Consider the following 57,671-nt stretch of genomic DNA (forward strand, 5'->3'; position numbering starts at 1 on the left):
CTGACCGGCAGGCCGCTACTGGATGAGACGTCAAGGTCGATCGTGCCCGCATCACGGTAAAGTGTGCCCGGATCCGTAAACGTGATCGTCTGCGGGGCTTTGTTCACCGTAAGTGTGCCGCTTACATAGCTGATATCGTAGTTACCCACTTTTGGTCCCTGTGCTGCCGAAGCGGTGATCTCGTAGGTGTCAACATCGGCCGAGGCTGATGCTCCTGCTGAAGTTAATGTCACCGAGGTAACTGCATCGTTGTTCACAAGGCCGTCCGGTGTAAACTCGGTACCGCTGAAGGTAAAGGCATTGCCATAGATCTTGCTCTGGTCATTGGCCGTAATCGTCAGTGCTTTCGGGTCAACCGTCAGCGTCTGATCAACATCTGCCGCCGGTGTATAGGCCGAGCCTCCTGCCTGCGACGCCGTAATCGTCGCCGTGCCCACGCCAACGATACGGATCTTGCCGGCTACGATCGTGGCCACCGTTTCATTGCTGCTGCTGTAGGTGATCGGGATCGTACCGTTCGTGCTCGTAGCTCCCGCAGCAAAGTCCGCATCACCGTAGGTCTTCAACGGCAGCGCACCAAACGTGATCACCTGCGGTGCTTTAGGTACCGCACTGACTTCCGTACCTGCTGCACTCTCGTTGCCCGCTTGGTCTACAGCCGTGATACGGTAGTAATACGTCGTACCGTTCGTCAGACCCGTATGGGTATAGGTCGTCGCCGCCGGAGCCGTAACCGTTGCCAGCACACTGGTTGGATTGGCCGAGGTACCACCGTAAACTTTGTATGACGTCAGATCCCCCTCTGTATTGGCCGTCCAGTTCAGCACGTTCTGCTGATTACCAAAAGTTGCCGTCACTCCAGCAGGCGCTGCAGGGGCGACCCCATCGATCACGATAGCATGCTGTCCCCCGAGCGAATTCGGACCACCCACTGTCGGTAGGGTCAGTACAGCATCCAGCTCGGCAACATTCCGTATCGTCGAACCGTTGAGTGTCAGTGAGGCAGTGGATGCATAATCCAGATCGGCACTCACGTCACCTTCTTGAACCCTATATTGGAAGGTCAGCACAGTCGTCCCCGAACCGGACAGGTAAACTGCTTCCCGGTCAACCGTACCCGTCTCCACGAACAGCGTTGGTGATCCGCCCGTCTCATCTACAGCCACCGGCTGATTGAAGTTTATGGTCAAGACAATATCATCACCTATCTTATACGTTCTATCCGCACTTGTCGATCCGACCTCCAACACTTCAGGGTTGATCGGGTTGACCGTGATGTTGATGACATCCGTATCCGTCAAAGCTCCGCCCGAACCCGAATTGCCCAGGTCGCTGGTGACGATCTGTAAGCTCGCTGCACCATAAAATCCCATTGTCGGCCGGAACGTCAGTCCGCCGAGCGCCACGTTGATATCGGCGATGGTACCCGCAAAGGTCATTGTCCCGTCGTCCGTACCAATTCCCGTGGCAAATGTCAGTCCCGTAGTGCCTGAAAGGGTCAGTGACCCGTTTGTCGCAGTCAGTGTCACCTCCACCGTATTACCTCCCGCATCCACATCCGAAATCATGATGCCGTTACCGTTCGCCGCACTGAATGTCAGCCCCCCGTTCTGATCAACCTCCTGTATTCCCGGAACCGTATTCACCGGAGCATCGTTTACGGCTGTCACCGTCAGTGTGACCGTCCGCGAGTCTCCAAGAGATCCCCCCGATCCCGTATTGCCCCCATCATCGATCGTTACCGTAAGGGCTACATTGCCCGTTGCATGTAACGCGGTCTTGAAATCAACATGGCCGGCAGCGATGAATGCGTTCAGGTCCGCAATCGATCCGGTCAATGTCAATGTGGCCGTTCCCGGCCCGCTGACGGTCACGCCATTACCCGATATAGCAGACAGTGTACCGCTAAGCACCGAAAAGGTTGCCGTAACATTCCCGCTGCCCGCATCCACATCGCTGAAGCTGATCCCGGTGAGTGAGGTCTGTATGTCCTCATTGACGGCGATACCGGCAGGAGTCGTGATCACAGGAGCGTCGTTCACGGCCGCCACGTTAAAGTACACCCATGCTGTATCACACCGAGAAGACATACCGTTGTCACACACCTGGTACTCCAAACTATCCAAACCGTTATAATTGGAGTTGGGGGTATAGGTAAAGCTTCCATCGAAATTCAATACTACCGTTCCATTAACCGGTGCAGTGGTCAAAGAAGCCGTCAACGCATTTCCTTCCACATCCGAATCGTTGGTCAACACGTTGCCGGTTGCAGGTACATCTTCGGTTACCGATAGTTCGTCATCCACCGCCACCGGCGCCGTGTTTACGGCTACCACCGTCACATTCTTCGTTGCCGGACTGCTATCAGCCGTGCCATTATTTACCACAAAGCTGACCGTACGGTTTGCGGTATTTGGATCCTGTGAGCTGTTGCTATATGTCACCGCACGTAACGCCCCCTGCCATTGCGCTAATGTCGCCGTAGCCGCCGCCGAAGTCAGTGTGAGTACACCGGTGCTACTATTATAGCTCCCGCTGATATTTCCCATAGTACTGCCGTCGTTTACGAAAACCAATATATCCTGCCCACTTTGAAAATTACCCGTAATCGACACCGTGGCTGAAGCCAACGTGGCACTAGCCGGATCGGTCACCGTCAACCCCGGATCAACCGTCACCGGTACAGGATTACCATTAACCGGTTCGGTAAAGGTCGTTGTGCCGCCACTAGTCGTGACAACCGGCCCTTCCGCAAGCACCAGATTGAGCGTATTTCCGTTCTGTATGTTGTAATCGGCCAATGTTCTGCCGTCTTCCAGCTCCGTGCCGCCAAAGAAGAGCTGCTGTTGCGCCGGCGGAATACCCGCCTTATCCTGTATCTTCTGTTTGATCTGTTGAATCGAATCACTGGATTCGGCAGCAATAACAAGCGACTTACCATCTTCTTTTTTCACGAAGATGAGCATAGACGCACAAGCCGGGCTGTCACCGGTAATCGTCCAGCCATACTCATCGATCAGCTTTTGTCTAGCCTCTGCACCCGCGCAAAAAGTCAGCCCGGTGGCTTGTAGTTCCACACCACTTTGCAGACCAGTTTTCGCCGCCCATCCGATAAGTATGGCATCATAATTAGCTAGCGAAAGTCCGGAAGAACTCAACATATCTTCCATATCCGTTACATGGGTAATATCCCAATTGGCTATATTTTGGTTAAATACCTGAGCATCATTAAACATACGCGTCATATCCTTGACGTTCGACACATTCCAAATCCCTATATTTTGATTAAACGCCCAAGCACCATGAAACATTTCCATCATATTCCCGACCTGCCCCACATCCCAGCCACTGATGTTTTGGTTGAATTTTCGCGCCAGACCAAACATATGACTCATGTCTGTTACCGCAGCAACGTCCCAGCCGCTAAGATCCTGGTTGAATTCCGTCCCCCAGTAGAACATAAAACTCATATCGGCAACCCCGCTTACATTCCAGTTATCAAGGGGCCGATTAAATAACAGACAATCCCGAAACAACCCCGACATATCGGTAATAGTCGACACATCCCAATGGTTGACCGGAGCATTCATGGTCTCTGCGCCAAAGAACATGTCTTTGAGAGAGGTTACGTGGCTCAGGTCTGGTGCATCGGTTGCGTTGAGCTGCATTTGTTTTGCTTTAAAAAAGGCCCGCTCCATGGACGTCCAGGCAATAGTTCCCCACTGTTCTATGGACATTAAAGTAAGCACATCCATCCCAATCAAGATGGGATCATTCACCGGATTGAGTTGCTGCGATCGCTCCAGGCCTATCCGTGGAAACTGTCCGGCAATTTCTATACGGATGGTCGTTGGCTCAAAAGAGGGAAAATAGGGTGAAAGCACGAAATCCCCGGTGACCCCCGTGGCCGTACCGCTCATTGTTCCCAGACTGTTGGAAGTCTCCCAATACACGTCGTATAAATAGGTTTCACCCGGAATCGTCGGAATAACAATTTGATTCGGATTTTCTGCATACATGGGATCAAAAGACCACGTCGTAATAAAATTATCGGTGCTGCCGGGCGTAATGCCCACTGTACCGAGGACTGTAATCGTAAAAATTTTCTCGTATGTGCCTTGCCCATCATTGGTACGGATACGTACACTGTAAGTTCCAGGCGTAAGGGCAGCAGCATTATCAGCCCGTAGCGTCCAGGACCCGCTCGTATTCGTGATATTAAAACTTCCGTTATCCGTACTTCCTGACCCGGCCACTAAGGTATAGGTATGCGTATTGGCCGCATCAGCGTCTGTCGTGCCGAGTGTTCCCACCACGGCATTGATGCCTGCATTTTGATTTACGGAGGTATTGCTCAACGTAATGTCTGTCGGTGGATTATTTGCAGCAACAGGTGGTCCGATAACGAATTGGTCGAACGTGAAAACTACACCTGACAGGCCTGGATAAACCAGTGGTGTTTTCTGCCGAAATCGAATTTCATCAACATTACCAAAAAGTGCACCCAGCGTATACGTATTCTTGACACTGCTAATATCTAAATCCTGTGTCCCTAATAGTGTCCCATCCCGATAAGCCTCAACCGTCAAATCTACCGTTAATGGATTTGATACATAATCGTAGATATATACACTTTGAAAAGACCTATTCGTCCCATCTACCGTTTTGACTATGAAATAATAAGGATCATCAAAATTAAACTGATCACCTACATAGATTAATCCTGACCCACCAAAACCATTTGCTGCGGAAGACGATTCATAATAGATATCATATTCAGGCTCTGCCAAATTTTCGGCACGAACGCTAAACAGGAAATTCCCGATAGTAATCGATTTTCCGAGGTTTGCATTATGGACATACCCCTGATCGTCAAAAGTAATCGTAGTCGTCTGTGCGGATGTCGAAAATGCTAAAGGCAGCATAAAGACAAGCAAAAGGTAAATAAACCTCCGGTGGATAGGTTGTGCGTTATTCATAGTTTGTAGTTAGTCTTATGATTTACCAACAAAAATATAACCAATTCACAAAAATCTTCCCACCCTTTAGGGGTGGTTTTGAAAAAAAACTTAGATTTGTACATCTATGAACCACTCTACATCACTATGAAGCTTGCGTTGCAATCCGTTTATCCGTTCATTGTTGTTATCTTACTATTTTTCCTTGTATTGGAAACGGGAGGAACATTATATGCCCAATCTTCGAGCAGTCTACCCGTTGAAGTACCGCAACTGTCGTTTACGGCCATTCCCGGCAGAGGGGATTTGTCGGTTGCCGAAGATGCCCAAGGGAACAGATGGATCAAAGGCCTTATCTCACCGGCCATGCGTAACATACCACTTGTCTTCCATATTCCTTCTATGCAGGTTGCCGAGTATCAATTGTACGTCGACCGAGGCAACGGATTTGTAACAATTCCCAAAAATATTAACCACAGTCAGCAAAAGATTCAGAGTCGCTACCCGCTTTATTTTTTTAAAAGCACTGCGGCAGCATATTACCTACACATCAAGGACAAGCCGTTCAAGGCGCTGGATGCTGCTATCGACAAACCGACAGAATTTATAAAAAGCGAATCCGTTAATCTCATGCGAAACAGCCTTTATTACGGGCTGGCGATTATGTCCATGATCTTCAATTTCGTGCTTTATTATATTTTTCGGGACAAACGCTTTATCCTCTATTCCTTCCTGCAGCTAAGCCTGTTTATAAGTTTCCTCTACCAGGATGGGATGTTTTACTTTTTTTCACAGGGGACATTCATTGTTCCCTATTTTCTCTTGTGGAATATCGCGGTAGCTGCCACACTTTCCAGTGTCTTTGCGTATTATTTTCTCGACATGAGGCATAAAATGCCCCATTTCAGACGGATATTCCTGTACCTTACCGCCGTGCTGTTTACCTTCGTGCTGCTCTATACCCTGACCGACATTTTATTATTTCGTCATCTGGCCTGCGTGCTGATCTTTGGGCTACCCGGCATATGCTTCTATCATGCCATCCGGACCTGCCGGCAAGATGTCTACGCCCGCTTTTTGATTCTATCTTTTGGGTTGATTGCTTTCACGTCAGCATGTTTTCTATTAAACCGATATATCGATTCGGATTTTCTATCCTATTTTGACATCAATACAATCCGCCTAGCCAGCGCAATAGAAATGATATGCGTCAGCCTCGCCCTGGTCTTTAAAGTAAAGGCTGTGCAGGAAGAAAATGAAGCTTACAAAGAAAAGCTAAACAGACACCTCTATGAGCTGGAGAAGCTTAAAAAAGCACAACAGCAATACCTGAAAAACGAAGAGAATATAGCGGATATCCAACAAGAAGTTATTGCTGAATTAAAACAGCATTATGATCTTACCGACCGCGAGGTGGATGTGCTGCTGTGTATCTGGAACAGGATGACCAATCAGGAAATCACTGATCAGCTGTATATCAGTATCAACACGACGAAATATCACATCCGCCGATTGTACCTCAAGCTCGAAGTCAACAGCCGCGAGGAGGTGCACCGAGTGATACAGAATCTAATTATCGTATGATTTTAGCCAGGAGGAAGTTTACGCTGTTAGTCAAAATCGAAGAAATCGGAAAGAAATGATTTCTTCTTGCGGGGGTATCTATTTGGATAATTCTTCCTATCGCCCCGGTCATCGTAACGGTCGTAAGAATCGCTTGCATTCTGATCTTCACGTCTTTCATAACGTTGCGCTCCTGCACCGCTTGACTGATTCTGTGTGGCCGCAAATTCCAACAGTTTATCCAATTCGCCTTTGTCCAACCAGACGCCACGACAACCGGGACAGTAATCTATTTCTACGCTATGGCGTTCAGTCATTAACAATGTTTCATTACAATTCGGGCACCTCATTTCTATTCGTTTTAATTCGTGTTCCCAAACTACAACTCTTACCACGATTTATCAAACTTAGGGGGACTATTTTAGCTTTTTTAACATTTTTATTCCAACGACCCTTCGATCTCTTGATTGAAGGCCTTCAAATACCGCAACTTTTACATGTGAGCTGACAAAAAACTGCCGATGATGGCAAATATGCTATTTTGGCCCACTACCACACCTTTTATAAAGACCAGCCTGACGCGCTATCGATACTTGTGCAGGTTGGTATAATAAATTCGTCGTTTAGTTATAAAGCGCGATATTTGTCCAATGGATAGTGCTACTCCTCCTTTTCTTTTTCGGGCCAAACGTTGTTGGGATTTTCTCATCGGCAGTCCATCGGACTTCGCACTAGAGGCGCGAATATTTCACTCAATAACCTTCGGAATGACGTTACTGACGCTCGGTTATTCGCCATATGGTCTCTTTGCAGGCTTATATATCGCATCTGTGTCCTACGTCGTGGCGGGTACGTTGTTCTTTTATGAATACTATCGGTCCCGCTTTTTGCTACATGCGCATCGAAGCCAGCTATTTGGTATTGTCGGATTACTGTTGTTATCAATCAACTACTTCACTAACGCAGGTATTGAAGGTTCTACCGACCTCATTTGGCCGGTGTACCTGCTGCTACTGCTGACCATTTGTCCCTATAAACATATGGTAGCATGGATAACCCTATTTATCCTAGTGTTTGGACTCATACACGTGGTCGAGCTGCAATATCCTCAGCTTATTCACTATCCTTTTCGAGCTGTTGATGGACAATTTTTAGATCGTATTACAGCATTCCCAATACCGGTTATCAGCATAGCTATAATCATCGGTTTTCTCCGTAGAAGCTATGATAAGGAAAGAGCCATGGTCGCACAACGGGATGCTGAAAAGAGCCGTCTATTCTCGATTCTCTCGCATGATATACGGGCTCCATTTATTCAGATACAGCACTATTGTGCCTTACTCAATAATCCTACGGTCTCCACAATAGACCGTGCCCAAATCGAACAAGAACTGAAGCGAAGAAACGATCAGACACTGGATATGATCACCAACCTGCTATACTGGTCACGCTCACAATTGGACGGCTTCTCCGTCCATCTCGCACCATTATTTCTGGCGGAGACACTAGAAAGTACGCTATCGGCAGCGAATGAGCTGGGTCATGAAAAAGGAATAGCATTGGATACAAGTGTCCATGCAAATATCCGTGTATTGGCTGACGCCAACATGCTTCAGTTGGTCGTGCGTAACTTGTTGCAGAATGCGATCAAATTCACGGAGGCAGGAGGGCTGATTCGGGTAGAAGCTGACACGACTAAGGACAGTTGCTGTCTTATTATTCATGATAACGGTTCGGGTATTGCAGCAGAGCAGATGGAGCGTATCTTCTTTGGCGCTGTACCGACTTTTGGCACATCCAATGAAAAAGGTGTGGGTCTGGGATTGCAGCTGTGTAAAGAGTTTATGGAACGTCAAGGAGGCGATATCTATGCGGAGAGTACGCCGAAAAAAGGCTCACGGTTCACGATAGTGATTCCGTTAGTCTGATAAAATAATAATGCTAACTACCCTTAATTAAAGACTCCGTCTGCTGCAATTTCCCGCATCACTTCCTTTGCTTTTTTGTCGCTCCGCATCCCTTCGAACGACGGATGACGAAATACTCCATCGCTGGTGACCTCAGTAAAGCTCACTTCGCAGACCAGCGTAGGCTTCAGCCATGTCACCTTTGCTTTCGGTGGGTTGGGTCGAAATCTCGACGGCTTATTGATATCCGGATCCGTCGAAAAGGGATTTTTGGAAGTTATCAGCCCTGCAAATTCCTCCATCATGGCTTTCTGCACCTTATCCGTAAAACCTGTGCCCACCTTGCCCACATACTGAAGCTTCCCCTGCTCGTATACCCCCAGCAGCAAGGAGCTGAACTTTTTCGAAGTCCCTTCATTTTTGGTAAAACCGCCTATGACCACTTCCTGTCGATGGTTTACCTTGATTTTCAACCAACTCTTGGAACGATGGTCCGGTATATACTTGCTTCCTTTCTGTTTGGCCATAATACCTTCGAGGCCGATTTTTTTAGCAGCTTCAAAAAATTCCAACCCACCGACCGTAAAAACCTCGCTCAGCCGGAGCCGGTCATCGTTCGTCGGCAATATCTCCTTCAGGACAGCCTGCCGCTCCGACAACGGAAGCGGCATCAGGTCTTTCCCTTCATACCACAGGACATCGAAGACATAATAAACAAGTTCACCATCCGCCTCACTCCGCCAGTTCTGCAAGGCTCCGAAATCTGCCATCCCGTTTTTATCGATCACCACAATCTCGCCATCCAGCACCACATCAGCTTGCCATTCCTCCAGTACCTCCGTAATGGGATAATATTTTGCCGTGAAAGACTTGATATTCCGTGAGGACAGTTCCACCTCACCGTTTTTGATATACGCCAGTGCGCGGTAACCATCCCATTTCACTTCATATACCCAATCCGGATCATCAAATGGCTTGTCGACCAACGTGGCCAGCATGGGCTTGAGCTTATCCGGCATTTTTCCTTTCTTCGCCTTTTTCAGCAATTCCTCCGCCTCTGCATCCGGATCAGCTGCTTTCTCCTCCTGACGCGTCTCCTTTTTCAGTTTCTTTTCTGACGATGCCCCCTTTCCTGAACCGTATATATTGGTGCTTGTCGCCGCGACCTGCGCTATCGTCTTGCCCGATACCACCGATTTATCTTTCTTCGTGATATCCACTTTGGACGCATGCTTATCTTTCAGCTTCATCAATAGCCAGCCATTTTCTTCACGTCCGTGTGCTTTCACCAAGGCAAATTCTCCTTTCAGCTTTTTTCCGTTGAGGATGATCTTCAGCTTTCCGTTATGCAGCCCGTGCATCAGATGCTTTTCAATATCTTTCTTTGTCCTCCCGTCAAATTCCGCGGGGAGGTACGTTCCTTCGTCCCATACAATTACAGTCCCCCCACCGTACTGCCCTTTGGGGATAATCCCTTCGAAATTGCGGTAGTCATAAGGATGGTCTTCCACCATCATGGCCAGCCGTTTGATTTCGGGGTCGACAGATGGTCCTTTGGGAACAGCCCAGCTCTTGAGCACACCCCGTACCTCCAGCCGGAAATCGTAGTGCAAGTGCGATGCCGCATGTTTCTGGACAACGAACCGTAATGCGTCGGCGTCCTTGCTTTTGCCGCCAAAAGGCTCCGGTGTCCGAGACGCATCCCTTTTCTTTTTATACTGATCCAATGCCATATTGTGGAATTAAAGAGGGTGTCTAAAATACAATACATAACTGCGCGCTAAGCGCTTGTTATACTATAGCAAGTTATACGGCAAAAGGTTTGTAAGTTTTTGAATTTACGACTCACCAAAAACTTGGCAAGAAAATTGCAGCACTTAGCCGCTATGAAAAATTAATTATGAACGTCTTAATGAAATATGAAATGAGCAAATCACCGTCAAATTTCCGGAAGTTACCTTACGATGTCCAGGACTTCGCGGTAGCTATAAGTCTATTTTTAGCTGTTGTGGCGATGCTGATGATCACCCATTATTTTGAAGTGTGAGTCCGCTGTTATTGAAAAAAGCGTTGCAACACTGTAGTAATACGCTCGCGCTCCGTCTCTGTCAGGTTTGACCCCGAAGGCAGGCACAGGCCGTTAGCAAACAATTCCTGCGCCACATTCTCCCCATAATACGGTGCATCCGCAAAAACAGGCTGCATATGCATAGGCTTCCACAGCGGACGGGACTCAATATTATCCGCTAAGAATGCCAACCGCAAATCCTCTCTTGTACGACCCACTTTTTCAGGATCCATCACAATAGCCGACAGCCAATGGTTGGCATAGTAATCCGCCGAAGGCTCCGTCAGTACTGTCACCCCCACTATATCCTTAAAAAACGTCTTGTAAAAATCATACATCGCCCGGCGCGCCTGCACTCGATCCCCCAGCACCTCCATCTGTCCACGCCCAATTCCCGCACAGATATTCGACATCCGATAATTGTAGCCGATATGCGAATGTTGATAATGCGGTGCCTCATCCCGCGCCTGTGTCGCCAAAAATACAGCCTTCTCCTTATCCGCCTGCGTCCTACAGACCAATGCTCCACCCCCCGACGTCGTGATGATCTTATTTCCGTTAAAACTCAGCACCCCGAATCGTCCAAAAGTACCGCAGGCCTTACCCTTATAGGTCGACCCCAACGCTTCCGCCGCGTCCTCAATCAGTGGAATAGCAAATTCATCTGCCACCGCCAAGACCTCGTCCACCCGGAAAGGCATACCATACAGATGTACCGCCACGATGGCCTTCGGCTTCTTTCCTTTCGCTATCCGATCCACGATAGCCTTCCGCAGCGCTTTAGGACAGATATTCCAGGTCTCCGGTTCCGAATCCACAAATACCGGCGTTGCCCCCTGGTAGGCAATCGGGTTGGCCGATGCCGAGAATGTCATAGACTGGCAGATCACCTCATCCCCATAGCCCACACCACATTCGATCAGCGCCAGATGCAGAGCTGCTGTACCCGAGGAGAGCGCAGCGATCTGTACGTTTGCATTTAAAAAAGCGGCTATATCCGCTTCAAAACCATTGACATTCGGCCCTAAAGGCGCCACCCAGTTTGCATCAAATGCGTCATGAATATAGTGTAATTCCTTGCCTCCCATGTGCGGAGAAGACAGCCAGATTTTTGGATCCATTGGTTTTTCTATTAGACTTTAATTTTTTTACAAGATACAATTTTACAAACGCCCCAACAAGCGCGTGTATTCCTCCAGTAAGGCCCGCCATACCACCGCTTGCTCATATCGTCCCACAATACCCGCCCGTGCCTGTACCCGGAGCGATTCATAGTACCCCCGATCAGTGCTCCATTTAAGCATTGCTTTTTGAATAGCTTCCGCATTTTTTACCGGTATGATCGTTCCGTTCTGCCCTTCGATGATAATCTCATTACAGCCGTTGATATCCGATACGATACCCGGTAAGCCCATCGCCCCGGCCTGCATCACCACATTCGGAAAACCTTCCCGATAGCTCGGAAACACCAAAGCCTGCGAAACCGAAAAATAAGGCCTCACGTCTTTCTGAAAGCCGACAACGATGATATTTGGATTGGATTCTATTTCCCCTAAGGTCTCCGGTTGCAATGGGTCCAGCTCTGCCTCTGCCCCACCTACCAACAGCAATTTAGCCTGAGGAACATGTAACCCCTTAAAAGCAGCCACCAATTCATTGATGCCCTTATCTCCCACCAGACGACCGACAAAAATAAACACAAAATCCCCTTCATGTATCCCTAACTGGCTCTTTAACGCTTCTTTTTGCTGCACACTGATCCGTTCAGCAGAAAAAAAAGAAGTATCGATACCGTTGGAAGAACCATTCGCTATGACCTGTAATTTATTGTTGGAAGTATACGTATTTCTTACGATAAAATCATACAGCCCCTTCGCGTTGGGGTACACTTTCGTAGCGCAGCCGTATGTCAGTTTCTCTACGAAATCCAGCACTTTCCTTTTTACACCCGTAGCCTCCATGAGCGGCAATCCCGCTACGGTATGCAGGCGGATCGGCACGCCGGCCAATTTTGCCCCCAGCATACCCACAATACCCGCTTTCGGCGTGTGGGAATGGACTATGGTCGGCTTTTCCCGCTTACAGAGCCGATAAAATTGCCACAATGCTTTCAGATCCCGCAGCGGTGAGATCGTCCGCGTCATCTCCAGATCGACAACCCGTATCCCTTCATCCACACGCACTTCTTCCAATTCCCTACCGGCACTGGATACGCCCAGTACCTCAAATCCGTTTTCCGACATAAACCGGTGTTGCCCCTTTAAAAGGGTTTTTAGCGATAGGGGTACAGTGGTAATCCGTATGAGTTTGCGGTGGTTCGTCATGGACAACGTAAAGTTTTTAGCAGACCATACGAAGATTACTCAAAGCCCTTACTTCTCTTCCGGCCAAATTTACTTTTTATACTCGCCAATAGTTTTTTCCGCAGCGACACGTTGCGGACATCACCATAACCATACCCGTAGCCGTACCCATAGCCATAACCCCGTCGGAAGTCAATATCGTTGATGACCACGGCCATATTTTTGAGTTTACCTTCTTCATACAGCTCCTTCGGTATGTTCAGTAGGCGCTTATCCAGATAATTCGCCCGCATCACATAAATCGTCAGGTCCGCATGTTCGGCAATCAGCACCGTATCCGTCACCAGACCCACCGGCGCCGTATCCACCAGTACATAGTCATAATGCTCACGTGCATACTGAATAATATTCGAGAAATACCCGTTCATCAGCAGCTCCGCCGGATTGGGTGCGATATAGCCCGAGTAGATAATATCAAACTGATACGTTCCCGGCTTTTCAATCACGATATTTTTGATGGGCATATCCGGGTTGATCAGATACTGTGTGATCCCGACATTCGTATGCTGCAGGTGCGCCAAGCCCAGGTAATCCAACACCTTTGGGCTACGGATATCCGCTCCGATCAGAAGCACCCGCTTGCCCGACATCGCCAAAATCTTGGAGAGGTTGGTCGTAATAAATGACTTTCCTTCGCCAGCCGTCGTCGATGTCACATAGATGACCGACGAAGATTCCTTTTTCGGGCCCAACAAAAAGGCGATATTGGTCCGCAGTATCCGTATCGACTCCGCCAAAGAAGAGCGGTCGTTCTCCTCAATAATCGGATGCTCCGAAGTTGGTATCTCACCCAGCACAGGCGCCTTGAGTTTATCCTCAATATCCTTCCGGGAATGGATTTTACTATCCAGCATGAATTTGATAAACAATACCGCAATCGGCAGTGCGATACCCACCACCAATCCGATCAGGTAGTAATTACGAGCCACCGGGGAAATAGGACCATACCCTTTCGCCGGTTCGATGATCTTGATATTTTCGGGCTTAGCAGACGCCGCAATTTCATTTTCCTCCCTTTTTTGCAACAAAAACAAGTACATGGACTCCACAATCTGCTGCTGCCGGGCGATGCTTTTGAAATCATTTTCATTGCGCGGTACCGAACCCAGATCCGACCGCAGGCTGCGCAACTTACCTTCCACATTGCGTATGCTCAGGCTATTCAGTTCCGACGCATTTTTTATCGATGCATTCAGATTATCATACAACAAGTTGATGCGTTCGTTCAATTGAATCACCGCCGGATTTTCCTCCGTAGCCGACTTCAGTAGACTCTCCCGGTCCAGTAATAACGTATTCAGATTCGTAATTGCCGAGGCGACATCCGCCGATTGTATACCCAGGTTCTCCGGCAGGATATTCATGCTCTTCTTTTGTACCTCGGCTTGGATATGCTTAATCAGCTGCTGCTGGAACTGCAGGTCAAACAGTTGTTTTTCGTATGTCGTCAACTCCCCCTGTGTAATGCCCGCATTCGTCTCCACATCCAATATCTGGTTGCTCGTCTTGAAATCCTCCACCCGTTTATCCGCCCGTTGCAAATCCTGACTGATCAGATCCAAGCGTTCATTGATAAAATTTGTCGACGCCTGCGTCACCTTATTTTTATCGTTACTCAGGTCGTTATCATAAGCTCCAATCAAATCCCGGAGAACAATCTCCGCCTTCTCTTTGGAAGGCGCCGTATACCCAAAATTCAGAATGGTATTGCTTTTTTCAGAACGACCCACCGTCAAAGCATTTCTCAACACGCTTGTGGCGGTTTCCAAAGGCCTAATCGTCACTGCAAAGTTGCGCTCCGCTGGAATATTTTCTCCCTTTTCCGCCAGCAATATCTTGACACCATTCCATACCAAAGGCTTACCCAGACTACCTGTCAGTTTATTGTTGTCCTCACTGATCTCGAACGCTCCGTTTCCGGAAAATTTAAGCTTAAAATCTAACGATAGTTGTTCCAGTTCTTCCTGCGTCTTATTCAGTATCTGCAACGAAAAGGGCAGATTATCGGCAAGCACCTCTATGTTATTGATGCGTCCCAATTCGTAGTAGGTGATGTAAAACTTATTCTTGCGCGCCACTTCGTTCATCAGCTTGGACGAGCGGATAATCTGGATCTGGTCATCCAATGCTGTATTGGCACTAGGAGACGACAATCCCCCCAATGCAGTCAATTCGACCGTAGCATTGCTTTTATCAAGCACCATGACCTTGGCAGAGGCCCCGTACATGCGTGTGGTATAGCGCAGGTAGATATGCGCCACCGCAAGGGAAAGTATGACCGCCACCACGATCCATTTCCAATAGAAGCCGTACTGCTCGATAAGCTGGCGAATGTCAATCGACTCTTCGGTCTCCTGTTTATACCCGCGGTTCACTTTGTCCTGTATATCTTGCATCTTGCTATAGATTGAATAAGCTGTAAATGGTCAGTGCTGCCCCGACAACCGTCATCCCCAAGGATAAGTACCATGGGCGCCGATTTCCCTGTATACCCGTAGTATTCGGCTCGACGTAGATCACATCGTTTTGCGCCAGGTAATAGGCCGGTGAATTCATGATGTCGGCATCCCGGATATCGAGGCGATACGAATGACGTCTGCCCCCTTCCTCCCGGATGACTAAGATATCGTTTCGTTTCGCCGTAATCTTCAGATCGCCCGACATCGCTATCGCATCCAGGATAGTCGGGCGGTCGTTATCGCTGAAATCCATCACCTGCGAACCCGCATCACCCAGCATCGTCACCCGGAAATTTTCGATCCGTATATCCACGACAGGGTCGTTGACATAACGTTTGAGTTCCTCCCGGATAAGACCGATAGCCTGCAATCGTGTCCTGCCCGCCACCTGCACAGCACCCAGATAAGGCAGTATCACACTGCCATCGTGCTCTACGGTATACAATATCATATTCGCTGCTCCACCGCCTCCGCCTTGCGTCATGTTGACCCGAAAAGGCGCAATAGCCGCTTCATCCGGCCCTGTCACGTTGATGCGTAGCCGATCCATGGGTTTGATCTTCACATAATCCACTGAAAAAGCCGAATCCAGCACCGACTGATTTTTCTGGAAATAGATGACGTCCTTGCGCGAGGCACAGGAATTGAACAGCAGTAACGCAAAAACCATTACTGTAAGAATAGTATTCGTGTGATATGTCATATAAGCTTTACCAAAATCTTTTCATTCCATTTACCTCCACCCGCACAATCCATTACACAAATATACATTTATTGCCGTAAGTGTACATCCTGCATAGAAAGTTTTTGCTATAGAACTTATTCTATCTTTCCGGTCAAAAAGCTCCTTATGTCCAACGCGACTATTCCTTCATAGGTAAGTTTTAAATATAACTACAACTTATCTTCCAATAAAAAGTTGAAATAATTGTCGGGTGTGATAACCACTGCCTCTACGTCTGGGTAGGCTGCGGTGAATGTCTTCGGGAAGTTAACTCTAACTTTGGTATTCCACTTGATCTCGTAAGCTTTCATCTGACCATTTCGCTCCTCTATATAATCGATTTCCTGTTGAGCATGTGTACGCCAAAAGTATTGGTTGACATTTACCTGTTGATAAGCAAGCTGTTTCATTCGTTCACTGATCACGTAATTTTCCCACAAGGCACCAATATCCTGGCGCATGGCTGCCGGGCTGAACTGGTTGACGACTACATTGCGTAAGCCGTTATCGTAAAAATAGAACTTACGGCTTTTCTTAAGTTCATTCCGAAGATTGCGACTAAGGGAACCTAACCGGAAAACGATAAAAGCCTTCTCTAACAGGCCAATATATTTCTCTACGGTCTGATTGTCCAATCCAGCTACCTGCCCAAGCTCATTGTATGACACCTCGCTCCCTACTTGAAATGCTAGCGCTTGTAATAGCTTTTCCATATTCTCGGGCTTTTGTATACGCTCCCAGGCCAAAATATCTTTGTACAGGTAGCTATCTGACAACTGCTTTAACCGAACCTCTTCTTCGCCTGGATGATTGACAATTTCAGGGTAGCTGCCATATACCAGACGTATATTGAGCAATCTCTTTTCCTCCAACAACCCTTGATCTTGAACTAATTCACGGAATGAAAAGGGGAACATATGATATTCCCATTTACGGCCAGTTAATGGTTCATTGATGTGGTTCGCCAATTCAAATGCTGAAGAACCTGTTGCAATCACCTTAACATCTTGTAATTGGTCGATGATAATTTTGATCGCTATGCCAACATTATGGATGCGCTGAGCCTCATCAATAATAAGCGTCCTTGTCTTTCCCAAAAGCGCCCCTAAAAGGGTAGATGTAGCATCAGCCAACAAAGATCTTACATCGGCATCGTCACCATTCCAGACCGTAACCGGCTCCTCAAAATCCGACCTCAACTGTTCCAGTAAGGTACTTTTACCAACTTGTCTAGGCCCTAGTACTATAATGGCTTTTTTATCTCCTAACCTCTCAATAATCCTGGATCCTAATAATCTCTCTACCATTTTCAAGAGTTTTACTTGTCAATAAACATGAATATTACGATTACATTCGCAAATATAGTATAAATTTTGCGATTACATTCGCAAAATTGATATGAATATTGCGAATTTGATGAGGTGAAAATGTAATGCTATTTCACAGGTTTATTACGTATCATCATACGTAAGCATTTTTTTCCTGCACATTCACTGGGTTAAGTCATAAACCGACCCCGATATTGTGTTAGAAGAGGTTAAAAGAATTATAAAAGTATAGCCCCCCTGTCTTATTGTCTCCATGATCGTCTTGTTTAGCGAAATAAAAGCCACACTCCCACTATCCCGATAACAAGAGCTATAGCAATCCACCAATACTGCCTTTTGTATACACGTTCCGAAAACGTCTGTTGCGCAATCTGTTGGTTTTCGTGAATCACATACATGGAGCTGTCATAGGTATGCTGGCCGCCGCTAGCACGCTGCCGTATCTCTCGCAGCAACAGCGTACCTCCACTTGCATAGAGGCCACTGTCGGGGTGAAAATAGAACGTAGTATCGGTACGGAAGGACCAATATCGGCTAGTACTATCCTGTTGCCAGAACCATTGCTGAGCGGAGGTTTTATTTTGATAAGTGGCTTTATCGTGGTGCAGTATACTGTTGCTGCGTTGTTTTACGCTACGGCAGGAGCATAAGAGTATTGTTGTTAATATTAAATAGTATTTCATGTCTTATTCTTTTATGTCGCTCAAGCCGCGACAGGGCTCAAACTTTTGTCTTGTCAAAAGTTTGCAAAACCGTGTCGCTACGCCGTATCGGCACAAAGGTTCACCATTCCTGCTATTGCCGATCCGCCTGAGGCGACATTTTAATTATTTGTACGGATAGTTCTTTTTCCTCTCTTACCGTCATTGCGAGGAGTATAACGACGTGGCAATCTCACGTCGCAATACGCCCTACTCATTCACCCAATTCGCGAAAGCATACACTGTCGACAAGTGCCGCCGACGGGATTCGACTTTGTTGTGGCTGTTGCCTTCAATGGTAACGAGGTATTTGCCTTGTACTTCCTTGACGAGTCCGACATGGTTGATGCGTTTGGCGCTGGTGCTGTATATACCGAAGATATCAGATTTGATGTCCTCTAAGCCCAATGGGCTTTTTGTTACTTTTGACCGCAAAAGTAACTCAAAACTCGTCGCTTGAAACTTTTGGCTGTAAGGATAGTGCCTTCTCCTGCTATTGCCAAAAATTTCATAGGCGACATTTTGGGTAATTGTACGGCTATTGCTTTTTCCTGCATCCCTTTGTAACCCTATAACCTTGTCACCTTGTAACTTTACAACAGCAGATAGTCTATTGCTATACCTGCCTACCGCAGGCAGGCGCATACGCTCTACGCTATACGTGCGGGATTTCGGAAACAATGCCGGCGCCCAAGGGTTGCGGGGCTGGGGATGGCCGGCTTGTCCGTAACACCAGGACACGAAGGCTGCGCACCAGGCGTAGCCTTTGCCGAGATGGGTGTAGGCCAGATACTCTTCTACACGCTTACCGTCGTTGTTGCCGGTAGCTTCACGTACGCCGAGTTCTTTGGCTGCAATCGCGAGGATGTGGTTTCTGTCCTCTATGCCGGACTGGCATGGCACTTGGTATCGGCCAAGTGCCCAAGCCTCGTCGCTGCACCGGCTCGCTACAACGGATCTTCCTTCCTGCATACTGCGACCCACTGAGGCGACATTTAAGTTATTTGTACGGCTATTGCTCTTTCCTCTATCACCATCATTGTGAGGAGTATAACGACGTGGCAATCTCACATCGCTATACCTGCCTACCGCAGGCAGGCGCATACGCATATCGCAATATGTCACAAGCACATCGCCAGTCCCCATAATACGGCATAGAGCAGTAAGAAGAAGACTGAAAAGTAAAGGATACATTGTTGCCATGATGTTAGTTGGTTAAAGTGTGTGGAAAATTGTTTACGGAATGTCTGGAAGGGCTGCCAGAGTAGTTCGAGCAACCATAGGCTGCACAGAATAGCGACAAGTCCGCCGATGAGTCCTAACAGCAGAACCGAAAGCATGCCGATATCTAATATCCCGGCAGCGGGATCCATCAACTGCAGGATACTCCCCGCAAAGAGAAATAGTGCGAGCATATTGACTAGCAGGATCCCTAATACGCCTAACGGTCCTAATGATATCCTGCCGGAATGATATCCTCTTTTTTCCCAAGGCTTATCCTGGATAGGCCAAAGGAAGGGTATTTTTAGTGTTGTCATTGTCTTTATTAGTTTACACGGTTATATAGTTACAGGGGTGTCGCAGTACGCAATACGAACATCGCAATACTAAAAACACAGTTACAAAGTGACGAGTAACCCGTGCTGATGACGGGTCACTCTGTCACTGATTACAGGCTACTATCTCGCTTTCAATGAAGCGATATTACTCCAGTCTCCAGCGCCCTTGTTGTTTATTGCGCGTATGCGCAGATGATAAACAGTGTCCGGCTCCGTCGGGGCAAAGACATTGCCGCGGCTGTCACTGGTGTAGAACGTGCGATCCCATATCGGTTGTCCCTGTTCGTCCACTGTGTCGGCAATCTGGTATTCGTAGATGTGATTGCGTCCCAAAGACTTGAAGAGTACATCCATCTGATCACGCTGTCTGCCATCGCGCAGCTGTTCACCGGTGACGGTGTTTGGCACCTTAGCCGGCTTCGGATCGGCTTCCAGCTGCAGGCCTGAGCTGAGCAGAAGCGAACGTGAACCTGCTGCAACCTTGTTGACATAAAAAGCGATGTCTTTGAGGCTGCTGGCCAAAAGAGCCTTCGCATCATTCTTCATGGCAATCTGCAACAGGCTGCCGCCGTTGCTTGCTGTCTGCCATTTGCTTCGGAAATCTTCTGCCTGTACCTGCAGATCTGCTATCGCTACGGGCAGATCAACGAATACGGTGTGATTTTCCAGGCAGTCTAATACTTTCCCGGCCAGCGTATTCAGCTCGTCATCGTAGAAGTCTGCATAATTCAATATTACTTTTTTTGCTTTCATTTTGTGTTTGTTTATGGACTTACGTCCGGTTAAAAAATCTGTTTCCGGTCTCCGCGGCTGACCGTTGAAACAAACATCGGTACAATGTGCAGGAAACGATAAAAATGAGACGAACTAAGAAAATGAAGGGCGGAAATGAGAGAACAGATGCCGAAATGAGAGGGTATTTTATCAAAAACCTCCCTTTTTGGCGATCACTTTTTGGCTTTCGGAACATTCCTGTTTACAAAAAGGCAGTCCTTTTTCCGGGCAGGTACATACCTTTTCAGAAAATGAGATCACTTGTTTGTAAAAGGGATGTACGAAGTACAAACAGGCAGATACCTGTTTAGATCCAGTGATCACTTGTTCGTAAAAAGGGCATGTAAGAGCCAAACAAGCAGATCCGTGTTTGCCAGAAGAATGTTCAAATTCAGAATAAGGTATCACTGATTTCTATTCAGGGCGTGCCTTTTTGAAACAAGTAATACCTTCTCCGGAAAAGGATGTACATGTTGCAGAACGGGAAGAGATAGTTTGAAAGAAGAATTACCCTTTTGTGCATTAGTAATCCCATTTTGAGGAAAAAGGTGTTCCTGACTCTGAAAATGTGATCCCGAAAAGGGGACAATCTGAGGTTTATTTGCCGGATGTTTTCTTCTTGTTCATTTTGGCATAGGTCCACGCCCCTTTTTCATGCGCTAAAAGCGCCTTTTCTTTTGCCAAGGAAATGAGATCCGACATTCGGAAATACGGCCGCTTGCCGATGGTGAACGCCTTCTCCAGGAGTTGGTCATTGATCTCCCGATAAAAGGTAGCGGTTGATGTTTCCAGATAAGCTGTAACGAACGCTATGGAGACGTGTCGGGGAAGCACCATCCTGGGGTCGACAGGTTGTTCGTTGGGATCGGAGAGGAGATATGTCAGCAATTCTTCTTCTTCCTTTGAAGAAAGAAGCTTCGGCCGATTCGTTGCCGGGGATCCTTGATACCCTTCATCAGGGAGGTCATGTCCAACCGATTGGGCAGGGGATAAATTTTCACACACCACGTCACATATGACCTTAAGCGTCCGGGCCATGTCACCAATAACCTGATGCAGCTGCTCGTTCTGTTTAATAATCGTACGGATGTGTTCTTCTTCCATATCGACGGCAATATGCAACAGATCTTTTGTACAGAAAGAAAAAAATCGTACACCATAGGAAAACGCACCGTAGCCCCTATCTTTTTTTTCGTAGATCGCCCCACGCCGAAAAAAGCCGATCTGCGCCAGTAAATATCCGATCTACGCCAGAAAACAGGCGGTGTACGAATAAAAAAAACTTTTTTGGATTTTATTTGTTTTAGGCGCGCTCCACTGGATTGAAGTATCCAATTTATCAATTTTAGTTTTTCATATCATCATTATACTGCGAAAACTGATCAATACATCAACCCGAAGTGCCATAAAGGGATTGTATTTAAAAAACCTTTTTCAATGTTGTCTTTTACAAGATATCCATTTTCGGAATTCATAATTTGTTTGGTCCCTTTGCTTTTTCCTCCGACTTCAAAATCCATTGTGCCTATTTTAAAATCTACCCACGATGAAGAAATAACGTCATAATTGATCCTTAGCTGATTAAGAAAGAAAGTTTCCCTGACATTTCCGATGTTTTGATTTTCCTTAGCCAGATTATAAACCAAATTCGTATTGTCCAAATATATTTTTTCTACTTTCCCCAAACCGCGCATACCTCCTGTTTCATCTCTCAACTGTGCTATCATGCCAGCCTCTTCAATATAAAGAAGATAATCGGCTACATTGTTCCGACTGATATTTAACATTTCCGCAATCTTGCTCATATTTGGTTTAAAAGGGACACTTTCCGCCACAATTGCTAATAATTGTTTGAGTTTTCTACCCGTCGCAACATTCATTCCGGCATACATAGGGATATCGGTTTCCAAAGTTTGATTAATAACCTGTTGCAATCTCAAATCTAAATTATCTTCTGTTGCAAAAGGATAATATCCTCTCTTCAAATAATCGGCAAACAAAGGCAAAGGATGAGGTATTTGAGGTAAATCGACCTGATGATTCAGGATTTTTTCCAATGTAAATTCCGGAATTTCGATTTTGTGAAATAAGGCTAAATATTCCCGAAAAGACAACCCCTGCATAGCATAAACTACTGCTCTGCGACTCAAATCCGAACTTTCCTTTTTGATATCGAGAACCGAAGATCCTGTGAAAACCACGTTCAGATCTTTATAATAATCATACATCAGCTTCAACTCTTTTGACCAATCGGGATATTTGTGTATCTCGTCGATAAACAAATACTTTCCTCCTGATTTTACAAAAAAACCTGCCAAATCCAACAAACGGTTTTTAGCAAAAAAAAAGTCTTCAGCAGTAACATATAAAGTTTGATTCAAAGGCAAATTCGCTTTGATATATTGCAATATCAGCGTTGTTTTACCGACACCGCGAGGACCGATTAATCCAATCATCCTACTTTTCCAATCAATCCGATGAAACATATAGCGAATAAAATCCGTTGTTGTTTCACTGATCAACTTGCCCGAATATTCAAATAAAGCTTCCATCTCTTTTAGTTTACACAAAGATAGATAAAATGCACCGTCATAGTGCAATTTTCAGCTAATTTTGCACTATGACGGTGCAAAAACCCCCATCTATCGCCAGAGACTTCGCTTAATAAGCACCCCTCACTATTTCACACCCCTTCCCCTCACCTGCGCATAACTCAGCACCCAGAGGAAATAAATCATCATCCTCGGCAGGAACATATTCCGCATAGGGATCATCACCACCAAAGTTGCCTAAGGCTCCGGACATCAGTACAAAAAATCTTACAAAAAAACATTTCGATTTAAAATATTCTGTATCTTTGTATGGAAACAAAATGAAAAATTAATGAAGAAATTTGAAGTGATTTTTCTGACTGAAGCACGAGAATTTTTATTACAAGTTGACGAAAAAAGTCGGGATAAAATTATCTTCAACATTGACAAAGCTAAAGTCAAAAACGACAATGAATTATTCAAAAAACTAAAAGGGGAAATTTGGGAGTTCAGAACGTTGTTCAATAAAACTCATTACAGAATTTTTGCTTTTTGGGATAAAGAAAATAATCAAGAAACTTTGGTTTTGACAACTCACGGAATTATTAAGAAAACAGACAAAACGCCTGAAAAAGAAATTGACAAGGCAGAACAAATAAGGTTGAAGTATTTTGAACTTAAAAACATCAGAAAAAATGGGAACAAAAAATAAAGAATTGGAAATGTTTACTTTCGACCAAATAAAAGATGAATTTATTGGAGAAATTGGAACAGAGAAGCGAACTCAATATGAGCAAGAACTCCAATTAGAGGTGTTAGGAGAAATGATACGAAAAGTTAGACTTGAGCGTAATTTGACACAAGAAGAACTTGGAAAATTGGTTGGAGTACAACGTGCTCAAATTTCAAAACTTGAAAACAATACAACTAATGTAACAATGGAAACCATTTTGAAAGTTTTTGGAGCATTAAAAGCTAAAGTGAACTTCAACGTGGAACTGATGAATAACAGAATTCAAATTGCTGGGTTCAAGAACCGACATTAGATTTCCCCTTCACCTGCGCATAACTCAGCACCCAGAGGAAATAAATCATCATCCCGGGTAAGAACATATTCCGCATACGGATCATCACCCCTAAGTTACCTAAGGCACCCGACATCAGCACCGTACCTAGGATCAAAAACAAGGTCAACCCTTTAATCACAAAAGGTGCTTTACGGAAAGCTTCTACAGGCTTATTCCGCATCACCTTAAAGAATATGAGCAGCAGCAACAGGTTCTCAAACGAAGCCACTAAAGCCGGGACACCGTTAATATCAAAAAACAAGGGTCGAAACAAAAACGTGAACCACTTCAGCGGGGGCGGATAACCACTGATATCTACAGAAGAACCGGTGTGCGAGCGGCTGAGAAGCCCCGCTTTATTGTCGGAATAACTCTCGATACTCTCCACAGAAATCTCTTCGATTTTCACATAGTCCATGACCGTGGGCAATATAACTATCGCACCGGCAAACATGATCGCGCCTAAAAACAAGCGTTTCCCCATAGAGGTACGTCCATCTAAAATATAGGCCGTACCGAAAGCTGCAACCAAGAGAAAAGCAACGTGTGGGCGTACGGCATAAGCAAACAAAAAGCCAAAGGCAATCAACAAAAAACGCTTTGGGATATTCAGCAAACCGTAGGCGAACATGCCTATGGACCAAAAGAGCAAGGTGTCCTTTCCTATACCCGAAGACCAGAAATGCAGCATGGGGATATAAAACAAAAAAGGGAAAAGCTTGAGCCCCTGAAAACGGGAGTTCAGCGGCACCTGCTCATAGGCTATCCGGTAAAAATACAGCATACCCCAAAAGCCCAAAAAGGCATAAACACACGTATTCGCAAAAAAACCCAAACCCAAAAAGCCGGAAAAGAAATAATTAAACCCGTGCATGAAATAGGTCCCCTTGGCTTCCGACAGCAAAGGCATAGCCGTCTCCCAAGATAATCCCCGACCCGCATGCCAATAGCCCCAAGCGTCTCCTCCTCCATTATTGGTCACAAAATAAAAACCTATGGTGGTCAGCATATGCATACCCAACATGATCCACAAGCTGCTTTGATAGCACTCCTGAATCGTCTTAGCAAATTGTTTTGCCAAGGCAACCGATAATACAAATGTTACTATAACAACAAGTATGTCCATAGCGAACTAGCCAGCGTAAAGGTAGTAATATTCCGGTATTCCTATACCGAAATGAGACTTAAGAGCGGATTAATTCCAATAATCTTTCTTGTTGAACCTGCAGTGTATATTTTTGCTGAATAAATTCTCTTGCCTGCGCTCCTCTTTCCTTCAAAAATTGTGGATCTGCAACAACATGCGCTATAACATCGGAAAAGCTTCTTATATCACCAACCAAAAAGCCATTCGCTTCATTCACCACCTCCATATTAGCCCCCACAGCACTCGCAATGCCGGGTATACCACATGCCATATACTGTATAAGTTTGTATGCACATTTTCCCTTCTCCCACTCCGAATCTACCAAAGGCATCAGACCCACATCAAACTTTAGAATTTCCTCCACTTCCGTATCTTCCGACCAAGGGATAAATTTAACCTGTTCATTGAAGCGTCTATTATCTGGTGCACCGATGATATGAAAAAAAAGATTTGGATTAGCCTCAGTCAGCCTTTTTACTTGGTCAGCCAATAACATAAAATGCTTTTCAAATGTTGATTTCGTGCCCACCCATCCAACGATCAACTTATCCGACGTATTATCCCAAACCTTTATCGGATAACGGTCAATGTCTATGACCGTAGGTATAATGAAAATATTGTTAGCCCCTGCTCGCCGAGCTCTATCCGCCAGATAACGATTCCCCGCAATAACATGGGTACTATACCGCATTACCCAGTCTATCTTGTCGCCCAAGAACTTCCTGATCCATCTATTGGGATGTTGATCGTAGTTGTGAAAGACTGCATCATCATAATCCACGATATATTTTATACCGAAGGCGGATAGTATATACTCTCCCCAGGCGGGCAAGTAAGGGAACAGCTCTTTTTCAATGACCAACTTATCATACTTTCCAACGGAAAACAACTTAAAGAAACGACGTAAATAACCTTTCAAAGCTTCGGCTTTCGTTGATCTTCCTGCATACAGATTCGTTAGATAACGCTCGGAGAAAAGAGGAGATACCTCAATCGCCATCCCCTGCTCTTTCAGAAAAGGAAAGTATTGGTAACTTCTCAATCTGCTGCTGCCTGCATTGCGGGAATATTTGGTGAAATAGAGGGCTTTCATGAAAAGCTATTTTATACCTTCTATAACCTCGATGTAACTTTCTGCCGCCTTTTCTATGGAAAAGAACTCCAGTGCTTTATCCCGAATCTGCTGCTTGGAGACTTGTGCAGCTCGACTCATCCAGTCCGTTATAGCTACTTGTTGCATTTCCTGTTCCATACCGTGGTTAAAGATAAAACATTCCGGAAAACTTTTCAGTATTTCCTCCGTATCTCCAATACCCGAAGAAGCTATGGTCGGCAACCCCATTAAAAGGTATTCGCCCAATTTAATAGGAGCCACTCCCTGCATACTGTATGTTGGTCGGCGTAGCGCAAAAGCCGCATCCGCTGCTTTGAGATAAAAAGGAATACGCTCAAAAGCCACTGACTTCACGATCATACCATCTTTCAAATGATCGGGTATGCGATCTTCTGCAAATTGTACATTCCCGGTAAGCACCAAAAATTTTGCTGCCCCTATTTTCAACGAAAGCTCAAACACCTGCAACATCTCCTCCCAACAATATTGTGGGCCTAAAGAACCAGCATATATCCACAGCAGCTCATCTCCCACATTCAATTCCTTACGGGCGATCTCTCGTTCCGCGATATCCGGTATAAAATGCTGCGAGTTTCGTCCATTCAGCACTACCGAAAACTTATGCCGATACTGTTCATCTATAGATTCCACATGTACATCAATAGCTTTCTGCGAACGGGTTATCACCGCATCGGCTTGTAATAGAATTTTCCTTTCTATGGATTTCAGCCAATTATATTGCCAACCTCCCTTTTTCAGTCCGGCAAAATCCACGCGCTCCTCGATAGGCAAGCCATCCGCATCGAAAATAACCTGCAAGTTCTTCTGTCGTATACGCTGTACCATAAAGGCTGGGAAAGTCGAACGAGGCATCACGATATCGATACCGTTCTTTTGGATATATCGAGCTATATTCTTGCTACCCATCATTAGACTGAGCATACTACCTACTGCTGCTACAGGTTTTTTAATAATAGGTACAGCGTTATAGACAATTCCCATATCCTCGGCAGCTTTTTTTACCTGTTGGATTTTCTCTTCGCCCGCCCAAGTAAATTGCAGGACGTGAAACTCTATCGTAGGGTCCTGTTTCATCACCTCATGGAATATAGGCATGAATAGTCCTTCCATATAGGAAGTTTGTGGGCCGTCCCAGGTGATGAAAAGGAGTTTTTTAATGCTTCCCATCAAATTCTCTTTTACTTGCTTTACTTTTAACAGTTGTGTATTTAGATTTAAAGCGTAGAAAATACCTTTCCAATGTAAAGTACGAAATATGAGCAGCAGATATATTGAATAAGATCACACCTATAAACACCAATGAGTACGATACGATATGGTTCGGAAGACCACCATATAGTTTTACCACCGAATAAAACAAAAAAATGACCAAAGGATTATACACATATATTCCGTAGGATATCCTTCCTAAGTAATCAAAAACTCTATTTTCTAAACTTATCACCGGCTTATAATCAGAAATCTGATTTATAATCAAGACAACGACAAAAACAGCGACTATTTCATGATCGATAATAGAAAATAGATGAAATTTATTGAAAGCTATCAGTAACAATAAAAGCCAAGGAAGTAATTGGACTACCGGATGTTTCAGATATTTTAGAATATAACTTTTCTGCCAAAATAAATACGCCCCCAAAGCACCTATTACCAAACATCCGAAACGGGTATAGTGAAGAAGAAATTGGATCGGTTCAAGCTGTAGATATTTCGCAAGTACTTTCAATCCTAAAAAGAAGATTGGAAAAATAACAAGAAATACAAGTATATTCTTTACCTTTTTGACGACCCAGGGCCAAAAAGAGTAAAACTGCTCTTCGACCCCTAACGACCAATAATGTCCTAATAAAGTTGCAGCTACCGTAGTCCCCCCTCCTGCAATTAGCCCATAAGTACTAAATGTATTAATAAAATTAGGCAGAATAGCCAAATACATAAATAACTTTTGCCCAATTGCTGCATAACCAACTATCGCTAAAATCAAGAGCAAGTAAAAATAATATAGAGGCCAGATACGAAACACACGTCTCAGATAAAACTTTTTGATGCTGACCGCACCCGTCTTTTCTAACTCTTTGAACAAGAGATACGTTATCAAAAAACCACTCAAGGTAAAAAACATCGTGACACCATAGTTAGCTAAATCCCAATAGGGAAGCTTATTAAGGCCAAAGTTCTCCAACCTGCCATTGACGTGTGATATCACCACCGCCAGTGCTGCAATAGCTCGGATACCATTTAGCCCCGGTAGAAAAACGGCCTTACTTGTGGTTATACCAACTGTGCCCATTGCTTCATAATTTCTTTTGATGAAAACATAGCGCTATTATTATATGCCCTTTGTGCCAATCTCTTTCTTAGTTCATCATCTTCTATAAGTCGGCTCAACGCTTCGGCAAACTGGTCTATATTATTGTGTTCGACCAAGATACCATCGTCTGCAATAATATGCCTCGGGCCATTCGGTGAATCGTAGGAGATTGCCGGAAGCATGGCTTTCTTGCATTCTATCAACACCATAGGAAAACACTCCGTCTCCGACGTAAGCACAAAAATTGATGTCAATTTTAACATTTCATCCAATTTGTCCGTAGCTGGTATAAACTCAATTCTCTGAATTGAGTTTAAAATTATATAATTCTGAAATTTTTCCAATAAATTTGAATCCCCATTCCCATATACCGCTATCCTCCAATCGGGATATTTCTGATAAATCTTTTCCCAAATTTGGATTAGATGGTCGTATTGTTTCTCCCGATGTATCCTACCCGCTGCCAAAATTACCTTCTCACGGTTATTGTAATTTACGAAGTCTGTATTATCCACTTTAACGAAATTAGGGATCACAATCAAGTTATTCAATCTATAGTATTTCTTTTCATCCTCATTCAGCAGCACCACTTTATGATAATGCTTTAAAAACCACCATTTGTATCTCCAACCTTTCGTCACAGACAATTCGCCGGAACTGTGTATTTCAAGAACTTTTTTGACTTTTGGGTAGAGCAGTGGCACGATGAGAGACGGAATACCTGTCAGTGTGGTAATGATAAGGTCCGGAGCTTCTTTCTTTATCACCTTTTTAAGTCTTTTTAGAAATTGCCAGAGATCTTTGACACGATGACGATTAACACCTTCAAGCCCCAAATCCATCAGCTTAAAAGTATTCTCGGGCGGATAAACGACAGGGTTCTCACCTTGATTCAGCGTTATCACAGTCACGTCATATCCATAAATATCGACCCAAGCATCAATTTTATGGCTAAGCATTCGTTGCACGCCTCCATGCATATGAAATTGATTAACCAAGTACACGATCTTAGTTCTGCTTCTTATAGACTCTTTCATATAGGTTTTCCAGGTTTTGTACATATTTCTTCATCGTAAATACATTATCTACCGATTCAAATCCATTAAGTCCTATTTGTTTTAGATATGCTTTGTCCATGTCAACCAACTTTGTTAACAAAGAGGTCAACTCATTCTGCTCGTGTGGATCAAACAACCATCCTGTCCGGCCGTCTTCCACAAATTCAGGTATTCCACCGACGTTAGAACATAATACCGGAACCTTCATCAACATGGCCTCTACTACAGCAATACCAAACCCTTCTGAAAAAGATGGCAATACAAATAAATCTGCCCGTCCTAAATATTGATGTGGATTATCAGAAAAGCCAACAAAATCTACTTTTTCCTCAATTCCTAATTGTACTGCTACATTTTTCAGGTTTTCCCGTTCTCGCCCGTCACCTACTAACGTCAGTCGAACCGCTCTCTTCTTAATTTCCGAAAGGGCAATCAACAACGCTTCTACATTTTTTACCTTTTCAAGTCTTCCTACATATACGATCTCAAATGCATTTGTTTTCTTTTCTGTATCCGTAACAGATGGTGCATTCGCGGGGTTATAAATAACGGCACCTTTATCAGACTTAATTTCACCGGTATCAATCAGATAATTTTTTACGGCCTTTGAAACGCATACGACTTGGTCTGCTAAGCGATAAACCAGCGAAAAAACCTTTCGCGCAATCTTAGAATGATTAGGAATACCGATTTCCTCGCCTATAATCCCGTTAACGCCTGCCAGCTTTGCAGCAATAATTCCGTGAAAATTAGCTTCTCCCGCAGCTGTGTGTACAATATCCGGTTTTATCTTTTTAAACAATTTATAGAGAATGAGTATATTTTTCAAGTTACGGATTGAAAAATTACGATCCAAAATAATAACCTTACACCCTCTTTCTTTTAAGATAGCCTCGGCATTTCCACCATACCCCAAAGCGACAAACGTATAATCATGATGCAAAAGGTTTGGGTCGGCCGTAAAACTTATATACTTACGTTCTTGCCCACCAAAATCTAATAATGTGGTTAAGCGTAAGACCTTCATATACTTTTAGGTTTGAAAAATGACAGATATAAATCACTGATCTTTTCAGCATACTTGTCTTCTGTATACTCCTGAAGGGCTTTATTGTAGCCGGTTTCTCCCATTTGCTTCTTTAGCTCAGCATCTTGATATAATATTTCCAACTTCTCTGCGATCGCTGATACATCTTTAGGTTCAACCAGAAAGCCTGTTTCTTGGTCATCAACAATATATTTCATTCCCCCCACCCGTGTAGCCAGTACGGGGAGCTTATTTAACATCGCTTCCGCTAACACCAAACCAAAAGCTTCTCGAGCAGAAACCAATGCAAACACATGCATCATTTGATAAAACAGGGTAGTATCTGATTGATAACCTACAAAAACAACTTTATCCGAAATGTCTAATTCATGAGTTAGTTTTTCATATCTTATCCGTTCGGGTCCGTCGCCTACCAATAATAACTTAACATTGCTTTTGTTTTCGGCAAATCGTGCAAATGCTTTAATCAAATCCGAAAAACGCTTATGGCTGTCCTGCAACATTCTACCCGTCGAACCGATCACAAAATCATTTAATGTGAAACCAAATTTTATTTGGGCTTCCTGAGTCTCATTTGCCGAAACTTCTCTGGGCAACGCTACGCCGTTATTGATGGTAATTACTTTTGATGCAGAAAGACGAAGTTTTCCTTTCAGATATTCTTCTGTAACACTTTCCGAAACACCGATCACTTTATTAGCTGTTTTTGAAAAAAATCTCATCAACATATGTCCCTTCCAAGACCTATTCTTTGGGTCTGACGTTTCTTCAATGATAATATAAGGAACTCTTTTTAGCCAGCCATTAATCGCGGCCATCGTGACTCCTTCAAATACGGCACCATGGACAATATCGGGTTTGTACGCTTCTATGATCTTTTGCACTTTCTTGTGCTGTGACCACTGAAAGGGATGCTTTAAGATACCTATAGGAATTACGTCAGCCCCTTCATTCCTAATCTTATCCACTAAATTGCCCGAAGCATTTGTGCAGATGATCTTTTGTTGAAATCTGTCTTTGTCTAGAAGCCGCGCAAGTGATAACCGTGTCCTTTCGACGCCTCCTGAGGATATCGTTTCTTGTATATGCAAGATTTTGATTTTCATCTTTATTACCCTTTCAAATGGAAAAATTTATTTTCATCCTCTATCATTTTTATTAATACTTCTCTCTTCTCACTTGTCACAAACGGACATATTGCTATCAGCTTTCTCAAATCAATTTTTATATCTTCCTTTTCAATTTCAATAGTATCAATATCCAATAATATTGGAGAGACAGCAATATGTTGTTTCCTATTGACGGATAAATAATAGTCCTGAAATTTAAAATCGCCCCCAAAAATCTTATCTGACAACGTAATATGCAAATTAGGAATTCGATATGCATCTGCCACGATAATACCATGCAAAGATGTCGAGAGTATATTTTCACAAGACAGAATTTGATCAACAATCAATTGATAATTGGTAAAAACCATAAGATCTATAACCAAAACATCATTTCTTTTCCTCATCTTACTAACCCAAGGATGATCGTAATCATAATAATGTGGAATTATTCCAAACTTAAATCTTTTGGAATGTCTTGGATAATACATAAGTGGTAGTAACAACGCGGGATCACCGTAGATCTCCGGACACTGAATATTATGGTTGAGATATATTTCTCTGGACTTTGGTCCCCGAACAGCCAAAACAGAAGCAGGCTTTGAAATTTTCCCACAATTTTTATCGGAAATAAAGCCGGCACCCCAAACTATACAATTGTTTTTGACCCATTGCAAAATACTTCCTACTACTGCATAATTCTTAAATCCCAACGAATGAAAAACAAACCTAGAAATATTTTTTGACGGCAGCACCTTTTTCCCGGAGAGAAACTCGACAATAGGGGTTCCTAGTGCATCTCCAAAATTCTTGGTATGAGGAAAACCATCAACAAAAACAAATTTACTTTGATTGAAAATATACTTCAAAAGCGTTTTAGGCATTTCTGCCAAATATTTAATATGTGGATGCATCTCAGACGATATTATATGTAACCCATGAATTATTTAAATTTACTCCGTAACGAGGAAATCAATACTATCAAACTATATTGATTCTTATCTACCAAAAAACCAAGAAATCGCGTATACTTCGTTCCTTGCAAATATTGGATGATTCTGTCTTTGAACCTACCACTCAATTTTATCAATATGTTCTTTTTCTGTTTAAACTTGAGCCTAGAGTTTAGGATTGAAAAGAAATAAAGTGAAACAACGTACCCTAGGTTTCTTGAGATTATTTTTTCGTCGAGGTGATGTGCCTCCATTACATTTAAAAGCGAATGGAAAAGTAAGGACGTATCCTCTATATGTAATTCTCTTCTACTTAAACTATCTTCTCTCTTCTGGTAATAATAGACGGATTCGTTATGAAATGCAATCAGCTTCGTTTTAAACAAATACTGAAAATTAAACAAGCCATCTTCTCCGTTGTGGAGCCGTTCATCGAATCTAACATTTCTCTTTTTAATAATCTCTGAATTATAAAACTTCCCATACGGACCAGAAAAATGAGGAAAAAGGGTATATTTTTCAAAAAACATCAAGGTTGATATAGGAGCTTCTTCAAAGCGGATCTCTTTTATCTGCCCATTATAAGCTATTTGATCAATACCTACAAAAATACAATCCGCTTGACCCCAATTCTTTTCCAAAACATTCAAATAATTCTCGCCTACCCGATCATCACTGTCTACAAACGTAATCCAATTACCGGATGCCTGCTCAATTCCGAAATTCCTCGCAGAACTGACACCTCCATTTTTTTTATGAAAGACTTTTATACGTAAATCTTTAGTGGCATATTTATCACAGATCATTCCGCTAAGATCTGTAGAACCGTCGTCAACCAAAACTAATTCAAAATCAACAAAAGTTTGGTTAATTATGGATTGAATACATGCATCTAAATATGCTTCCGCGTTATATACAGGGATTATTATACTGAGTATCATAAATTAGCATCATAATGAATCATCGCAAATGTCTTTAAACTTTTTTTTCTAACATGACAGTCAATGCTCAGTCCTTATTTTATACAACATTTGAAATTAATTTCGATTTATAAATGCTTTTAAAACGTTTAAATATGAATAACCATTTTCCATATCAGGCTCCAACATATTTCCTTCGGCCCATTCATTCCACGACTTTAATATAACGAAAGAAGGTTCAATAGCATGTTGAATTAAAAATTCCTCAGATTTTTTTAATTGTTCTAAAAACAGCTTTGGTGTCGTATTTTTCAATATTAGACCTCTATAGCCGCTCCTAGGCGTATTATCCCAATTAGCGATTATACATGGAAATGTCGGCACATTGGTTTTTATAAATTCCATTTCCTTAACGATTATGCTTGCATCATTGACACAAACCTCGGAGTCTCTAGCTATTTTTGCCAATTCATATTTTATTCTTCTAATAACCTTAGTATAAAACGAGCCACGAGTATTTGTTAAAAGGCGGGATGTCCACGCTTTTTGAAATGCATTGGATACTTTTGCGTCAACCCCCATCTGTTTAAAATCTAAATTATCTGGATTCTTATTACTAGCACAGAAGTAAATTCCTTTTAAGCCATTAGCGATTGCCAATTTATTTAGCTCAGCTATATAAGTAGGTGCTTGAGCAGCTATTTTTTCTATATCGTAAATCATTAGCAACGGCTTCCCGTCCACTTTAATATATCGATCGTCTTTGAAAAATGATAATAGATAATTAAAATGATTAACAATATCCTCATCCATTGGATAAGTTTGCTCGACTAATATTCTATTGGTCAAACCATGCCAAATACCAGACCAAGTTTCGTTTGCCCAACAAAAACAAAATGGGAAATCAGGTTTACCGGTGGCCAATACCTCATTAGCAATACGCTCCAAAACTTGCTTCCCATTACCAAACCAGTAGTGATAGTATATGAATCCGTAGACACCATATTCTTTCGCCATATTTGCCTGTTGCTCCCTAACCTCAGGAACACGCAAATCATAATAACCTAAATCGGCCGGTACTTTAGGCTGTTTATGCCCCTTAAACAAAGGCTTGGCTTTTCCGACATTCGTCCACTCTGTGAATCCTTTGCCCCACCATTCGTCATTTTGAGGTATAGGATGATACTGTGGCAAATAAAATGCTAAAGGCTTTATATCTGACATAACTAAATTATTTTAACTGAAATTTGATTCTATTTTATAAAACTCCTTAATTTCATTAACTATTTTATCGATTTGTTCTTCATTCAGATCATAATAAAACGGCAATCTTAACAAACAATCCGTAAAATAATCAGAGTTAATAATATCCACCTCCATATTATCTTTCAAAAAATAGTCACTTTTATTTAAGCTCAAATAATGAAACACTGGGTGTATATCCTGTTCTTTCATAAACTGGATCAATGCTGTACGCTCCTCGTAGCTTCTACATACCATATAAAACATATGTGCATTGTTACTTGCATAGTCAGGAATGAGGGGCAATTGTAAAAAGCCTTCCTCAGCCAAATACTTTAATCCATCGTAATAACGATCCCAAATCGCTATTCTTCTAGCCTGTATCTCTTCCAAATGCTCCAACTGTCCATACAAAAAAGCCGATATAATCTCTGATGGCAAAAAAGATGAGCCAATATCGACCCAACCGTATTTATTTACTTCACCACGGAAAAATGCACTCCTATTGGTTCCTTTTTCACGGATGATTTCCGCTCGTTCAAAAAATCGTTCATCATTAATTACCAACATCCCCCCTTCACCTGCAATGATATTTTTGGTTTCGTGAAAGGAAAAGCTTCCAAAATGCCCAATGGATCCCAATGCTTTTTTTGTGCCGTCCGAAAACGTATAATAACTATCAATAGCCTGCGCCGCATCCTCGACCACAAATAGATTATACTTCTCTGCAAGAGACATAATAGCTTCCATATCGCAAGCTACTCCAGCATAATGAACAGGAACAATCACTTTGGTTTTATCCGTAATCAATCGATCAATCTCTTCAGGATCTACATTGGGATTGTCCGAACAAGAGTCAGCAAAAACCAACTTCGCCCCCCTTAGTGCAAAAGCATTGGCAGAAGAAACAAAAGTATAGCTTGGAACTATCACTTCATCACCTTCTTTAATATCACAAAGAATAGCCGCCATTTCCAATGCATCGGTACAAGAAGTTGTCAATAAAACTTTTGAAAAACTATACCTGTTCTGAAAAAATTCCTGACATTTTTTCGTAAAGATGCCATCACCTGAAATTTTTCCACTTTTGACAGCTTCTTCTATATATTTCAGCTCTTTCCCGATGATAAATGGTTTATTGAATGGTATCATATTATCTTATAAATCTTGCCGGATTCCCTACATAGAGTCCGGGCTGTTCTATACTTTTAATCACTACCGTTCCGCCGCCAATCTGTGTTTGGGCGGCTACGGATATATTATCTATAATCGTTGCATTTATCCCGACCACACATTGTTCATCCATGTTGACAAATCCTGCTATCGCCACGGATGGTGACAAAAAGCAATGGTTTCCGATTTTTGAATCATGAGCAACAGTCCCAGAAACATTCATGAGCACATTGTCTCCTATCTCTACATATTGATCGATCAGACAACCGGGATAAATAACACTACCTTTTCCTATCTTGACAGACTTATCCATATAAACAGAAGAATGTATAAATGTATAGAAAGGAACGTTATCACTCAGATTTTCAAATATCTGTTTGCGAAATGCCATATGATTATACCCTACAGCAATCAAAACAGCATCAAATGTATGCTTAGCATATTCCGCTGTAACGGTATCATTTCCTCCGATTACAGGAATCCCATGCATCATAGTTCCCTTAACCTGAAAGTCGTCAAAGAAAGCCACTACTTTGTCCTGCGTATCCTGATAGATATGATACGCGATCTGCTGCCCTAAGTGTCCTGATCCGACGATAGCGATACGCTTCATATATGGTTTTTTAATTCTTTAAAACTGGAAATCTTATGCGCGGGATAACGGTATATTCCGTCACGATCAATTAACAAGGTATTCATACCCAAAGTCTTCGCCGGAATAAAATCCAGCTTCAAAGAATCGCCTATGTACAAAACCTCACTGGGATCAACATCTAACCGATCAATGGCTATCTGATAAAACTCCAAACTAGGCTTTCTTACTTTTTCTGTTTCTGAAATAATAATCTCGTCAAATACATCCTGCCCGATCAATGCCCCAATCAGATCAGATAAGGAGGAATTAAAATTGGAAAGAATAGCTTTACGGATATTCAATTCAAATAGATATTGGCAGTCATCAAAGGCTTGCCAAGGCTGATATGTACAGTTGCTAAACAGATCCTCCAGTAATTCTTCTGTAGGAAGAATACCTAAGCTCAGCAAAAGTTCCGTATTAAAATCACGATAGAAATCTTTAGAAGTCCTGTCCGGAAAGTTAATCACCTCCGAAAGGAGCTTATGACGCTTCTTCAGTTCTTGTCTGTCCACCTCATAATCATGAGCAGTCAAAACCTCCTGTATCCTATCCCAAAGCGTTGGCTTATGAATCAAAGTATTAGCGGCATCAAACAATAGTATTCTCATATACTAAAAAATAAAATGTTCAAAGGAATTATCTTTTAGTTTGGAAAGATCTCGTTGCTTTGGATAAATGACATCCATCAAAATTCGCACCGCGCTTCCTTCAGTCACCTGCACATTAGTAGGCTCTAAATTGTATAAATATTCTTCTAATGTATATCTTACATCTTCAAAACCAAAATTGGAGCGAATGGAATTGGTTCCTGAAATCCTACAGTTTATTTCAAAAGGAACAATATTTCCCTCATCATCGACAATCGATTGCAGATTGGCACTTCCCTTGAACCGATTGACCGCGATCATCTTTATCAGAATTTGTTTTAATTTCTTATCATAATCACGGTTCACGAAACACTCGTTCGTAGCTCCATTATCCAATTTGCGTTCGAGGGTAATAAAACCATGCAATTCATTGCTCTTATTGACATAAAAAGCTGTCGTAATTTCCTTCCCCTTGATTAGCTTTTGTACCATATAACTATCATCGAACCCGGTTATATCTGCCGGATTGATATGTATTCCGCGAGAACCTCTTCCTTCTCTCGGCTTCACAATGGTGTCATCAAATTTTCCCGTCGGATAATTCTTAGGCAGATAGGCTTCTGCAAATGGAAGGCTATGCTCTTTATGGAACATATAAGAAATATATTTGTCGAGATACGTCTGAGCCGTTTCCAATTCACTTACTACAACCTCGCCTTTGAGCTTTGCTCTATTTAAAGCCAGATAATAAACTTCGTAATCTGTAGATGGTATAATCAGGTCAACAGCCTCTGCTAGGACAATCTTATTGATCTGTTCGATATAACTTTCTTCCATCGCATACGGTACTTTATAAAAAGCATCGCAAAGATGATTGCCCGCTGAAAAATTAGTTACATTGCACCCTACTATACGAATAGGGAATCCCGTTTTAAGTATATTCCGCATAATTCCCTGTCCGACATTACCTCCTATTCCCGTAACTAAAACTGTCTTTTTTTCCATGCTATTAATTCTTTAATTCCCTGCTCTAAGTGGGTCAAATTATATTCTGAATACGGAAATGTATCTTGTTTATATTCAACAGAACGAGCACTATCAACTCCTTCATAAATTATCTCACACCCTGTTTCCTTTTGAATCATCTCAGCTACCTGGGCATTGCTGTAATTCTCTTCAGCAATGGCTAGCTGTATTTTATTTTCATCCAATAGTGCCAATTTCTTCGCCAAGACCGCTATATCATTCACACAAATATAATTTTGTTTTCTCGCTCCGTTACCAACCAGCCTGATTTTTTTATCGGACAAAGCATCATCAATTATTCTTGGCAAGAAAGTCTCATTTTTCATTCCGATCCCATACATAGATGAAACTCGTACAATGATGAACTTCTTGTGTTCCGAAACAACTTTTTCGGCCCACAGCTTACTTATCCCATATATGGATGACGGCGATACTGGAGTCGTTTCATCAATGGTTGTGTCGCTTAACCCATCATAGACCGCTACTGTTGAAAAATAAACTATTTTAGCATTAGAAAACTGATTACATAGTCTTCGGACCAATTCTATATTCACGTTAAACAACTTCTGCGAATCTGATAAATCATCACTAATCCATGCGCTGACAATATATACAACATCATAAACGTCTTCGAGTTTTTCCAAGGCCGATAGCGAAAATTGGTTCACAAACCATACTGATGGAATCGAATGATACAAACCATCTACTTCATCAGAAGGATGCTGCCGTAAGATAGCTCGCGACAATATACTGTTCGTGCCTACAACAAGTATCTTCATGGCTATAATTTTTCGACTTCCGGTATTTCTATTCTGTATTGCTTATCTTTCCAAACGGCCAAACCTATATCTTGCCAAGGTTGTTCCATTTGTCTTTTGAGGAAGTCTTTTTCCCAGCTATGTGGGGTTTCTACCTTTTTTAGTTTGACAATAAATTCTGCATCGCTTAAATCTACTCCATTTTTCGCTGCCCAAAAAGCAGTAAAGTCACGGATTCCCTTTTCTAAATTCGCTTGGTTGATTTTATTGTGATCGACGCGGAAAGACCATTTAGCCCAAATAGGACCCGATAAGTAATTGCCGGGAGTACCATCTCTATCCATTATAGGTAGCCAAATTTGTTTATTTGAATCTCTATCTAAATAAACGACCGAAATTAGATGATTATATTCGCTAAAGTGATAATCCATGAATACATCGTGACCTGTTATTCCTAAGGAGACTTTAGTAATTTTATTTATTTTGTAAGACACTCCTTCCAACAAATGGTTAAAAGAAGTTCGACCGAGTCCTATTTTGTCACGGATAACTTTGTTCAACGGCGAATTGTAAGAAACGATGATTTGTAATACGATCATAGTACCTACACCATATGTAATCAAGCCAATTTTTAAATCTTTTAGCCTAAAATTCTTCAATAATTTGAGTTCGTCTTCTTTAGGTGGGAGAACAGGAGGCGTATAACCACAATTTTCCTCGGTACAACGCTCTGTCGTTCTATTATCTGCAACAAATCGATACACCATTTTACCAACGTGATAAATCCCGGGAACACGAAGTAACCAACTTAGGGGTTTTGTATACCCCATGCTGGCTAGAACCTGAATATACGTATCCAACCCCTTATAAATCTTACCCTTTTTAATCGAGTAAATGTTATCCAATAAAGTTTCATAAGAGATGCTTTCCAGCAAAGGATTTTGTTCAGCATACGACTGAACAGTTTTGAACTCTACTTTTTTCCATATATCAAAATGTTGAATCAAAATTTTGGTACGATTACACAAGGGACATTCTCCATCGTAATAAAAAGTAATTTTCGGTGAAGGTTGTTGATTTCGCCTAAACAACTTTTCCCACCAGCTTACAGGAGCCATTAAAAGGTATATGCTGCACATGCCCAATGCAAACCAAGGAATTGGGTAGCAAATCAAAATCCCTAAATGCAGCCCTATTCCTATAACTAACGAAAGAACTCGCCATTTTTTTCTAAAGAAAATAAATAGGAACGCAGCTTCGAACAATAATGCTATATACCCTAAACCAAGAACCAAATATTTTTGATTCATCAGCCAATTTAGCGAAATAAATGCTGTTTGTGGAACCGAGCTTGGTAGCCATAAACCTAAGCCCTCTCTCCAAAAGCTAGATGAAAGCTTAAAAAAAACAGAATCGAAATACACAAAAGCAATCCCCAAAAGAACGGGTACATAATACGACAGGACACTCACCTCGGTTGGAGGATTATAAGCATAACGTGTGTTAGAATACTTAAATTTTACAAATAGTCTATCCAAAGACAGATTACGGGAAACAGGAAGAAATATCAATAAAAAGTTAATCCCCATATAGGCATAAAACATATGATATTCGAAGGTATTGATACTACCAATCAGGATAAGCGAGAGTAAGTAATTGATAATAGTAGCAAAACGAGTAAATGCCCCGATCAGGATAAAAAACACGGAAATTCCCCAAATTACAATTGGAATTCCAAAGTTAATTTCAGCTTTATCCAAATAAGGTATTTTGTCAAAAATCAAATGTCTGAAATAATAAAACTGACAGATTTCAGCGAGTAAAACGAGCGAATAAACAATTCGAAAGATCGATAGCCCTAAACCTGAAATTTGCTTACCGTACAATTTTCTTACAACATTCATTAAGCTAGAATTTTATTAAATATTTTCTTTGCATATTCAAACGATGAATACTTTTCGACCATCTGAACTGCATAATTTGAATATTCTTTATACTCTTCTTTACGCAACTGAATAATTTTGTATATACTTTCAGCTAAAGCGCTAGTATCTTTAACAGGAACCTTAAAACCATTTTTAGCATTTACGACCATATTGACTAGTATACCTGTATCAAAGCCCACTACGGGTGTGCCACACGCTAGGGCTTCCGACACCATCATAGGACCAGAATCTTCAATAGAAGTATTTACAAACAAGTTTGAAGCTTGGTATAATAAAGACAATAATCTATAGTCTTTAATAAAAGGAATAAATGCTCTTTCAAATTTCAAGTCACTGAAAACACTTTCATCCTTAAATTTAGAGACTACCAATAAAACCACTCTTTCTTTGTTATGCTCATCTAATAAATGATGTAATTTATTCAATGCTTCATATAGGTATTTAAAACCCTTTCTTTCATCGTTAACATAATATGCTCCACATAATATATAGAATTTATTTTCATCAAATTTGAATATTTTTCTAGCCTCTTCTCTTGTCCTATCATTCATAATATCGGTATCAATAACCGAATTTAAATTCTCAATAGTTAGTTGATGTTTATATATCTGAGATTTTTTTGCCTGTAACAAAGTCAGTCCAGATCCAGCAACAATATTAAAATCGGCCAATTTAGCATTATGCTGCTTAATCTTTAAATTTCTAGAAGCAATATACTTTAATCTACGATCGATTATTGCAGGACAATTTTCACAGGTATCTTCATATCCACGACAATCCCAAGCATAATGACATCCTCCAGTAAAATGATTCATATCTACAGTTATGTTAAAAACCTTGGCGCATGATTTTAACGCTATATTTTTAACATCTGTAGTGTTTAAAAACCCAAAAATTAACCCAACAAAAATAAAATCTGGAACAAACTCTATGTCATTAAAAAAGTTGTTAACATCAATATTCTTTCTTGACTCATCACTACTAAGAAAAAGATATTTGTGATCTGTTTTTAATACAGATTTTACCCGCAATAAAGGTACTTTATCTTTAATTCTATTAATAAATCTGGAGAGCAAAACTTCTAAGATGCGCGTATTTTTATAAGGCTTTACAAAATCATGTGTTGATGTTTTATGTTTAACTACCATACAAACATTGTAAGACATGGAGGTTAAAATTTCTGAAATCTTAACCATAGCATCTCCTGCACCATTTGTATCATTAGTCGAAAGAATTAATACATTCTTTTTCTTATATTCAGACATAATTACTGCCAAATTAAAGGAGAGACAATAATACCGTTATTCGTATCACCATTTATTCTAATCTGATCTCCTGTGTCTACAATTTCAAACCTTACCCCACCATCAATAAAATCAAATAATCCTATATTTGGCACATCTACTGCTACAGACAATTTATAAACACCAGCAATTAATACACTTCCATTTAACGTTGCTATAAATTCATTTAAACCTTCTTTTAAATTAAATCTATTAATAAACAATACATTATCGTAACAATCTAAAATGGCCACATTAACCCTCATCTGATTTTGGTATTTCCGGCACAAAATTTTGATCTCAAATTTTATTTGCTCATCATGTGCAAATTCTTTATTAACAACCCCATCTTTGCTGACCATTCGTACACCAATTATTTGTACCTCTTTTGCCTTGTCTTCTATATAGGTGAACACATTTATAGATTTTGAATCAGATGAAACATAACGATCCAATACTTTTTGAATATTTCCTTGGCTCGCAATAGTTCCATTCCGCATTAGGACACCTTGATTACACAGAGTCTTCACCGCCGCCATGTTATGGCTCACAAACAATACCGTCCTTCCTTCACCTTTGGAGACATCCCCCATTTTGCCCAGACACTTTTTCTGAAACTCTGCGTCACCTACTGCCAGCACCTCATCCACGATTAATATCTCCGATTCTAGATGAGCTGCCACCGCAAACGCCAACCTAACATACATACCCGATGAATAACGCTTGACTGGCGTATCAATATAGCGTTCAACGCCAGAAAAATCTACGATTTCATCAAATTTTCGGTTAATTTCTTTACGGGTCATTCCTAAAATAGCTCCATTCAAATAGATATTTTCTCTTCCCGTCATCTCCGGGTGAAAACCTGTGCCAACCTCCAATAAAGAAGCAATTCTACCTTTATACCGAATGCTTCCTGTTGTGGGTTTAGTGACACGAGACAGCAATTTCAACAAAGTAGATTTACCCGCGCCGTTCCTACCTATAATCCCCACAGCATCACCCTGTTGAATTTCAAAATTAACATCTTTTAACGCCCACACATAATCCGAGGAGCCTTTTTGAGCACGGTCGTTTACCTCTCCTATTTTTAAATATGGGTCTTCCTTTCCACGCATTCTGTGCCATAAACGATTAAGGTCATGACTCAATGTACCTGTCCCAACCTTTCCTAATCTGTACTGCTTTGATACATTTTCTGCTTTTAATATTATATCATTCATATCTACTGTTACGTGATTAAATCTTTTTGAGATTACAATTAAATTGTGTCCATAAAGCCTCTTTGTGCTTTATTAAAGAAAATGGCACCCATAACTAATAATACACTAATAAATGATGCAGAATAGATCAACATATCTGCATTAAAGTCTCCAACCCCTAAATAAGCATATTTAAAACACTCAAAAATCCCAGAAAGAGGATTGAGTGCGACAATAGCTTTAAGCTTTTCTGGTATAGCCGACATAGGGTATATCACTGGCGTAGCATACATAAACAACTGTACACCAAGACCTAGCAACATGGAAACGTCCTTATACTTTGTGGTTAGGCTAGATAATATCATGCCTGCTCCCAAAGCAAAAGCCACCATCAACACGATCAAAACCGGTGTCATCAATATCCATAGATTAGGCTGTATATTCCCCATGAAGGTATAATAAAGCACCACAGATATAAACAATAAGAATTGCACACTAAATTGCATAAGATTGGAAACAACAATAGCAAGTGGCATGATCAATCTCGGGAAATAGACCTTACCAAATATATTCGCATTGGTAGTAAAGACATTAGCTGTAGCCGTCAAGCTTGTAGAAAAATAATTCCAAAGGATAATCCCCGAAAGATAAAATGCTGCTTGTGGCGCATCATCAGTAGATATCTTTGCTATATTGCCAAAGACAAACGTAAATATAATAGTGGTAAATATAGGATTTACAAAAAACCAAACAGGGCCTAATATCGTTTGTTTAAAATAGGTAACAAAGTCCCTTTTGACTAATAAAAGAACCAAATCCCTATACCTCCACACTTCTTTGAGATTTAAATCCAATAGACTCGATGTTGGTTTAATCTCTTGAGACCAGCTCGCTTTTGCAATCTCCTCCTCTGTATAACTCATTTTACTATATTTGTGAAATTACTATTATATATTCGACGGTACTTAAAAAGAGACGATATCGGCATACTTCCACGCAGCCATACGCTCTTGATTGAGATCAACTACCGTTACCTGAATATGCGGATTTCTTTGGACAATAACAGACATGGTAGGTCCTCCTACGTAACCAGCGCCTATACAGCATATTCTATTTATCCTTTTCATAGTTGCTAATAATGGCGATATAATATTACGCCTTTTCTATGATTATATTGTTAAATTTCAAATATTTATTTAACTACCCTCTTCAAATACTCTCCATAACCGCTCTTACACAAGGGTTCAGCAATCTCTAACAACTGCTCCCTGTCGATATATCCCATACGATACGTACTTCCTCAATAGCACCAATCTTCAACCCCTGCCGCTGCTCGATGACCTGCACAAACTGCCCTGCCTGCATCAGCGAGCTGAACGTTCCCGTATCCAGCCGGCGGTACCCCGGTCGAAGACGCCTACCTTGAGCCTGCCTTGCTTGAGGTATTCTTTGTTGACGTCGGTAATCTCATATTCACCCCGTGCTGAGGGTTGTATGTTCTTCGCAATCTGGACCACATCATTGTCGTAGAAATAAAGTCCCGGCACGGCATAGTTGGATTTTGGCTGTGCGGGCTTCTCTTCAATAGAGACGACTGTCTTGTTGCCATCAAACTCGACGACACCATAGCGCTCGGGGTCTTGTACGGGGTAGGCAAAGACGACACCACCGGACTGCCGTGTGGCTTCCTGCAGAAGCTTCGACATACCGCTACCGTAGAAGATGTTATCTCCCAGCACTAAAGCTACCTTGTCTGATCCGATAAACTCTTCGCCAATGACGAAGGCTTGTGCCAGCCCATTGGGCGCTGCCTGCTCGGCATATTCGAAGCGGCATCCGATGCGCCTGCCATCGCCCAGCAGCTTCCGGAAATGGGGCTGGTCGGGTGGTGTCGAGATGATCAGAATCTCGTTGATCCCCGCCAGCATCAGCGTGGATAGGGGATAATAGATCATCGGCTTGTCGTAAACGGGCATCAGCTGTTTGCTGACGGCCAGCGTCAACGGGTGTAAGCGTGTGCCGGATCCACCGGCGAGTATTATTCCTTTCATATATTTTCAGTCACTCCTTTACTTTCCAATAGCCTTTACATATTTTCTGTATGCGATGAATACCGGAGCCAATACGTTCTATGATACCTTTTGCTTGTAACTGCTTTAAGTACCTTTGTACCGTCCGTTGTGTTAGATGGAGTGAGATCGCCGGAAAGCTCATCCGTATGTAATTTTCGGAGAAGTAAAAACATTCTTCTCCATAGGCTTGCAATATACGAGGCAATCCTGAGCCCAACTGTTCTACCATTTCCAAATCACGGTAAATACGCATCATTGCTTTATTTTCTATACGGTTGGTTTCCATGGTTACTCTTCTCGCTTAAACAATACAATTTTGGCTTGCTGCTCATCGGGTTTCCACGTATAGACCGTTATTTTCTTTTTAATCAGCTTTGCGGCCTTTTCGGCAACCTCCTCTAGATAGTCCTTATCTAATTTTTCGCCCATGACGAGTACTTCCAGATGTCCTGAATCGATTCCTTTGGCATAATCGCCCAATAATGCGACTTCTTCGACATCTCCTGCCCGCTCGAATACACGATCAACGAATTTATCTATGCCTAAAAAATGGTGTATGAGTCCTTGTAGCGAAGAGAACAGCGTATGCGCTGTATTGGCCCGGTAGATGATCTTTTGATCATTCTGCTCACGGAGGAGATAACCTGCGTCGGTGAGCTGGTTGAGTTCCTTGCGGATGGCATTCGTCGACTCATTGAATTCCCCGGCAATACCCCGCAGATACCCGCTATTGCTAGCCGACACAAAAAACTTGATCAGTAATTTTAGGCGAGTCTTAGAGGTGATCAGTGCGTTCAACATGGTTCTTTATTGCATTGAGAGCAACAAAAGTACTCGTTTGGTTTTTAATTTGCAAATATTTGTTCCTAACGGGCTCCTAAAGTCCTGTGCTACCTATAAAGTCCGAAAAAACAGGTCTTTTGTTTTTCTGCTTTTTTGTGATTTTGTTTTTTTGTGTTTTTGCTTTTTTGTGCTACTGCGAAAAGCCGAATAGCGAAAAAGCGATAGATCGGCCGTTCACTCCCTAAGAGACAAAAGATGAACCCTCGCTGGATATGAATAGTTTTCCGAGTTCCGGTTTAGGTTCGATTGACAATTGAATCAAATTCGTCTCCATTCGACGTTTCAATCGTAATAAAATTTCTCTTATATTACCAAGTGTTGTTTCCCTATCTTCTACTGGAATATAGGTGAGGTCTATATCTACCGACAGCCGTGGCATATTCCGTACAAACAGGTTTATGGCTGTCCCACCATGCAGTGCCAATTTCCTCTCTTCTCCCACAAATGGCAATACGTCTAACAACAGCCTTACTTGTTCTCTATATTCCTTTTTCATTTCTTTCCAATTCTTTTGGCACTGTTATTTGATATTTCGCATTGTATATTCCATTTGGCACTATACTCCTTTTGCCTTTACCTAAGTCGACCTTATCGTACTGCAAGTATTTAAACCAGTTATGGTTAACCTTATCAGCCATATATAAGAATAGCCGCTTCACCTTTACAGAACTACACCTTTCCAGTAATTCCTGTACATGTTGAGGACGCAGATTGTTCAGCCCCTCTAGGATTTCATAACATTCAATAAGAGACTGTTCTTTGGGTGCAAGATAGAGACACTCCATGATAGATCTCAAAGGTGAAGATATGCGGATCATATAACCGTTATAATTGAAATCGACCACCCCGAGACCTGTAGGTAAGAAATCCGTTTGTATGAACGTAAATTTGCCTTTCCAGCCTTCGTAATTGACAAACCATTTTGGAAGAGTTTCCCGGAGTGGACCGAATAAAATCATTTTTTGCTGATGCAGATGGAGATAGTGGGCTTTTCCATGGATTCCGAGTGCAGACTTCCCTCCGATATGTACATTGAGCTCAAGTTGACGCTGTAAAGCAAGCAACGCCCCTTCGATTGTAACCTGATCACCTGTCCTGACCATAGCACCGGTACCGATGGATTCGAACCAGTTACTCTTCCTGTACTGTCTCTGTAATTCAAAACTGTAGCCGTTCTCTGCCATCCATGAACTCGTAAAAACAACACCTTGTGGTTGAGACTGTAACAAGAGGTTTATTTTTGACAAATTTTCTGTACTCATAATACAAAAATACTATTTTATTTAAACAAAAAAATACGTATTGTTTAAAAAAATCAATGTGTATGCATTATAAATACATCTATAAAATTAAATATAAACAGACGGCTGTCTGATCGGTTTCTACTCAAGAACGCGACTTTTTCAAGACAAACCTCCTCATATATACAAGTTTTTCAAGGTAGTTTTGGTTTTTGCAGTGTCTCTGGTCTTTTAATCGCCCAACAAGGCGACTTCTTCGACATCTCCGGCCCGCTCGAATACACGATCAACGAATTTATCTATGCCTAAAAAATGGTGTATGAGTCCTTGTAGCGAAGAAAACAGCGTATGCGCTGTATTGGCCCGGTAGATGATCTTTTGATCATTCTGCTCACGGAGGAGATAACCTGCGTCGGTGAGTTCCTTGATCAGTAATTTTAATATTTGTTCCCTAACAGGCTCCTAAAGTCCTATGCTACCTATAAAGTCCGAAAAAACAGGTCTTTTGTTTTTCTGTGTTTTTGTGTTTCTGCTTTTTTGTGTTTTTGCTTTTTTGCTTTTCTGCGAACTTTATCATCTCACCCAAGCGAAAAACCGAAAAAACAAATACAGACTCTTTTTACTAGTGCGGGGATTTTCGCCAAAGGGGATCTCTCTTTTAATATACCCCAACTGAATTAATTTGTCCAAAGGAGCGGCTAAGTTGGTCGCTGGTTTTTCCAGACGAGAGGCAATTTCGGATAACCGGTGACAGCCTGATGCAATCAGTGATAAAATAGAGGTCTTCTGATTGTAGAACGTGACGAATGAGTCTAGATTCCCCGCATCGTCTTCGTCCATAAATCACGACAAATACTGGAGTGTCTCTTTTCAAAGCTTACATATCATCGAGTGACAACCCACGATATTCGACACGATAGCCATTCAATTGGTGCAGCAGATTCACCGATTTCTGTCGGAGTTGATCCAAATTGATTTTATCGCCGTTGCGCTTTACCTCAGCGATGATGGCTGTCTTTTCATATTCGTTGAGCGCCACAATGTCGATTTCGCTTTTATTGTCTCTTTCCCAATAGGAGCCGATCTGTGACAGATTTTCTTCGGCAATCATTTTTTCCCGGAAATAACGCTCGAGAATAAGCCCGCTATAGGTCTGATAATCACGTTCAACCAGGGTCTTCAGATAGGTGAAATTCCCAATCTCAACAGCACCTCTGTACTTGAAGATGAAGCGGAACCAAAAGCTCAAAAAGTTATCGTTTATCCGATACTTGACGACTCTGCCGGAAGGCTTTGCTAATATCGGACGTACTTTGGTGATAAGACCGAAATCTTTTTCTAATCGGTCTAAAAATCCGCCCAAATTCATATTAAGAATGGATTCCATCTCGGTACGTGATGTCTTGGAGGAGGCAATGAGCATCAGGACCGAAAAATAAGTGGTGTAATCTTTACCGAATTCATCAATTAACACATTGCGTCCTTCCGTCAGAAACAAAGAGTTCTCCGAAAAAATCGCGTCAATAATCTGCTTTTTGGTAAAGGCTCTCGCTGAAACCAACAGTTCGACATACTTGGCTACACCTCCGGTAAATAGGTAAAACGCCAACAGATCTTCCTTGGAATATGGTGGGTAAAAATCAGTAAGAATTTCTTTCAGCGTGGGAATATCAAATGCACGCACATGTAATTTTGCTGTAGCCCGACCAAACAGGGGTTCTTTGCTGTCTTCAAAAATCTTGTGCATAAGGGAATAAATCGAACCGCATAGAATCAGATTGAGCTTACTATCCGATTTGTGTTTGTCCCACACATTTTGCATCTCACTGTAAACCGACGGGTTTATGGTGTTAAACTCCTGAAATTCGTCAATGATTAAGGTGAAATGCCGGCTCTGCGATAGGTCCATCAAATAACCAAAAACAGCCTTGAAAGTCTGCAATTGCCCGTAAATGCTTACCCCAAGCTTATCCTGGATTTCTACTGTGAACTCTTCGCATAAAAGTGATTCGTTTTTCTTTTCCACAAAAAAATAAAGGGTGGTAGACTGCGCAAAAACAGTAGTGAGTAAAAGAGTTTTTCCAATGCGCCGACGGCCGACGACAAAGGTCATCTGTGCAGATTGCTGCGCTTTTTGCTCAATATCTTTTAATAAGGCTGATTCTTTTTCTCTGTTGTAGAACTTTTGCATGTGCTATGGGTTTATGCAAAGATACAAATTTATCGTAATGCCGGTTACGGTAATATAGGTTACGATAACGGTTTTTTGTGTTTCTGTATTTCTGGTCTTTTGTGGTTTTGTTTTTTTGCTTTTCTGCTTTTTTGTGCTACTGAAAAAAACGTGGTCTGTAACCTTGTAACCATCGTAATCTCATAACCTCAGTAACCCTATAACTATGAATGTAACCCCATTCCCCAAGCGAAATACGAAAAAAAACAAATAGCGAAAAGATATTACTCCATGTTGAAATAAGAACATTTAAACCATACATAACACTTATATATACAATAATGTTTAAATAAGCAATATATAATGCATTTATTTTTGTACATTTGTTCAAATAAGCATATAAATGGCGAATCCAAGAATTATTCCATCGGAAAAAATTATCGAGCGTTTGCAATATGAGAATCCTTGGTGGATAACCCAGGAAATTCCCGAACTGTACAAAGAGATGTCTAAACGTTTGTATTTCGATTTGTTCTTCCCGTTTGTGGCAGAGACAGAAGTTCGACGTGCAGTCGTGCTCATGGGGCCAAGGCGTGTCGGAAAGACGGTGATGATGTATCACAGCATCGATCAGTTGATACAAGAAAACATCAATCCGCAACGTATTTTTTTTGTAGGTATTGACAATCCGATTTATGTAAATTTGGGTCTTCAGGAAATCCTCGATTTGTGCAAAGCATCGGTTAAGGTGGAAAGTCTTAAAAATTGCTTTGTCTTTTTTGATGAAATACAGTACCTAAAAGACTGGGAACGTCACCTTAAGGTGTTGGTCGATTCGTATCCTAACACAAAATTTGTTGTCTCGGGTTCGGCTGCTGCCGCACTGAAATGGCACAGTACAGAGAGTGGAGCAGGAAGGTTTACTGATTTTATGTTGCCACCACTTACTTTTCAGGAGTTTATTCACCTGAAGGATAAAAATCACCTCATTCAGAAAAGTAGTATTCAGTATGGTGGTAAGCAAATTACGTATTACCTTCCTATGAATATACATGAATTCAATGATGAATTTTTACAGTATCTCAATTTTGGAGGGTATCCCGAGGTGGTATTGTCGGAAAGAATCCAAAAAGACATGGGGCGCTATGTAAAAAATGATATTGTCGATAAAGTTTTGTTGCGCGACTTGCCCAGTTTGTATGGCATAAAAGACGTACAGGAGCTGAATCGCTTTTTTACCTATATTGCTTATAATACGGGAAATGAATTTTCGTACGAGGCGATGTCAAAAGAAAGTGGTATACAGAAAGAAACCTTAAAGAAGTATCTGGAATATTTAGAAGCTGCTTTTTTAATTAAAGTATTGAACAAGGTAGATATCAACGCCAAACGGTTGAAAAGAGTGACGAGTTTCAAGGTTTATCTGACCAATCCGTCACTCCGGACGGCATTATTTTCCCCAGTAAAGGCGACTGATAATGAAATGGGAAATATGGTAGAAACTGCTATTTTATCCCAATGGATGCATCGTGAAAATCTGGATTTAACTTATGCCAGATGGAAAGAGGGAAGATCAGAAGGTGAAGTGGATTTGGTATTGGTAGATGATAAAAAGTTTAAACCGGTCTGGGGTGTAGAGGTTAAATGGAGTAACCGCTATTTTGAAATGCCTCAGGACTTAACTAGTTTAATACAATTTTGTAGAGCGAACCAGTTTGGGAACGCGCTAGTGACGACGATAGACAAACAGGACACAAAAACGACACGTGACATCAACTTCACGTTTGTACCTGCTTCAGTGCATGCTTACAATATTGGTGAAAATACATTAAGAATGAAAAACACGCAATAGCTTCCTGTTTTTTTGTGATTTTGTTTTTTTGTGTTTCTGGTTTTTTTTGTTTTTCTGTGATTTTGTGTTTCCGCTTTTTCGTGCTACTGCGAAAGACCGAAAAAACAAATGGCGAAAAAACAATTACAATTACAACCGGGAATCACAATCAGCTAAAATACCTTTTACATCATACACAATGGCTTTCTCCTTTTTCAACGCCTCCAGATCCAAATCCAAGAACTCCTTATGGGCAACGCCAAGGACGATGGCATCGTATTGTTGCATTTTTGTTTTCTTGTTTTTTTGTTCTTCTGCATCTGTAGAGCCGTCAACTTTAGTTTCAGCAAGATCTGCGCAGCAATCTAATCCATATTCGTGTTTCACTTCTGCGGGATTGGCCCAGGGATCGTAGATGGATACCTTTACGCCATAATCTTCTAAAGCGCGTACGACGTCGACGATCTTGGTGTTACGCACATCGGGGCAGTTCTCTTTGAACGTGATGCCTAGCATCAGGACCTGGGCTTCATTGACGTTGATTCCTTTCTTAATCATGCATTTGACGACCTGAGAGGCGACATACCCGCCCATGGAATCGTTCAACCGACGGCCGGCTAAGATAATCTCGGGGTGATAGCCGTGTTCCTGCGCTTTCTGGGCAAGGTAATAAGGGTCGACGCCAATGCAGTGTCCACCGACCAAACCGGGCTTGAAGCCTAAGAAGTTCCATTTGGTGCCTGCTGCTTCTAAGACGGCATGGGTGTCGATATTCAAAATATTAAAGATCTTGGCCAGTTCGTTGACAAAGGCGATGTTGATGTCCCGCTGGGAGTTCTCAATAACTTTGGCGGCTTCGGCGACCTTGATGCATGGGGCAAGATGGGTACCGGCGGTGATGACGGACTTGTACACGGCGTCTACGGCTCTTCCGATCTCGGGTGTAGAACCGGAGGTGACTTTTAATATCTTCTCGACGGTGTGTTCTTTGTCGCCGGGATTGATCCGCTCGGGTGAATAGCCGGCGTAGAAATCTTCGTTGAACTTCAGCCCGGATATCTTTTCCAATACGGGGATGCATTCTTCTTCGGTGACGCCGGGGTAAACCGTGGATTCATAGACGACGATATCACCTTTCTTCAGCACTTTGCCTACGGTTTCGGAAGCTTTGTATAAAGGTGTGAGATCGGGGCGGTTGTTTTTGTCGACAGGTGTGGGTACGGTGACGATGTAAAAATCGGCATCGGCAATGTCACTGAGCTGATTGGAGCAGTATAAGCCGGTGGATTGTGGTTTTGTGCTTTTGTTGTTTTGTGGTTTTGTTATGGGGTTCTCGCTGACTAAAACGGCCTGCAGGATATCGTCTTCGACTTCTAAGGTGGAGTCGGTGCCGCTGCGCAATTCATCGATGCGTTTTTGGTTGATATCAAACCCGATAACGGGATATTTTGTGGCAAATAATCGGGCCAAAGGTAATCCGACGTAGCCGAGGCCGATAATGGCTATTTTTTTCATATGTTTTGTTGGTCTTTTTGTTCTTCTGTGTTTTTGTTCTTCTGTTTTTTTGCTTCCTATAGTTTGCGAAAGATCAAGTTTTAGCCTCTGATCTTTTTACTAAGCGCTTGCAGTTGATTGGTTATATACTCCACCTGATTTCTTAGTTTGATATAATCTGCTTCAGTAAGAAACGCTAAATCAAATGACAAAATTAAAAAATTTATTACTTCTATCGCCGAGGAATAGGCTTGATTTAAAAACCTTAATTTGTCTTTATCTCCCGCTCTAGACATTCCTTCTGCTATATTAGCTGCTATACTCATAGTCGCTCTTCTTAATTGCGAGGTTACTCCAAATTGTTCGTGATTTGGAAAGTCAGCCGTACACATGTACATATCCTTTACCAACATTCTTGCATTTTGCCATACAGATAGTTTTTCGAAGTAAAATTCATGCATATGTTTGTTGTTCTTTTGTGTTTTTGTGTTTTTGTTCTTCTGTTTTTTTGTGATTTTGCTATTTTGTGCTTTTGCGAAAGACCAGAAAAACAAATAGCGAAAAAGCTATCATTTTAAATTCTCCCGATACCACTGTACGGCTTCCTGTAATCCTTCTTTGATCGCATGGGTGGGTTCGTAACCTAATAATTGCCGGGCTTTGTCGACGGAGGCTAAGGAGTGTGGAATATCGCCCTGACGGTTAGGGCCGTGGATAACTTCCACTGTAGCAATAGCCGGGTCGTAGTTAGCTAAAATTTCCTTTAAGTGGTCCACGAGCTGATTGAGGGTGGTACGGTCGCCAACGGCGGTGTTATACACGGTATTGACAGCCTCCGGGTTTGTTGCCAGCATGGCTTTTTCGTTCATCTGAATGACGTTGTCGATATAGGTGAAGTCACGGGAATAATCGCCGGCACCATTAATGACGGGGCTCTCGTAGTTCATCAGTTTCTTGACAAAAAGGGGGATAACGGCAGCGTAAGCTCCGTTCGGATCCTGTCGACGCCCGAATACGTTGAAATAGCGTAGGCCAATGGTTTCCATGCCGTAGGTTTTGGAAAAGATCTCGGCATAGAGTTCGTTCACATACTTCGTGATAGCATAGGGCGACAGGGGTTTGCCGATCTTATCTTCGACCTTGGGCAGGCTTTTGGAATCGCCATAGGTCGAGGAGGATGCGGCATAAATAAAACGTTTGACTCCGGCGTCGCGTGCGGCGACAAGCATATTCAGAAAACCGGAAATATTGACTTCGTTGGTGGTCTGTGGGTCTTTGATGGAGCGGGGTACGGAACCTAATGCGGCCTGGTGCAGGACGTAGTCTGCGCCTTGTACGGCTTTTTCGCAATCGGCGGTATGGCGTATGTCGCCCTCGATCAAGGTAAAGTTGGGGTTGTCGGCATGTTGCTGGATATTGTGGCGATGACCTGTGGCAAAGTTGTCCAAGACCACGACCTGGTGGCCTTTATCCAGAAAATATTCGACAAGATTGGAACCTATAAACCCGGCTCCTCCAGTGATTAATATGCTACTCATGTATAGTATTAATTTTTTACGATACGTTTTAAATATTCGCCATAGCCGCTCTTGCACAGGGGTTCGGCAATAGCCAACAGTTGGGCTTTGTCTATATAACCCATACGGTAGGCAACCTCTTCAATGGCACCGATCTTTAGTCCCTGTCGGGCTTCGATGACTTGCACAAACTGCCCGGCCTGCATCAGCGAATTGAACGTCCCGGTATCGAGCCAGGCGGTTCCACGATCGAAGACACCGACCTGCAACTTGTCTCTGTTGAGGTATTCTTTATTGACGTCAGTGATCTCCAACTCACCGCGCGGCGAAGGCGCTATATTTTTGGCGATCGCGACAACGTCGTTGTCGTAGAAGTATAGACCCGGCACCGCATAGTTGGATTTGGGAGCGATGGGCTTTTCTTCAATGGAGACGACTTTGTTGTTTTCGTCAAACTCGACGACACCATAGCGCTCGGGGTCGTGTACAGGATAGGCGAAGACTACGCCTCCATCGGCGTCGGCGCAGGACTGCAACAGCCTGGACATGCCAGAGCCGTAGAAGATATTGTCACCAAGGATCAAGGCAACTTTATCGTCGCCGATAAATTCTTCCCCAAGGATAAAGGCTTGGGCCAGTCCGTCAGGTGAAGGCTGTGCTTTGTACGAAAATGTGCAGCCTATGCGGCTACCGTCGCCCAATAGCTTCTCAAAATGCGGAAGGTCCTGTGGTGTGGAGATGATGAGTATCTCCCGGATCCCCGCCAGCATCAGTGTAGACAGGGGATAGTAGATCATCGGCTTGTCGTAAACGGGCATCAGCTGCTTGCTGACAGCCAGCGTCAAGGGATGTAAGCGGGTGCCGGAGCCGCCGGCGAGTATTATTCCTTTCATGTTTTTTGAATAACTTGTCTCTCATTTAACTTTCCAATAGCCTCCTTTAGCTGGACCGATATATTGTACTTGATCGTTGTCTTTCAATTTTTCTACATCTCTAATTATTGTCCTTTTTGTAACGTTTAACATTTCTGCTATTTGCGCAGTCGTTATTGAAGGATGTTTAAGCATTAAATTCACAATTTGCCTCCTTCTATTTTCAGTGACATTTTCGGTGACATCAGATCCTTTATGCATGAAAGAAGCAAAAACCGTCACTTGAAAACCTTCCCCCATAGTTTTGAACTCCGGTGGCGGAAACGGGCTTAACGGGATACTCCTGAATGTGCAGAGCTACACCTTTTACTTCTCCATTATCCGAAATACCAATATATACTGTCCCTCCTTTTGTATTGGAAAACGCCCCCAACGAAATAATAACCTCATCACTAAATGACGCTTTAAATTCAGCAGCTTTATCTTCTCCTTGAATTGTGACAGGTCTAAGGTCTTTATTCATTGTTAACATAAACTTCTTATCAGTTTATCTTTCCCTAAAAGTTATGTATGAATCCTTGTAAGGAAGAGTGATCATCGCACCAATTAAGCAACAAAACTACTCCCTTCAAACGGAAGAAACAAATTTTTTACCGGATTAAGCTGAGTACGATGTCTTTACCGAAGGATTTCTTGGTTTTATCCATAAAGTACAGCTTCCCCTCCACATATACGCTTTCCTTGTGTTGGCGACAATTGTCTTCGGCACAGTTTGACATCCGTATGCCTATGGAGAGCATCCTCGTATCTTCTCTATTGGCCCGATTGACTTCAAAAAGCAGTCCGCTGAAGTATTTAACGTGTATTTTTTCATTTTTACTGCGAATAGATGTGATGTAGATACTTTGTAAGTTTTCGTCGTAATGCTTCAGTTCCAAAATCAGCGAGCCATGGGCGCGACGCCTCCCACGCCGTTCTTTCGCTAACAAAACGGAGACCTGTATATCCATATGGTCTTGGAATACACGTGCAAGGTAACGACGTCTTATCCGTAACCCGACAACAAGGCCAATTAAAGCAACAGCAACTCCTACGAGATACATCATAAGGTAATAGATAAGTTTGGTTTTATCAGTGAATAAAGGTACAACCTCTTTACTGAAGTTCCAAATACTTGGCGGCTACTTTTTTATCGCTCGAGCCGCGAAGGTTTTGTCCTCTTGCCGGACGGGCAGGCACTTGGTATCGGCCAAGTGCCCAAGCCTTGTCGCTGTACCGGCTCGCTACAATGTCTCTTCCTTCTTACCATACGCGACCCGCTGAGGCGACACCTATAGCTCTTGTACAGATACTGCTTCTCATATCTCACGTCTCAATACTCAATACCTGCCTATCGTAGGCAGGCGCATATCGCAATACAAAATTACTGCCTGCGGACGATAAAGAACCCTTTCTCGCGTTTCCATGTGCCGCCGTCCCTGATGTCCAGGTAGTAGTAGTATGTACCGTCGCGTACGGTGCGGCCACCGGGGAACACGTTGTTCCGGTTGTCGTATTCTTCTATCTCCGCCATCACCTTGCCGGACTTGTCAAAGATCGTCACTTTGTTCTCCGGGTAGTCGCGTACCCCTTCGATCATCAGGAAGTCGTTGATGCCGTCGCCGTTGGGCGATACGGCCTGGTGTACACGTACCGGTAATGCGGCACCCTCATCGTTGGCTATGCGTACCGTCACCGAGACCGGATCGGCAGGTAGGTAGTTGGGATTGCCTTCCTGTTTGGCCGTGATGGTCACCGTGCCCAGACGCTTGACCGTCATCGTCAGTGCCGTGCTGTTGACCGTGGCGATCATATCGTCATCGATCGTCAGGTTGACCGGTAGGCCGCTACTGGATGACACGTCAAGGTCGATCGTGCCCGCATCACGGTAAAGTGTGCCCGGATCGGTAAACGTGATCGTCTGCGGGGCTTTGTTCACCGTCAGTGTGCCGCTTACATAGCTGATATCGTAGTTACCCACTTTTGGTCCCTGTGCTGCCGAAGCGGTGATATCGTAGATGTCTACATCGGCAGAGGCTGATGCTCCTGCTGAAG

55 protein-coding genes and 1 pseudogene (1 of these 56 running past the window's edge) are annotated in these 57,671 nt (G+C 42.6%); 6 read left to right on the plus strand and 50 right to left on the minus strand.

Going from position 1 to position 57,671, the window contains the following annotated elements:
- A partial coding sequence (locus G5B30_RS15950; protein ID WP_165321009.1) for a BspA family leucine-rich repeat surface protein occupies positions 1-4,979 on the minus strand: 4,979 nt, incomplete at its 3' end.
- A 126-nt stretch (positions 4,980-5,105) separates the two neighbouring features.
- Between G5B30_RS15950 and G5B30_RS15955 the strand changes: the two genes are divergently transcribed.
- Complete coding sequence (locus tag G5B30_RS15955; RefSeq protein WP_165321010.1) at positions 5,106-6,542, plus strand: 7TM diverse intracellular signaling domain-containing protein; 1,437 nt, start codon at positions 5,106-5,108, stop codon at positions 6,540-6,542.
- A gap of 26 nt (positions 6,543-6,568) precedes the next feature.
- On the opposite strand, the gene G5B30_RS15960 is transcribed toward G5B30_RS15955, so the two are convergent.
- The gene (locus tag G5B30_RS15960) at positions 6,569-6,838 is read right to left on the minus strand and encodes a zf-TFIIB domain-containing protein (RefSeq protein ID WP_240903244.1); all 270 of its coding nucleotides are present in this window, start codon (positions 6,836-6,838) and stop codon (positions 6,569-6,571) included.
- A gap of 450 nt (positions 6,839-7,288) precedes the next feature.
- Here G5B30_RS15960 and G5B30_RS15965 point away from each other — a divergent pair, with 450 nt between their 5' ends.
- Positions 7,289-8,449 carry a sensor histidine kinase gene (locus G5B30_RS15965; protein ID WP_165321012.1) on the plus strand — a complete coding sequence of 387 codons (1,161 nt, stop codon included), beginning with the start codon at positions 7,289-7,291 and terminating at the stop codon, positions 8,447-8,449.
- Positions 8,450-8,472: 23 nt separating this feature from the next.
- Here the strand turns inward: G5B30_RS15965 and ligD are convergent, their stop codons facing one another.
- On the minus strand, positions 8,473-10,161 hold the full coding sequence (gene ligD, locus G5B30_RS15970; protein ID WP_165321013.1) for a non-homologous end-joining DNA ligase: 1,689 nt from the start codon (positions 10,159-10,161) through the stop codon (positions 8,473-8,475).
- A gap of 191 nt (positions 10,162-10,352) precedes the next feature.
- Between ligD and G5B30_RS17525 the strand changes: the two genes are divergently transcribed.
- A complete protein-coding gene (locus G5B30_RS17525; RefSeq protein ID WP_262886609.1) occupies positions 10,353-10,475 on the plus strand; it encodes a hypothetical protein in 123 nt (40 codons plus the stop codon).
- Positions 10,476-10,483: 8 nt separating this feature from the next.
- On the opposite strand, the gene G5B30_RS15975 is transcribed toward G5B30_RS17525, so the two are convergent.
- The 12 genes from G5B30_RS15975 to G5B30_RS16030 form a co-directional block, all read right to left on the minus strand.
- Positions 10,484-11,617 (minus strand): aminotransferase class I/II-fold pyridoxal phosphate-dependent enzyme, encoded by a 1,134-nt coding sequence (locus tag G5B30_RS15975; protein ID WP_165321014.1) that lies wholly within the window; start codon positions 11,615-11,617, stop codon positions 10,484-10,486.
- Between the two features lie 42 nt (positions 11,618-11,659).
- Positions 11,660-12,820, minus strand: coding sequence for a glycosyltransferase family 4 protein (locus G5B30_RS15980; protein WP_206367162.1), 1,161 nt, complete (start codon positions 12,818-12,820; stop codon positions 11,660-11,662).
- Between the two features lie 35 nt (positions 12,821-12,855).
- Positions 12,856-15,255, minus strand: a complete 2,400-nt coding sequence (locus G5B30_RS15985) for a GumC family protein (RefSeq protein WP_165321015.1) — start codon at positions 15,253-15,255, stop codon at positions 12,856-12,858.
- A gap of 4 nt (positions 15,256-15,259) precedes the next feature.
- Complete coding sequence (locus tag G5B30_RS15990; protein WP_165321016.1) at positions 15,260-15,988, minus strand: polysaccharide biosynthesis/export family protein; 729 nt, start codon at positions 15,986-15,988, stop codon at positions 15,260-15,262.
- Between the two features lie 224 nt (positions 15,989-16,212).
- A complete protein-coding gene (locus tag G5B30_RS15995) occupies positions 16,213-17,349 on the minus strand; it encodes an ATP-binding protein (RefSeq protein ID WP_165321017.1) in 1,137 nt (378 codons plus the stop codon).
- 287 nt (positions 17,350-17,636) lie between these two features.
- The gene (locus G5B30_RS16000; RefSeq protein WP_165321018.1) at positions 17,637-18,053 is read right to left on the minus strand and encodes a hypothetical protein; all 417 of its coding nucleotides are present in this window, start codon (positions 18,051-18,053) and stop codon (positions 17,637-17,639) included.
- 228 nt (positions 18,054-18,281) lie between these two features.
- On the minus strand, positions 18,282-19,274 hold the full coding sequence (locus tag G5B30_RS16005; RefSeq protein WP_165321019.1) for a hypothetical protein: 993 nt from the start codon (positions 19,272-19,274) through the stop codon (positions 18,282-18,284).
- Positions 19,193-19,609: a hypothetical protein gene (locus G5B30_RS16010; RefSeq protein ID WP_165321020.1), complete on the minus strand. Its 417-nt coding sequence runs from the start codon at positions 19,607-19,609 to the stop codon at positions 19,193-19,195. The genes G5B30_RS16005 and G5B30_RS16010 overlap by 82 nt, the downstream gene beginning before the upstream one ends.
- A gap of 141 nt (positions 19,610-19,750) precedes the next feature.
- A complete protein-coding gene (locus G5B30_RS16015; RefSeq protein WP_165321021.1) occupies positions 19,751-20,383 on the minus strand; it encodes a fibronectin type III domain-containing protein in 633 nt (210 codons plus the stop codon).
- A gap of 618 nt (positions 20,384-21,001) precedes the next feature.
- A complete protein-coding gene (locus G5B30_RS16020) occupies positions 21,002-21,508 on the minus strand; it encodes a hypothetical protein (RefSeq protein ID WP_165321022.1) in 507 nt (168 codons plus the stop codon).
- Between the two features lie 278 nt (positions 21,509-21,786).
- Positions 21,787-22,956 carry an ATP-binding protein gene (locus G5B30_RS16025; RefSeq protein ID WP_165321023.1) on the minus strand — a complete coding sequence of 390 codons (1,170 nt, stop codon included), beginning with the start codon at positions 22,954-22,956 and terminating at the stop codon, positions 21,787-21,789.
- 109 nt (positions 22,957-23,065) lie between these two features.
- Positions 23,066-23,209 (minus strand): hypothetical protein, encoded by a 144-nt coding sequence (locus G5B30_RS16030; protein WP_165321024.1) that lies wholly within the window; start codon positions 23,207-23,209, stop codon positions 23,066-23,068.
- Positions 23,210-23,287: 78 nt separating this feature from the next.
- On the opposite strand from G5B30_RS16030, the gene G5B30_RS16035 reads away from it, so the two are divergent.
- A complete protein-coding gene (locus G5B30_RS16035) occupies positions 23,288-23,647 on the plus strand; it encodes a type II toxin-antitoxin system RelE/ParE family toxin (RefSeq protein WP_165321025.1) in 360 nt (119 codons plus the stop codon).
- Positions 23,631-23,981, plus strand: a complete 351-nt coding sequence (locus tag G5B30_RS16040) for a helix-turn-helix domain-containing protein (RefSeq protein ID WP_165321026.1) — start codon at positions 23,631-23,633, stop codon at positions 23,979-23,981. Before G5B30_RS16035 ends, G5B30_RS16040 begins: the two co-directional genes overlap by 17 nt.
- Here the strand turns inward: G5B30_RS16040 and G5B30_RS16045 are convergent.
- The 27 genes and pseudogenes from G5B30_RS16045 to G5B30_RS16170 form a co-directional block, all read right to left on the minus strand.
- Complete coding sequence (locus G5B30_RS16045) at positions 23,965-25,083, minus strand: hypothetical protein (protein ID WP_206367163.1); 1,119 nt, start codon at positions 25,081-25,083, stop codon at positions 23,965-23,967. The genes G5B30_RS16040 and G5B30_RS16045 overlap by 17 nt on opposite strands.
- 103 nt (positions 25,084-25,186) lie before the next feature.
- Complete coding sequence (locus tag G5B30_RS16050) at positions 25,187-26,242, minus strand: glycosyltransferase family 4 protein (RefSeq protein WP_165321028.1); 1,056 nt, start codon at positions 26,240-26,242, stop codon at positions 25,187-25,189.
- 6 nt (positions 26,243-26,248) lie between these two features.
- Positions 26,249-27,451 carry a glycosyltransferase family 4 protein gene (locus G5B30_RS16055; protein WP_165321029.1) on the minus strand — a complete coding sequence of 401 codons (1,203 nt, stop codon included), beginning with the start codon at positions 27,449-27,451 and terminating at the stop codon, positions 26,249-26,251.
- Positions 27,438-28,574 carry an acyltransferase family protein gene (locus G5B30_RS16060; protein WP_165321030.1) on the minus strand — a complete coding sequence of 379 codons (1,137 nt, stop codon included), beginning with the start codon at positions 28,572-28,574 and terminating at the stop codon, positions 27,438-27,440. The genes G5B30_RS16055 and G5B30_RS16060 overlap by 14 nt, the downstream gene beginning before the upstream one ends.
- On the minus strand, positions 28,556-29,632 hold the full coding sequence (locus tag G5B30_RS16065) for a glycosyltransferase (protein ID WP_165321031.1): 1,077 nt from the start codon (positions 29,630-29,632) through the stop codon (positions 28,556-28,558). Before G5B30_RS16065 ends, G5B30_RS16060 begins: the two co-directional genes overlap by 19 nt.
- Positions 29,604-30,680, minus strand: coding sequence for a glycosyltransferase (locus tag G5B30_RS16070; RefSeq protein WP_165321032.1), 1,077 nt, complete (start codon positions 30,678-30,680; stop codon positions 29,604-29,606). The genes G5B30_RS16065 and G5B30_RS16070 overlap by 29 nt, the downstream gene beginning before the upstream one ends.
- On the minus strand, positions 30,677-31,807 hold the full coding sequence (locus G5B30_RS16075; protein WP_165321033.1) for a glycosyltransferase: 1,131 nt from the start codon (positions 31,805-31,807) through the stop codon (positions 30,677-30,679). The genes G5B30_RS16070 and G5B30_RS16075 overlap by 4 nt, the downstream gene beginning before the upstream one ends.
- A gap of 5 nt (positions 31,808-31,812) precedes the next feature.
- Positions 31,813-32,724 carry a polysaccharide pyruvyl transferase family protein gene (locus tag G5B30_RS16080; RefSeq protein ID WP_165321034.1) on the minus strand — a complete coding sequence of 304 codons (912 nt, stop codon included), beginning with the start codon at positions 32,722-32,724 and terminating at the stop codon, positions 31,813-31,815.
- A 29-nt stretch (positions 32,725-32,753) separates the two neighbouring features.
- Positions 32,754-33,704: a glycosyltransferase family 2 protein gene (locus tag G5B30_RS16085; RefSeq protein WP_165321035.1), complete on the minus strand. Its 951-nt coding sequence runs from the start codon at positions 33,702-33,704 to the stop codon at positions 32,754-32,756.
- Between the two features lie 96 nt (positions 33,705-33,800).
- Positions 33,801-34,907, minus strand: coding sequence for a glycoside hydrolase family 99-like domain-containing protein (locus tag G5B30_RS16090; protein WP_165321036.1), 1,107 nt, complete (start codon positions 34,905-34,907; stop codon positions 33,801-33,803).
- A 12-nt stretch (positions 34,908-34,919) separates the two neighbouring features.
- Positions 34,920-36,077 carry a dTDP-4-amino-4,6-dideoxygalactose transaminase gene (gene rffA / locus G5B30_RS16095; RefSeq protein ID WP_165321037.1) on the minus strand — a complete coding sequence of 386 codons (1,158 nt, stop codon included), beginning with the start codon at positions 36,075-36,077 and terminating at the stop codon, positions 34,920-34,922.
- Position 36,078: 1 nt separating this feature from the next.
- Positions 36,079-36,711 carry an acetyltransferase gene (locus tag G5B30_RS16100; protein ID WP_165321038.1) on the minus strand — a complete coding sequence of 211 codons (633 nt, stop codon included), beginning with the start codon at positions 36,709-36,711 and terminating at the stop codon, positions 36,079-36,081.
- Positions 36,708-37,343 carry an HAD family hydrolase gene (locus G5B30_RS16105; protein ID WP_165321039.1) on the minus strand — a complete coding sequence of 212 codons (636 nt, stop codon included), beginning with the start codon at positions 37,341-37,343 and terminating at the stop codon, positions 36,708-36,710. Before G5B30_RS16105 ends, G5B30_RS16100 begins: the two co-directional genes overlap by 4 nt.
- A gap of 3 nt (positions 37,344-37,346) precedes the next feature.
- Positions 37,347-38,327 carry an ATP-grasp domain-containing protein gene (locus tag G5B30_RS16110; protein ID WP_165321040.1) on the minus strand — a complete coding sequence of 327 codons (981 nt, stop codon included), beginning with the start codon at positions 38,325-38,327 and terminating at the stop codon, positions 37,347-37,349.
- Positions 38,306-39,127, minus strand: coding sequence for an NAD-dependent epimerase/dehydratase family protein (locus G5B30_RS16115; protein ID WP_165321041.1), 822 nt, complete (start codon positions 39,125-39,127; stop codon positions 38,306-38,308). Before G5B30_RS16115 ends, G5B30_RS16110 begins: the two co-directional genes overlap by 22 nt.
- 2 nt (positions 39,128-39,129) lie before the next feature.
- Entirely contained in the window at positions 39,130-41,010 is a 1,881-nt protein-coding gene (locus G5B30_RS16120; RefSeq protein WP_165321042.1) for a DCC1-like thiol-disulfide oxidoreductase family protein, read from the minus strand.
- Positions 41,010-42,317, minus strand: coding sequence for a glycosyltransferase (locus G5B30_RS16125; protein WP_165321043.1), 1,308 nt, complete (start codon positions 42,315-42,317; stop codon positions 41,010-41,012). The genes G5B30_RS16120 and G5B30_RS16125 overlap by 1 nt, the downstream gene beginning before the upstream one ends.
- Before the next feature lie 2 nt (positions 42,318-42,319).
- Entirely contained in the window at positions 42,320-43,558 is a 1,239-nt protein-coding gene (locus G5B30_RS16130; protein ID WP_165321044.1) for a polysaccharide ABC transporter ATP-binding protein, read from the minus strand.
- 38 nt (positions 43,559-43,596) lie between these two features.
- The gene (locus G5B30_RS16135) at positions 43,597-44,460 is read right to left on the minus strand and encodes an ABC transporter permease (RefSeq protein ID WP_165321045.1); all 864 of its coding nucleotides are present in this window, start codon (positions 44,458-44,460) and stop codon (positions 43,597-43,599) included.
- 42 nt (positions 44,461-44,502) lie between these two features.
- Positions 44,503-44,664: a hypothetical protein gene (locus G5B30_RS16140; RefSeq protein ID WP_206367164.1), complete on the minus strand. Its 162-nt coding sequence runs from the start codon at positions 44,662-44,664 to the stop codon at positions 44,503-44,505.
- A gap of 65 nt (positions 44,665-44,729) precedes the next feature.
- Positions 44,730-45,588: pseudogene (rfbA, locus tag G5B30_RS16145) on the minus strand (glucose-1-phosphate thymidylyltransferase RfbA).
- A gap of 10 nt (positions 45,589-45,598) precedes the next feature.
- Positions 45,599-45,895 carry a hypothetical protein gene (locus tag G5B30_RS17305; RefSeq protein ID WP_206367165.1) on the minus strand — a complete coding sequence of 99 codons (297 nt, stop codon included), beginning with the start codon at positions 45,893-45,895 and terminating at the stop codon, positions 45,599-45,601.
- A gap of 2 nt (positions 45,896-45,897) precedes the next feature.
- Positions 45,898-46,410 (minus strand): ArsR family transcriptional regulator, encoded by a 513-nt coding sequence (locus tag G5B30_RS16155; protein ID WP_165321046.1) that lies wholly within the window; start codon positions 46,408-46,410, stop codon positions 45,898-45,900.
- A 223-nt stretch (positions 46,411-46,633) separates the two neighbouring features.
- On the minus strand, positions 46,634-46,948 hold the full coding sequence (locus G5B30_RS16160; RefSeq protein ID WP_165321047.1) for a nucleotidyl transferase AbiEii/AbiGii toxin family protein: 315 nt from the start codon (positions 46,946-46,948) through the stop codon (positions 46,634-46,636).
- On the minus strand, positions 46,932-47,714 hold the full coding sequence (locus tag G5B30_RS16165) for a type IV toxin-antitoxin system AbiEi family antitoxin (protein WP_165321048.1): 783 nt from the start codon (positions 47,712-47,714) through the stop codon (positions 46,932-46,934). The genes G5B30_RS16160 and G5B30_RS16165 overlap by 17 nt, the downstream gene beginning before the upstream one ends.
- Positions 47,715-48,266: 552 nt before the next feature.
- Complete coding sequence (locus G5B30_RS17310) at positions 48,267-48,533, minus strand: MarR family winged helix-turn-helix transcriptional regulator (RefSeq protein ID WP_206367166.1); 267 nt, start codon at positions 48,531-48,533, stop codon at positions 48,267-48,269.
- A 37-nt stretch (positions 48,534-48,570) separates the two neighbouring features.
- Positions 48,571-49,884 carry an ATP-binding protein gene (locus G5B30_RS16170; RefSeq protein WP_165321049.1) on the minus strand — a complete coding sequence of 438 codons (1,314 nt, stop codon included), beginning with the start codon at positions 49,882-49,884 and terminating at the stop codon, positions 48,571-48,573.
- 382 nt (positions 49,885-50,266) lie between these two features.
- On the opposite strand from G5B30_RS16170, the gene G5B30_RS16175 reads away from it, so the two are divergent.
- Positions 50,267-51,715 (plus strand): ATP-binding protein, encoded by a 1,449-nt coding sequence (locus G5B30_RS16175; RefSeq protein ID WP_165321050.1) that lies wholly within the window; start codon positions 50,267-50,269, stop codon positions 51,713-51,715.
- A gap of 129 nt (positions 51,716-51,844) precedes the next feature.
- Here the strand turns inward: G5B30_RS16175 and G5B30_RS16180 are convergent, their stop codons facing one another.
- The 8 genes from G5B30_RS16180 to G5B30_RS16215 form a co-directional block, all read right to left on the minus strand.
- Positions 51,845-53,209, minus strand: a complete 1,365-nt coding sequence (locus G5B30_RS16180) for a nucleotide sugar dehydrogenase (protein WP_165321051.1) — start codon at positions 53,207-53,209, stop codon at positions 51,845-51,847.
- A gap of 80 nt (positions 53,210-53,289) precedes the next feature.
- A complete protein-coding gene (locus tag G5B30_RS16185; protein WP_165321052.1) occupies positions 53,290-53,649 on the minus strand; it encodes a four helix bundle protein in 360 nt (119 codons plus the stop codon).
- Between the two features lie 108 nt (positions 53,650-53,757).
- Positions 53,758-54,726 carry an SDR family oxidoreductase gene (locus tag G5B30_RS16190; protein WP_165321053.1) on the minus strand — a complete coding sequence of 323 codons (969 nt, stop codon included), beginning with the start codon at positions 54,724-54,726 and terminating at the stop codon, positions 53,758-53,760.
- Between the two features lie 8 nt (positions 54,727-54,734).
- Positions 54,735-55,598 carry a glucose-1-phosphate thymidylyltransferase RfbA gene (rfbA, locus tag G5B30_RS16195; RefSeq protein ID WP_165321054.1) on the minus strand — a complete coding sequence of 288 codons (864 nt, stop codon included), beginning with the start codon at positions 55,596-55,598 and terminating at the stop codon, positions 54,735-54,737.
- 21 nt (positions 55,599-55,619) lie between these two features.
- Positions 55,620-55,877: an HTH domain-containing protein gene (locus G5B30_RS17595; RefSeq protein ID WP_410528447.1), complete on the minus strand. Its 258-nt coding sequence runs from the start codon at positions 55,875-55,877 to the stop codon at positions 55,620-55,622.
- Entirely contained in the window at positions 55,831-56,100 is a 270-nt protein-coding gene (locus G5B30_RS16205) for a helix-turn-helix domain-containing protein (protein WP_165321056.1), read from the minus strand. The genes G5B30_RS17595 and G5B30_RS16205 overlap by 47 nt, the downstream gene beginning before the upstream one ends.
- Before the next feature lie 127 nt (positions 56,101-56,227).
- Positions 56,228-56,683: a hypothetical protein gene (locus G5B30_RS16210; protein ID WP_165321057.1), complete on the minus strand. Its 456-nt coding sequence runs from the start codon at positions 56,681-56,683 to the stop codon at positions 56,228-56,230.
- A gap of 317 nt (positions 56,684-57,000) precedes the next feature.
- Positions 57,001-57,671: the end of a gliding motility-associated C-terminal domain-containing protein gene (locus G5B30_RS16215; RefSeq protein WP_165321058.1), read on the minus strand. Its footprint extends 3,397 nt past the window's final position; 671 of the gene's 4,068 nt are visible here — the last part of the coding sequence; the start codon falls outside the window, past its right edge; the stop codon is at positions 57,001-57,003.

Origin of the sequence: Sphingobacterium sp. SGG-5 (genome assembly GCF_011043525.1) — a bacterium.
In the GTDB taxonomy this organism is placed as follows: Bacteria; Bacteroidota; Bacteroidia; order Sphingobacteriales; family Sphingobacteriaceae; genus Sphingobacterium.

Excerpts from the sequence above, each read along its gene's own strand:
- G5B30_RS15955 (WP_165321010.1), top strand. The coding sequence starts at position 5,106 with ATGAAGCTTGCGTTGCAATCCGTTTATCCGTTCATTGTTGTTATCTTA.
- G5B30_RS15960 (WP_240903244.1), bottom strand. The coding sequence starts at position 6,838 with ATGACTGAACGCCATAGCGTAGAAATAGATTACTGTCCCGGTTGTCGT.
- G5B30_RS15965 (WP_165321012.1), top strand. The coding sequence starts at position 7,289 with ATGACGTTACTGACGCTCGGTTATTCGCCATATGGTCTCTTTGCAGGC.
- ligD (WP_165321013.1), bottom strand. The coding sequence starts at position 10,161 with ATGGCATTGGATCAGTATAAAAAGAAAAGGGATGCGTCTCGGACACCG.
- G5B30_RS17525 (WP_262886609.1), top strand. The coding sequence starts at position 10,353 with ATGAGCAAATCACCGTCAAATTTCCGGAAGTTACCTTACGATGTCCAG.
- G5B30_RS15975 (WP_165321014.1), bottom strand. The coding sequence starts at position 11,617 with ATGGATCCAAAAATCTGGCTGTCTTCTCCGCACATGGGAGGCAAGGAA.
- G5B30_RS15980 (WP_206367162.1), bottom strand. The coding sequence starts at position 12,820 with ATGACGAACCACCGCAAACTCATACGGATTACCACTGTACCCCTATCG.
- G5B30_RS15985 (WP_165321015.1), bottom strand. The coding sequence starts at position 15,255 with ATGCAAGATATACAGGACAAAGTGAACCGCGGGTATAAACAGGAGACC.
- G5B30_RS15990 (WP_165321016.1), bottom strand. The coding sequence starts at position 15,988 with ATGGTTTTTGCGTTACTGCTGTTCAATTCCTGTGCCTCGCGCAAGGAC.
- G5B30_RS15995 (WP_165321017.1), bottom strand. The coding sequence starts at position 17,349 with ATGGTAGAGAGATTATTAGGATCCAGGATTATTGAGAGGTTAGGAGAT.
- G5B30_RS16000 (WP_165321018.1), bottom strand. The coding sequence starts at position 18,053 with ATGAAATACTATTTAATATTAACAACAATACTCTTATGCTCCTGCCGT.
- G5B30_RS16005 (WP_165321019.1), bottom strand. The coding sequence starts at position 19,274 with ATGGCAACAATGTATCCTTTACTTTTCAGTCTTCTTCTTACTGCTCTA.
- G5B30_RS16010 (WP_165321020.1), bottom strand. The coding sequence starts at position 19,609 with ATGACAACACTAAAAATACCCTTCCTTTGGCCTATCCAGGATAAGCCT.
- G5B30_RS16015 (WP_165321021.1), bottom strand. The coding sequence starts at position 20,383 with ATGAAAGCAAAAAAAGTAATATTGAATTATGCAGACTTCTACGATGAC.
- G5B30_RS16020 (WP_165321022.1), bottom strand. The coding sequence starts at position 21,508 with ATGGAAGAAGAACACATCCGTACGATTATTAAACAGAACGAGCAGCTG.
- G5B30_RS16025 (WP_165321023.1), bottom strand. The coding sequence starts at position 22,956 with ATGGAAGCTTTATTTGAATATTCGGGCAAGTTGATCAGTGAAACAACA.
- G5B30_RS16030 (WP_165321024.1), bottom strand. The coding sequence starts at position 23,209 with ATGTCCGGAGCCTTAGGCAACTTTGGTGGTGATGATCCCTATGCGGAA.
- G5B30_RS16035 (WP_165321025.1), top strand. The coding sequence starts at position 23,288 with ATGAAGAAATTTGAAGTGATTTTTCTGACTGAAGCACGAGAATTTTTA.
- G5B30_RS16040 (WP_165321026.1), top strand. The coding sequence starts at position 23,631 with ATGGGAACAAAAAATAAAGAATTGGAAATGTTTACTTTCGACCAAATA.
- G5B30_RS16050 (WP_165321028.1), bottom strand. The coding sequence starts at position 26,242 with ATGAAAGCCCTCTATTTCACCAAATATTCCCGCAATGCAGGCAGCAGC.
- G5B30_RS16055 (WP_165321029.1), bottom strand. The coding sequence starts at position 27,451 with ATGGGAAGCATTAAAAAACTCCTTTTCATCACCTGGGACGGCCCACAA.
- G5B30_RS16060 (WP_165321030.1), bottom strand. The coding sequence starts at position 28,574 with ATGGGCACAGTTGGTATAACCACAAGTAAGGCCGTTTTTCTACCGGGG.
- G5B30_RS16065 (WP_165321031.1), bottom strand. The coding sequence starts at position 29,632 with ATGAAAGAGTCTATAAGAAGCAGAACTAAGATCGTGTACTTGGTTAAT.
- G5B30_RS16070 (WP_165321032.1), bottom strand. The coding sequence starts at position 30,680 with ATGAAGGTCTTACGCTTAACCACATTATTAGATTTTGGTGGGCAAGAA.
- G5B30_RS16075 (WP_165321033.1), bottom strand. The coding sequence starts at position 31,807 with ATGAAAATCAAAATCTTGCATATACAAGAAACGATATCCTCAGGAGGC.
- G5B30_RS16080 (WP_165321034.1), bottom strand. The coding sequence starts at position 32,724 with ATGCATCCACATATTAAATATTTGGCAGAAATGCCTAAAACGCTTTTG.
- G5B30_RS16085 (WP_165321035.1), bottom strand. The coding sequence starts at position 33,704 with ATGATACTCAGTATAATAATCCCTGTATATAACGCGGAAGCATATTTA.
- G5B30_RS16090 (WP_165321036.1), bottom strand. The coding sequence starts at position 34,907 with ATGTCAGATATAAAGCCTTTAGCATTTTATTTGCCACAGTATCATCCT.
- rffA (WP_165321037.1), bottom strand. The coding sequence starts at position 36,077 with ATGATACCATTCAATAAACCATTTATCATCGGGAAAGAGCTGAAATAT.
- G5B30_RS16100 (WP_165321038.1), bottom strand. The coding sequence starts at position 36,711 with ATGAAGCGTATCGCTATCGTCGGATCAGGACACTTAGGGCAGCAGATC.
- G5B30_RS16105 (WP_165321039.1), bottom strand. The coding sequence starts at position 37,343 with ATGAGAATACTATTGTTTGATGCCGCTAATACTTTGATTCATAAGCCA.
- G5B30_RS16110 (WP_165321040.1), bottom strand. The coding sequence starts at position 38,327 with ATGGAAAAAAAGACAGTTTTAGTTACGGGAATAGGAGGTAATGTCGGA.
- G5B30_RS16115 (WP_165321041.1), bottom strand. The coding sequence starts at position 39,127 with ATGAAGATACTTGTTGTAGGCACGAACAGTATATTGTCGCGAGCTATC.
- G5B30_RS16120 (WP_165321042.1), bottom strand. The coding sequence starts at position 41,010 with ATGAATGTTGTAAGAAAATTGTACGGTAAGCAAATTTCAGGTTTAGGG.
- G5B30_RS16125 (WP_165321043.1), bottom strand. The coding sequence starts at position 42,317 with ATGTCTGAATATAAGAAAAAGAATGTATTAATTCTTTCGACTAATGAT.
- G5B30_RS16130 (WP_165321044.1), bottom strand. The coding sequence starts at position 43,558 with ATGAATGATATAATATTAAAAGCAGAAAATGTATCAAAGCAGTACAGA.
- G5B30_RS16135 (WP_165321045.1), bottom strand. The coding sequence starts at position 44,460 with ATGAGTTATACAGAGGAGGAGATTGCAAAAGCGAGCTGGTCTCAAGAG.
- G5B30_RS16140 (WP_206367164.1), bottom strand. The coding sequence starts at position 44,664 with ATGAAAAGGATAAATAGAATATGCTGTATAGGCGCTGGTTACGTAGGA.
- G5B30_RS17305 (WP_206367165.1), bottom strand. The coding sequence starts at position 45,895 with ATGGAAACCAACCGTATAGAAAATAAAGCAATGATGCGTATTTACCGT.
- G5B30_RS16155 (WP_165321046.1), bottom strand. The coding sequence starts at position 46,410 with ATGTTGAACGCACTGATCACCTCTAAGACTCGCCTAAAATTACTGATC.
- G5B30_RS16160 (WP_165321047.1), bottom strand. The coding sequence starts at position 46,948 with ATGAAAAAGGAATATAGAGAACAAGTAAGGCTGTTGTTAGACGTATTG.
- G5B30_RS16165 (WP_165321048.1), bottom strand. The coding sequence starts at position 47,714 with ATGAGTACAGAAAATTTGTCAAAAATAAACCTCTTGTTACAGTCTCAA.
- G5B30_RS17310 (WP_206367166.1), bottom strand. The coding sequence starts at position 48,533 with ATGGACGAAGACGATGCGGGGAATCTAGACTCATTCGTCACGTTCTAC.
- G5B30_RS16170 (WP_165321049.1), bottom strand. The coding sequence starts at position 49,884 with ATGCAAAAGTTCTACAACAGAGAAAAAGAATCAGCCTTATTAAAAGAT.
- G5B30_RS16175 (WP_165321050.1), top strand. The coding sequence starts at position 50,267 with ATGGCGAATCCAAGAATTATTCCATCGGAAAAAATTATCGAGCGTTTG.
- G5B30_RS16180 (WP_165321051.1), bottom strand. The coding sequence starts at position 53,209 with ATGAAAAAAATAGCCATTATCGGCCTCGGCTACGTCGGATTACCTTTG.
- G5B30_RS16185 (WP_165321052.1), bottom strand. The coding sequence starts at position 53,649 with ATGCATGAATTTTACTTCGAAAAACTATCTGTATGGCAAAATGCAAGA.
- G5B30_RS16190 (WP_165321053.1), bottom strand. The coding sequence starts at position 54,726 with ATGAGTAGCATATTAATCACTGGAGGAGCCGGGTTTATAGGTTCCAAT.
- rfbA (WP_165321054.1), bottom strand. The coding sequence starts at position 55,598 with ATGAAAGGAATAATACTCGCCGGCGGCTCCGGCACCCGCTTACATCCC.
- G5B30_RS17595 (WP_410528447.1), bottom strand. The coding sequence starts at position 55,877 with ATGGGGGAAGGTTTTCAAGTGACGGTTTTTGCTTCTTTCATGCATAAA.
- G5B30_RS16205 (WP_165321056.1), bottom strand. The coding sequence starts at position 56,100 with ATGAATAAAGACCTTAGACCTGTCACAATTCAAGGAGAAGATAAAGCT.
- G5B30_RS16210 (WP_165321057.1), bottom strand. The coding sequence starts at position 56,683 with ATGATGTATCTCGTAGGAGTTGCTGTTGCTTTAATTGGCCTTGTTGTC.